The organism is Bacillus sp. VA13 (assembly GCF_055710085.1).
The window spans coordinates 1-56,725 of the sequence record NZ_JBVQPP010000006.1 but is presented as its reverse complement, the minus strand read 5'-3'; the positions used below and the strand labels follow the sequence as shown (position 1 = coordinate 56,725).

The 56,725-nt window shown below is 44.8% G+C and carries 59 protein-coding genes and 1 rRNA gene (1 of these 60 cut by a window edge); 39 read left to right on the top strand and 21 right to left on the bottom strand.

Annotated elements, in window-relative coordinates; all coding sequences use genetic code 11:
- The 4 genes in view from AC0C66_RS19460 to AC0C66_RS19445 are tightly spaced (at most 23 nt apart) and all read right to left on the bottom strand, a layout consistent with a single transcriptional unit that may run on beyond the window.
- Positions 1 to 38 carry the 5' end (the start) of a YfjD family protein gene (locus AC0C66_RS19460; protein WP_161490084.1) on the bottom strand. The gene continues 520 nt to the left of window position 1, outside the view, so the window shows 38 of its 558 coding nt (coding positions 1-38); the start codon lies at positions 36 to 38; the stop codon falls past the left edge of the window.
- A gap of 23 nt (positions 39 to 61) precedes the next feature.
- Entirely contained in the window at positions 62 to 829 is a 768-nt protein-coding gene (locus AC0C66_RS19455) for a hypothetical protein (protein WP_072182480.1), read from the bottom strand.
- Between the two features lie 11 nt (positions 830 to 840).
- Entirely contained in the window at positions 841 to 2,064 is a 1,224-nt protein-coding gene (locus AC0C66_RS19450; RefSeq protein WP_014113069.1) for a hypothetical protein, read from the bottom strand.
- Between the two features lie 5 nt (positions 2,065 to 2,069).
- Positions 2,070 to 2,384 carry a WXG100 family type VII secretion target gene (locus tag AC0C66_RS19445; protein ID WP_061188192.1) on the bottom strand — a complete coding sequence of 105 codons (315 nt, stop codon included), beginning with the start codon at positions 2,382 to 2,384 and terminating at the stop codon, positions 2,070 to 2,072.
- 335 nt (positions 2,385 to 2,719) lie between these two features.
- On the opposite strand from AC0C66_RS19445, the gene glvA reads away from it, so the two are divergent.
- The 12 genes from glvA (at position 2,720) to AC0C66_RS19385 (ending at position 16,991) form a co-directional block, all read left to right on the top strand.
- Positions 2,720 to 4,069 carry a maltose-6'-phosphate glucosidase gene (gene glvA, locus AC0C66_RS19440; protein WP_061188193.1) on the top strand — a complete coding sequence of 450 codons (1,350 nt, stop codon included), beginning with the start codon at positions 2,720 to 2,722 and terminating at the stop codon, positions 4,067 to 4,069.
- A gap of 64 nt (positions 4,070 to 4,133) precedes the next feature.
- Positions 4,134 to 4,898: a MurR/RpiR family transcriptional regulator GlvR gene (gene glvR / locus AC0C66_RS19435; protein WP_072182484.1), complete on the top strand. Its 765-nt coding sequence runs from the start codon at positions 4,134 to 4,136 to the stop codon at positions 4,896 to 4,898.
- 14 nt (positions 4,899 to 4,912) lie between these two features.
- Positions 4,913 to 6,496, top strand: a complete 1,584-nt coding sequence (malP, locus tag AC0C66_RS19430; RefSeq protein WP_461845956.1) for a PTS maltose transporter subunit IIBC — start codon at positions 4,913 to 4,915, stop codon at positions 6,494 to 6,496.
- 105 nt (positions 6,497 to 6,601) lie between these two features.
- Positions 6,602 to 8,323, top strand: coding sequence for an ABC transporter ATP-binding protein (locus tag AC0C66_RS19425; RefSeq protein ID WP_461845957.1), 1,722 nt, complete (start codon positions 6,602 to 6,604; stop codon positions 8,321 to 8,323).
- A complete protein-coding gene (locus AC0C66_RS19420; protein ID WP_461845958.1) occupies positions 8,317 to 10,131 on the top strand; it encodes an ABC transporter ATP-binding protein in 1,815 nt (604 codons plus the stop codon). Before AC0C66_RS19425 ends, AC0C66_RS19420 begins: the two co-directional genes overlap by 7 nt.
- Before the next feature lie 153 nt (positions 10,132 to 10,284).
- Positions 10,285 to 10,689 carry a DoxX family oxidoreductase CatD gene (gene catD, locus AC0C66_RS19415; RefSeq protein ID WP_003239773.1) on the top strand — a complete coding sequence of 135 codons (405 nt, stop codon included), beginning with the start codon at positions 10,285 to 10,287 and terminating at the stop codon, positions 10,687 to 10,689.
- A gap of 17 nt (positions 10,690 to 10,706) precedes the next feature.
- Positions 10,707 to 11,564, top strand: a complete 858-nt coding sequence (catE, locus tag AC0C66_RS19410) for a catechol 2,3-dioxygenase (protein WP_072182487.1) — start codon at positions 10,707 to 10,709, stop codon at positions 11,562 to 11,564.
- Positions 11,565 to 11,681: 117 nt separating this feature from the next.
- Complete coding sequence (locus AC0C66_RS19405; protein ID WP_072182488.1) at positions 11,682 to 12,884, top strand: sensor histidine kinase; 1,203 nt, start codon at positions 11,682 to 11,684, stop codon at positions 12,882 to 12,884.
- A complete protein-coding gene (gene lnrK / locus AC0C66_RS19400; protein ID WP_014113083.1) occupies positions 12,881 to 13,543 on the top strand; it encodes a two-component system response regulator LnrK in 663 nt (220 codons plus the stop codon). The genes AC0C66_RS19405 and lnrK overlap by 4 nt, the downstream gene beginning before the upstream one ends.
- 143 nt (positions 13,544 to 13,686) lie before the next feature.
- Complete coding sequence (gene lnrL / locus AC0C66_RS19395) at positions 13,687 to 14,622, top strand: linearmycin resistance ATP-binding protein LnrL (RefSeq protein ID WP_061188202.1); 936 nt, start codon at positions 13,687 to 13,689, stop codon at positions 14,620 to 14,622.
- Between the two features lie 12 nt (positions 14,623 to 14,634).
- Complete coding sequence (locus tag AC0C66_RS19390; RefSeq protein WP_072182489.1) at positions 14,635 to 15,825, top strand: ABC transporter permease; 1,191 nt, start codon at positions 14,635 to 14,637, stop codon at positions 15,823 to 15,825.
- A gap of 14 nt (positions 15,826 to 15,839) precedes the next feature.
- Positions 15,840 to 16,991, top strand: a complete 1,152-nt coding sequence (locus tag AC0C66_RS19385; RefSeq protein WP_072182490.1) for an ABC transporter permease — start codon at positions 15,840 to 15,842, stop codon at positions 16,989 to 16,991.
- A gap of 35 nt (positions 16,992 to 17,026) precedes the next feature.
- On the opposite strand, the gene AC0C66_RS19380 is transcribed toward AC0C66_RS19385, so the two are convergent.
- Positions 17,027 to 17,626: a GNAT family N-acetyltransferase gene (locus tag AC0C66_RS19380; protein WP_087987724.1), complete on the bottom strand. Its 600-nt coding sequence runs from the start codon at positions 17,624 to 17,626 to the stop codon at positions 17,027 to 17,029.
- A 49-nt stretch (positions 17,627 to 17,675) separates the two neighbouring features.
- Entirely contained in the window at positions 17,676 to 18,224 is a 549-nt protein-coding gene (gene padR, locus AC0C66_RS19375; protein ID WP_014113089.1) for a transcriptional regulator PadR, read from the bottom strand.
- A gap of 272 nt (positions 18,225 to 18,496) precedes the next feature.
- On the opposite strand from padR, the gene estB reads away from it, so the two are divergent.
- Positions 18,497 to 19,129, top strand: a complete 633-nt coding sequence (estB, locus tag AC0C66_RS19370; protein ID WP_080376109.1) for an esterase EstB — start codon at positions 18,497 to 18,499, stop codon at positions 19,127 to 19,129.
- Between the two features lie 162 nt (positions 19,130 to 19,291).
- Here the strand turns inward: estB and AC0C66_RS19365 are convergent, their stop codons facing one another.
- From AC0C66_RS19365 to AC0C66_RS19355, 3 genes are all read right to left on the bottom strand, one after another.
- Positions 19,292 to 19,945: a TetR/AcrR family transcriptional regulator gene (locus AC0C66_RS19365; protein ID WP_072182493.1), complete on the bottom strand. Its 654-nt coding sequence runs from the start codon at positions 19,943 to 19,945 to the stop codon at positions 19,292 to 19,294.
- Between the two features lie 390 nt (positions 19,946 to 20,335).
- Entirely contained in the window at positions 20,336 to 21,343 is a 1,008-nt protein-coding gene (locus AC0C66_RS19360; protein ID WP_072182494.1) for an ABC transporter permease, read from the bottom strand.
- Positions 21,340 to 22,059: an ABC transporter ATP-binding protein gene (locus tag AC0C66_RS19355; protein ID WP_072182495.1), complete on the bottom strand. Its 720-nt coding sequence runs from the start codon at positions 22,057 to 22,059 to the stop codon at positions 21,340 to 21,342. The genes AC0C66_RS19360 and AC0C66_RS19355 overlap by 4 nt, the downstream gene beginning before the upstream one ends.
- Positions 22,060 to 22,632: 573 nt before the next feature.
- Here AC0C66_RS19355 and AC0C66_RS19350 point away from each other — a divergent pair.
- On the top strand, positions 22,633 to 23,721 hold the full coding sequence (locus AC0C66_RS19350; protein ID WP_472973681.1) for an acyltransferase family protein: 1,089 nt from the start codon (positions 22,633 to 22,635) through the stop codon (positions 23,719 to 23,721).
- A gap of 134 nt (positions 23,722 to 23,855) precedes the next feature.
- Complete coding sequence (gene bstA, locus AC0C66_RS19345; RefSeq protein ID WP_472973680.1) at positions 23,856 to 24,392, top strand: bacillithiol transferase BstA; 537 nt, start codon at positions 23,856 to 23,858, stop codon at positions 24,390 to 24,392.
- On the opposite strand, the gene AC0C66_RS19340 is transcribed toward bstA, so the two are convergent.
- Both AC0C66_RS19340 and AC0C66_RS19335 read right to left on the bottom strand, forming a co-directional pair.
- The gene (locus AC0C66_RS19340) at positions 24,389 to 25,945 is read right to left on the bottom strand and encodes an MFS transporter (RefSeq protein WP_472973679.1); all 1,557 of its coding nucleotides are present in this window, start codon (positions 25,943 to 25,945) and stop codon (positions 24,389 to 24,391) included. The genes bstA and AC0C66_RS19340 overlap by 4 nt on opposite strands.
- A gap of 112 nt (positions 25,946 to 26,057) precedes the next feature.
- A complete protein-coding gene (locus AC0C66_RS19335) occupies positions 26,058 to 26,540 on the bottom strand; it encodes a MarR family transcriptional regulator (protein WP_014113095.1) in 483 nt (160 codons plus the stop codon).
- Between the two features lie 171 nt (positions 26,541 to 26,711).
- On the opposite strand from AC0C66_RS19335, the gene mprF reads away from it, so the two are divergent.
- Complete coding sequence (mprF, locus tag AC0C66_RS19330; RefSeq protein ID WP_472973678.1) at positions 26,712 to 29,282, top strand: bifunctional lysylphosphatidylglycerol flippase/synthetase MprF; 2,571 nt, start codon at positions 26,712 to 26,714, stop codon at positions 29,280 to 29,282.
- Between the two features lie 17 nt (positions 29,283 to 29,299).
- Here mprF and AC0C66_RS19325 read toward each other — a convergent pair whose 3' ends face one another.
- A complete protein-coding gene (locus AC0C66_RS19325) occupies positions 29,300 to 30,277 on the bottom strand; it encodes an ABC transporter substrate-binding protein (protein ID WP_072182500.1) in 978 nt (325 codons plus the stop codon).
- Between the two features lie 130 nt (positions 30,278 to 30,407).
- Here AC0C66_RS19325 and AC0C66_RS19320 point away from each other — a divergent pair, with 130 nt between their 5' ends.
- From AC0C66_RS19320 to AC0C66_RS19305, 4 genes are all read left to right on the top strand, one after another.
- Complete coding sequence (locus AC0C66_RS19320; protein WP_072182501.1) at positions 30,408 to 31,409, top strand: FecCD family ABC transporter permease; 1,002 nt, start codon at positions 30,408 to 30,410, stop codon at positions 31,407 to 31,409.
- A complete protein-coding gene (locus AC0C66_RS19315; RefSeq protein WP_072182502.1) occupies positions 31,406 to 32,437 on the top strand; it encodes a FecCD family ABC transporter permease in 1,032 nt (343 codons plus the stop codon). Before AC0C66_RS19320 ends, AC0C66_RS19315 begins: the two co-directional genes overlap by 4 nt.
- A gap of 112 nt (positions 32,438 to 32,549) precedes the next feature.
- A complete protein-coding gene (locus tag AC0C66_RS19310) occupies positions 32,550 to 33,431 on the top strand; it encodes a PhzF family phenazine biosynthesis isomerase (RefSeq protein WP_072182503.1) in 882 nt (293 codons plus the stop codon).
- Positions 33,432 to 33,517: 86 nt separating this feature from the next.
- The gene (locus AC0C66_RS19305) at positions 33,518 to 34,102 is read left to right on the top strand and encodes a nitroreductase family protein (RefSeq protein ID WP_014113101.1); all 585 of its coding nucleotides are present in this window, start codon (positions 33,518 to 33,520) and stop codon (positions 34,100 to 34,102) included.
- Positions 34,103 to 34,141: 39 nt separating this feature from the next.
- Here AC0C66_RS19305 and AC0C66_RS19300 read toward each other — a convergent pair whose 3' ends face one another.
- From AC0C66_RS19300 to AC0C66_RS19290, 3 genes are all read right to left on the bottom strand, one after another.
- Positions 34,142 to 34,333 (bottom strand): YfhD family protein, encoded by a 192-nt coding sequence (locus AC0C66_RS19300; protein WP_072182504.1) that lies wholly within the window; start codon positions 34,331 to 34,333, stop codon positions 34,142 to 34,144.
- A gap of 66 nt (positions 34,334 to 34,399) precedes the next feature.
- Complete coding sequence (locus tag AC0C66_RS19295; protein WP_003223230.1) at positions 34,400 to 34,510, bottom strand: YfhE family protein; 111 nt, start codon at positions 34,508 to 34,510, stop codon at positions 34,400 to 34,402.
- A 55-nt stretch (positions 34,511 to 34,565) separates the two neighbouring features.
- On the bottom strand, positions 34,566 to 35,477 hold the full coding sequence (locus AC0C66_RS19290) for a TIGR01777 family oxidoreductase (RefSeq protein ID WP_072182505.1): 912 nt from the start codon (positions 35,475 to 35,477) through the stop codon (positions 34,566 to 34,568).
- Between the two features lie 88 nt (positions 35,478 to 35,565).
- Between AC0C66_RS19290 and recX the strand changes: the two genes are divergently transcribed.
- The 3 genes from recX (at position 35,566) to AC0C66_RS19275 (ending at position 38,017) form a co-directional block, all read left to right on the top strand.
- Positions 35,566 to 36,357 carry a recombination regulator RecX gene (gene recX / locus AC0C66_RS19285; protein ID WP_014113104.1) on the top strand — a complete coding sequence of 264 codons (792 nt, stop codon included), beginning with the start codon at positions 35,566 to 35,568 and terminating at the stop codon, positions 36,355 to 36,357.
- Positions 36,358 to 36,366: 9 nt separating this feature from the next.
- Entirely contained in the window at positions 36,367 to 36,681 is a 315-nt protein-coding gene (locus AC0C66_RS19280; protein WP_014113105.1) for a YfhH family protein, read from the top strand.
- A 142-nt stretch (positions 36,682 to 36,823) separates the two neighbouring features.
- On the top strand, positions 36,824 to 38,017 hold the full coding sequence (locus AC0C66_RS19275; protein ID WP_114150782.1) for an MFS transporter: 1,194 nt from the start codon (positions 36,824 to 36,826) through the stop codon (positions 38,015 to 38,017).
- A 32-nt stretch (positions 38,018 to 38,049) separates the two neighbouring features.
- Here the strand turns inward: AC0C66_RS19275 and AC0C66_RS19270 are convergent, their stop codons facing one another.
- On the bottom strand, positions 38,050 to 38,202 hold the full coding sequence (locus AC0C66_RS19270) for a small, acid-soluble spore protein K (protein WP_003223241.1): 153 nt from the start codon (positions 38,200 to 38,202) through the stop codon (positions 38,050 to 38,052).
- Between the two features lie 124 nt (positions 38,203 to 38,326).
- Here AC0C66_RS19270 and AC0C66_RS19265 point away from each other — a divergent pair, with 124 nt between their 5' ends.
- From AC0C66_RS19265 to AC0C66_RS19240, 6 genes are all read left to right on the top strand, one after another.
- On the top strand, positions 38,327 to 38,596 hold the full coding sequence (locus tag AC0C66_RS19265; RefSeq protein WP_014113107.1) for a YfhJ family protein: 270 nt from the start codon (positions 38,327 to 38,329) through the stop codon (positions 38,594 to 38,596).
- Between the two features lie 144 nt (positions 38,597 to 38,740).
- Positions 38,741 to 39,259: an SH3 domain-containing protein gene (locus tag AC0C66_RS19260; protein WP_461845960.1), complete on the top strand. Its 519-nt coding sequence runs from the start codon at positions 38,741 to 38,743 to the stop codon at positions 39,257 to 39,259.
- Between the two features lie 85 nt (positions 39,260 to 39,344).
- Entirely contained in the window at positions 39,345 to 39,677 is a 333-nt protein-coding gene (locus AC0C66_RS19255; protein WP_461845961.1) for an SdpI family protein, read from the top strand.
- A complete protein-coding gene (locus AC0C66_RS19250) occupies positions 39,664 to 40,524 on the top strand; it encodes an alpha/beta fold hydrolase (protein ID WP_461845962.1) in 861 nt (286 codons plus the stop codon). The genes AC0C66_RS19255 and AC0C66_RS19250 overlap by 14 nt, the downstream gene beginning before the upstream one ends.
- A 224-nt stretch (positions 40,525 to 40,748) precedes the next feature.
- Entirely contained in the window at positions 40,749 to 41,738 is a 990-nt protein-coding gene (locus AC0C66_RS19245; protein WP_003223250.1) for a glycosyltransferase family 2 protein, read from the top strand.
- A gap of 71 nt (positions 41,739 to 41,809) precedes the next feature.
- Positions 41,810 to 44,395: a YfhO family protein gene (locus tag AC0C66_RS19240; RefSeq protein ID WP_461845963.1), complete on the top strand. Its 2,586-nt coding sequence runs from the start codon at positions 41,810 to 41,812 to the stop codon at positions 44,393 to 44,395.
- On the opposite strand, the gene AC0C66_RS19235 is transcribed toward AC0C66_RS19240, so the two are convergent.
- Positions 44,388 to 45,371, bottom strand: coding sequence for a metal-dependent hydrolase (locus AC0C66_RS19235; RefSeq protein ID WP_003223253.1), 984 nt, complete (start codon positions 45,369 to 45,371; stop codon positions 44,388 to 44,390). The two genes, AC0C66_RS19240 and AC0C66_RS19235, sit on opposite strands and share 8 nt — an antisense overlap.
- A gap of 216 nt (positions 45,372 to 45,587) precedes the next feature.
- Between AC0C66_RS19235 and mutY the strand changes: the two genes are divergently transcribed.
- Positions 45,588 to 46,697, top strand: coding sequence for an A/G-specific adenine glycosylase (gene mutY, locus AC0C66_RS19230; RefSeq protein ID WP_472973677.1), 1,110 nt, complete (start codon positions 45,588 to 45,590; stop codon positions 46,695 to 46,697).
- 7 nt (positions 46,698 to 46,704) lie between these two features.
- On the opposite strand, the gene AC0C66_RS19225 is transcribed toward mutY, so the two are convergent.
- A complete protein-coding gene (locus tag AC0C66_RS19225) occupies positions 46,705 to 46,929 on the bottom strand; it encodes a hypothetical protein (protein WP_003223257.1) in 225 nt (74 codons plus the stop codon).
- Positions 46,930 to 47,010: 81 nt separating this feature from the next.
- On the opposite strand from AC0C66_RS19225, the gene fabL reads away from it, so the two are divergent.
- From fabL to AC0C66_RS19200, 5 genes are all read left to right on the top strand, one after another.
- The gene (fabL, locus tag AC0C66_RS19220; protein ID WP_014113113.1) at positions 47,011 to 47,763 is read left to right on the top strand and encodes an enoyl-[acyl-carrier-protein] reductase FabL; all 753 of its coding nucleotides are present in this window, start codon (positions 47,011 to 47,013) and stop codon (positions 47,761 to 47,763) included.
- A 68-nt stretch (positions 47,764 to 47,831) separates the two neighbouring features.
- Positions 47,832 to 48,089: a gamma type acid-soluble spore protein SspE gene (gene sspE, locus AC0C66_RS19215; protein WP_014113114.1), complete on the top strand. Its 258-nt coding sequence runs from the start codon at positions 47,832 to 47,834 to the stop codon at positions 48,087 to 48,089.
- 172 nt (positions 48,090 to 48,261) lie between these two features.
- Positions 48,262 to 48,522 carry a YgaB family protein gene (locus AC0C66_RS19210; RefSeq protein ID WP_014113115.1) on the top strand — a complete coding sequence of 87 codons (261 nt, stop codon included), beginning with the start codon at positions 48,262 to 48,264 and terminating at the stop codon, positions 48,520 to 48,522.
- Between the two features lie 143 nt (positions 48,523 to 48,665).
- A complete protein-coding gene (gene ntdP, locus AC0C66_RS19205; protein ID WP_003223272.1) occupies positions 48,666 to 49,196 on the top strand; it encodes a nucleoside tri-diphosphate phosphatase in 531 nt (176 codons plus the stop codon).
- A gap of 86 nt (positions 49,197 to 49,282) precedes the next feature.
- The gene (locus AC0C66_RS19200; protein ID WP_472973676.1) at positions 49,283 to 51,025 is read left to right on the top strand and encodes an ABC transporter ATP-binding protein; all 1,743 of its coding nucleotides are present in this window, start codon (positions 49,283 to 49,285) and stop codon (positions 51,023 to 51,025) included.
- Positions 51,026 to 51,099: 74 nt separating this feature from the next.
- Here the strand turns inward: AC0C66_RS19200 and AC0C66_RS19195 are convergent, their stop codons facing one another.
- Together AC0C66_RS19195 and AC0C66_RS19190 are read right to left on the bottom strand one after the other, a co-directional pair.
- A complete protein-coding gene (locus AC0C66_RS19195; RefSeq protein WP_072182517.1) occupies positions 51,100 to 52,161 on the bottom strand; it encodes an aromatic acid exporter family protein in 1,062 nt (353 codons plus the stop codon).
- Between the two features lie 218 nt (positions 52,162 to 52,379).
- On the bottom strand, positions 52,380 to 53,669 hold the full coding sequence (locus AC0C66_RS19190) for a glutamate-1-semialdehyde 2,1-aminomutase (RefSeq protein ID WP_072182518.1): 1,290 nt from the start codon (positions 53,667 to 53,669) through the stop codon (positions 52,380 to 52,382).
- Between the two features lie 153 nt (positions 53,670 to 53,822).
- Between AC0C66_RS19190 and bcp the strand changes: the two genes are divergently transcribed.
- Both bcp and perR read left to right on the top strand, forming a co-directional pair.
- On the top strand, positions 53,823 to 54,296 hold the full coding sequence (gene bcp, locus AC0C66_RS19185) for a thioredoxin-dependent thiol peroxidase (protein ID WP_003223280.1): 474 nt from the start codon (positions 53,823 to 53,825) through the stop codon (positions 54,294 to 54,296).
- A 132-nt stretch (positions 54,297 to 54,428) separates the two neighbouring features.
- Positions 54,429 to 54,866 (top strand): peroxide-responsive transcriptional repressor PerR, encoded by a 438-nt coding sequence (perR, locus tag AC0C66_RS19180; RefSeq protein WP_003223285.1) that lies wholly within the window; start codon positions 54,429 to 54,431, stop codon positions 54,864 to 54,866.
- Between the two features lie 34 nt (positions 54,867 to 54,900).
- Here the strand turns inward: perR and AC0C66_RS19175 are convergent, their stop codons facing one another.
- Positions 54,901 to 55,254, bottom strand: a complete 354-nt coding sequence (locus tag AC0C66_RS19175) for a YgzB family protein (protein ID WP_014113119.1) — start codon at positions 55,252 to 55,254, stop codon at positions 54,901 to 54,903.
- Between the two features lie 208 nt (positions 55,255 to 55,462).
- Between AC0C66_RS19175 and AC0C66_RS19170 the strand changes: the two genes are divergently transcribed.
- Both AC0C66_RS19170 and AC0C66_RS19165 read left to right on the top strand, forming a co-directional pair.
- Entirely contained in the window at positions 55,463 to 56,347 is an 885-nt protein-coding gene (locus tag AC0C66_RS19170; protein ID WP_072182519.1) for a nucleotidyltransferase-like protein, read from the top strand.
- A 293-nt stretch (positions 56,348 to 56,640) separates the two neighbouring features.
- Positions 56,641 to 56,725 (top strand): 16S ribosomal RNA (locus tag AC0C66_RS19165); the annotation flags it as partial.

Below are 56,725 nucleotides of genomic sequence, written 5' to 3'. Positions count from 1 at the left end.
ATTCTGCTTTTGACCTTAATTACTTCATTGTTTTTCAATTGCTATTCTCCTTTATCGCTCTTTAGCAAAAAAGTATACCTTTTATAACATCCTTATTTGCTGGTACGATAGAAAATTCATTTTGAGTAATGCCTGTTACCAGCCAAGTATGACGGCTGCCAGGCAAGACGAAAGCCATGTCGGCCACTTCCGGCGAATTGTCTTTGTCATAAACAAGACGCATCAGTGTATCCATTTTCCCTTTTCGCAAAGCCAGATCATTTACAAATCGGGTAACGTCCTCTTGATGGTCATGTTTTTCAAGGAATTCTTTTAGGTAAGAGGGGTTGTCTGAAGCGCCCTCTAAGAGCTTCTCAAATTCATTTGATGTCAATCTCAGAAGCAAACCTCTGCTATTCTCTTCCTCTACTATATGTAAAAATTCATCTGTCTTAGTAAGCAGGCCTTCATTCGATTCTAGTTTTGTAATGCGGTGGACTTGCTCGTCAAAAAGGAGTTCGTGAGAGTAAGTGCCGAATTTTGATACGTGGCAGGACACATTCTGTTCAGCGCCTTGCCCGTTAAATTTAGAAAGCTTCACTGTATAGTCAGCGTCGTTTAATACATGGATAAACGGACAGTACTCGTCCTTTAACCGATATTGATGATTCCGAAATTCCGCGGCATCCTTGGCTAAGAGTGAGCGGCACGCCGCTTCAAACAAAGCGCCGAGCTGTTCATCTTCTATCTCTGGAAAATAGGCCTGCTTCAAGGCCATTCCCTGTTCAAAAAACCCTTCGCTATAAAAACAAAATAAGAGTTCCTCTATGCTGATTGTAAACTGCTTCATTCATTATTCTCCTATCCAAATGAAAATTTCCCTTTAAGGAAATGGGTTGCGCCTTGTATAAGCGAGTCCGCTGTTTTCTTTGCTGTTTCCATTCCTTTTTTCGCGTTGTCTATCCCTTTATGTATCGTTTGATTCGCCGCATCTATCCCATCATTTACTGATTTGACGACTTTGCCGGCTGATTCCAATCCTTTCTTGGCAGTATCAACGACAGCGTGAATCGGTTCTTTCAGCTTTACAGCTGCTTTTTCAGCAAAGCCTGATGTGAATTTTGCGATTTTTTCTCCCACAAAACCTCCTACGGCTGATCCGATTGTGCCTCCGACTACTGTACCAACAGGGCCTAACACACTTCCAAGGGCACCGCCGACGACAGCGCCTGCCGTTGCCCCTCCTGCGATGAAAATAGTATTATTCACAGCATTCCCGACGGCCTTGGCGTTTTCACGCTTGAGAACTTCCGGTTTGTCTTGGTATTTTGCGTAATTTTCAGCAATTTTCAAGCCCGCTCCGAACGTTTCAGTCGCACCGGTGATCAGTGTGGCGGTAATGGCATTTCCTTTTGCGAATTTCAAGCCCGTTTTTCCGACATCCTTCAAAGTTGAGCGTACGCCGGCTTCATTAAGAAATCCTCTTGTGTAGCTTCTGACACTGTTTGAAAAATCCACCGTATCCTGAGGGAAGTACTTTGTAAACTTTTTATGTACCAAATCTGAAAATGGCCGGTTTGTCTTTTTAAACAAATATTTAGGATTCAAAAGCACTCTGGCCGCTTTTTGATAATGTGAGCTGTCAACGGCCCTGGAAATGTCCAACAGAAGCTTTGAGTGCCGGGCGGTATGTAAGCCGCTTGGCTGTTTCACAAACTTTGTAAGCCCTAATCCGTAGTATTTTCCCTGAGTCAGCATAAGGGCGGTTAAGCTTGTCATCGTGCCGTATTTGTCGTAAGCGTTATAAAGCTTTCGCAAAATATCATCTTGTTGAACAAACTTGTCGCTCGTTTTTCTGATGAAAATCTCATTGTCACTCAGTTTGGTGACGAGCGCTTTCCCTGAGCTCCACGCATCGCCGACTCCGGAAAAACAGCTGCTGTAGCGGGGATCGCATTGCAAAATCATCTGCCCCAGCTCCAAATGCAGTTCCTTATATTTGTTTTCCATATCGGTTAATTCAGTGACAACATCATTTGCCAGCTGTTCGAGCTTATCCGGATCAACTGCAATGTTTCCTGACACACTGTTCACCCCCCGAGTTTATGTCTTTCCTCTCTTGCTTTACGTTCCAGTTCTTCCATTCTGGCAATTTCAGCTTTTCGTTCTTCTATTTTGACGGCGGCTGCCTTCAGCTCCTGGCTTGTTTCCAGCAGCTCCTGTTCGAATTGGTCGTAGGAGGCTTTCGTTTCCTCGAAATCCTGGTCGAACGAGTCTCTTGCTTTTCCCTGCCAAGCATCCCCCAATGCAGATAACCGGGATTCAAGCAGCATTTTAGAGCTTCTGACCTGTTCCGCGGCCGCACTGTACTTGTTTGCCAGCTCAATGACTTTATATGAGTCCAACTTTTGTCCCCTGCCTTTTCTAAATTCACGCACAAATGGATGTTTTATATAAATGATTATAAATAATTCGGCATGTATCCGAATCGTACAAAAGAACCTTTTCATAAGAACTGGAAGGGCGTATATTCACTCAAATTTCACAGTTGGTGAGACTTTAAGATTACAAAAAAGGTAAAAAAATCAAATCTCCCAGACGTAAGGTAAGTGAGAAATTTCCCGCTCTATGGGAAAAAACACTAAAGTTGATCAAATGACCTAAGTGCGCCAAACGTGTTACGGGACGGGCCTTTCCATGGTATAAATGGAATTATAAACGTTATCAAGGAGGTCGTCTTATGAAGAAAAAATCATTCTCAATCGTAATAGCGGGCGGAGGAAGCACTTTCACTCCAGGGATCGTTCTGATGCTCTTGGACCATTTGGAAGAGTTTCCGATCAGAAAGCTGAAGCTGTATGATAATGATAAGGAGAGACAGGATCGCATTGCAGGCGCCTGTGACGTTTTTATCAGAGAAAAAGCGCCGGATATTGAATTTACAGCGACGACTGACCCGGAAGAAGCTTTTACAGATGTCGATTTTGTCATGGCGCACATCAGGGTAGGGAAATACGCAATGCGTGCGCTGGATGAGCAAATTCCGCTGAAGTACGGAGTTGTCGGCCAGGAGACGTGCGGGCCGGGCGGTATCGCATACGGCATGCGTTCAATTGGCGGCGTGCTTGAAATATTAGATTACATGGAAAAATATTCGCCTAATGCGTGGATGCTCAATTATTCCAACCCGGCGGCGATCGTAGCCGAAGCAACGAGACGCCTCAGACCGAATTCGAAAATTCTCAATATCTGTGATATGCCGGTTGGAATCGAAGACCGGATGGCGCAAATTCTCGGCCTGTCCTCAAGAAAAGAAATGAAGGTCCGTTATTACGGATTAAATCATTTCGGCTGGTGGACATCGATTCAGGATCAAGAGGGCAACGATTTAATGCCGAAGCTGAAGGAGCATGTATCTCAATACGGGTACATTCCGAAGACGGAGGCTGAAGCTGTGGAGGCGAGCTGGAATGACACGTTCGCCAAAGCGCGTGATGTGCAGGCTGCAGATCCTGACACACTGCCGAATACGTATTTGCAATATTATTTGTTCCCGGATGATATGGTGAAAAAATCAAATCCGAATCATACGCGGGCAAACGAAGTGATGGAAGGGCGCGAAGCCTTTATTTTCAGCCAATGTGACATGATCACACGCGAGCAGTCCTCGGAAAACAGCGAAATCAAAATCGATGATCACGCATCATATATCGTTGATCTAGCCCGGGCGATTGCCTACAACACAGGTGAAAGAATGCTGTTGATTGTTGAAAATAATGGCGCGATTGCAAACTTTGACCCGACTGCAATGGTCGAGGTGCCATGTATTGTCGGCTCAAACGGACCTGAACCGATCACCGTCGGCACTATTCCGCAATTCCAAAAAGGGCTGATGGAGCAGCAGGTATCCGTTGAGAAACTGACTGTTGAAGCGTGGGAGGAGAAATCGTTCCAAAAGCTGTGGCAGGCGCTGATCCTGTCAAAAACAGTGCCGAACGCGCGTGTAGCAAGGCTTATTCTCGAGGATTTAATAGAGGCCAACAAAGACTATTGGCCAGAGCTTGATCAAAGCCCAACTCGCATTTCATAACTGAAATTCCCCCATTTTCGAATCTGTAATTGTATATAATAGAAAGAAAATGGGGGGATCTGATATGCAGCTCGAAGAACTGATTAATCAGCACTACAGCAAATTAAATGACAACGATTTTCATATTTTAAAATATATATTGAATCACAAGCACACGTGCTATCACCTTGGAATCGACGCGCTGGCCAAAGCTTGCAGCGTATCGCGTTCCTCAATTTTACGGCTTGCCCAAAAGCTCGGTTTCAGCGGCTACAGTGAATTTCGCGTCTATTTAAAGTGGGAAGATCAGCCGGAAGAAGGCGAGAGTATGAGTTTTCAAAAGTTGCTTGACGATATTGAATCAAATTTGAAATTTTTAAGGACAAAGGACATGACGGAGATGTGCCAGCTGATTGATGAAGCTGACCGCATTTTCGTGTACGGATCTGGAAATGCGCAAAAGATATGCGCCCGCGATCTTCAAAGGATGTTTATTCCGCGCCATCGGTATCTCATTTTGATTGAAGACAGAAATGAATTTAATCTGATGCGCGATGATTTTAAAGTAAACGATCTGTTTATCATCATTTCTCTTTCCGGCGAAACACCGGAGCTGATTCCTCAGGCAAGAATGCTTTCTGCAAAGGGTATTCCCTTTATTTCCATTACGAATTTAAAAAACAATGTCCTCGCCCAGCTGACTCCGCATAATCTTTATGCGACAAGCAAACCTGTGACATTAAGCGATAAAACGGAAATTGTCGCTTTTGCACCATTTTTTCTCGTTGGCGAAGCATTGTTCCGCGCATATGTTGATTACAAAGAGGCAGAAAAAAATAACATGAAGTAGCAGGGGGTTCTGGTATGATGCAAAAGATCCAGCGCTTTGGAAGCGCGATGTTTGTGCCTGTTCTATTATTCGCGTTCGCCGGCATTATCGTCGGTGTCAGTACGCTTTTTAAAAATAAAACCCTCATGGGCCCGCTTGCCGATCCTGACGGGTTTTGGTATCAGTGCTGGTATATCATTGAGCAGGGCGGCTGGACAGTATTTAATCAAATGCCGCTCTTATTCGCCATCGGCATCCCGGTTGCTTTGGCGAAGAAAGCTCAGGCGCGCGCTTGTTTGGAAGCGCTTACGGTTTACTTGACGTTCAATTACTTTGTCAGCTCGATCTTGACGGTATGGGGAGGGGCATTTGGCGTCGATATGAACCAAGAGGTCGGCGGAACGAGCGGGTTAACGATGATCGCGGGCATCAAAACGCTTGATACCAACATTATCGGAGCTATCTTTATTTCTTCGATTGTCGTCTTTTTGCATAACCGCTATTTTGATAAAAAACTGCCCGATTTTCTCGGCATCTTTCAAGGCTCAACGTATATCGTGATGATTTCCTTCTTCATTATGATCCCGATCGCCTTGGCCGTGTCTTACATTTGGCCGATGGTTCAGACGGGAATCGGCTCGCTTCAAAGCTTCCTGGTTGCTTCTGGGGCGGTGGGCGTCTGGATATACACGTTTTTGGAACGGATTTTGATTCCGACCGGTCTTCATCACTTTATTTACACACCGTTTATTTATGGGCCTGCTGTAGCAGAAGGCGGGATCGTCACGTATTGGGCACAGCACCTCGGCGAATATTCGCAAAGCGCCAAGCCGCTGAAGGAGCTCTTCCCGCAAGGCGGATTCGCGCTCCACGGCAACTCGAAAATCTTCGGCATTCCGGGGATCGCACTGGCGTTTTACGTCACGGCCAAAAAGGAAAAGAAAAAACTTGTCGCAGGGCTGCTGATTCCTGTCACGCTGACAGCGATTGTCGCGGGCATTACAGAGCCGATTGAGTTCACTTTCTTATTCATTTCTCCTTTCTTATTTGCGGTTCACGCCGTGCTTGCTGCGACAATGTCAACGGTCATGTATATGGCCGGTGTTGTCGGAAACATGGGGGGTGGTTTAATCGAGGCGGTTACCCTGAACTGGATTCCGCTCTTTGGCAGCCACGGTATGACGTATGTGTATCAAATTTTGATCGGGCTTTCTTTTACAGCTATTTATTTTTTCGTCTTCCGATTTTTAATCCTCAAATTCAATATCGCCACACCGGGACGGGAAATTGACGATCAGCAGGAAACAAAGCTGTATTCGAAAAAGGAATACAGAGAAAGAAAAAACAAGGATGAAACAGCTTCTGCTGCTGAAACGGCAGATGACACCGCTTTTCTTTATATTGAAGCGCTGGGTGGAAAAGACAATATCACTGAAGTGACAAACTGCGCCACCCGCCTTAGAGTCAGCGTCAAGGATGAAACAAAGGTTGAGCCCGACAGCGTATTCCGCGCGCTTGGCGCGCACGGCATCGTCAGGAACGGGAAGGCGTTTCAGGTGATTATCGGATTGAGCGTGCCGCAGATGCGGGAGCGTGTAGAAAAAATATTGAATCAATAAAGCCAGCCCTCCTATTCGGGAGGGTTTTCGTTTGCCGTCAAAAAGACCGCCATAGTAAAGTAAAGAAAGAGACAATCGAGTAAAAAGGGGTTTGGAGGCTTTTACATGCAAAAGGCTTTATCGTTTTTAAAACCATACTCATTGCTGGTAGGAACTGCGTTGATTCTCATGTTGACTGAGCTTGCGGTTGAACTGATGCAGCCTTTATTAATCGCAAAAATCATTGACGATGGGATTTTAAAGCAAGATCTGCGGCATGTGTGGACATGGGGCGCGGTCATGGTCGGACTGACCGTGTTATCATTTGCGGCGGGAATGCTGAATTCCTTTTATGCCGCCCATGTCAGCCAAAGCTTTTCCTATGATACGAGAAAAGGGCTTTTTCAAAAAATCCAGTCCTTCTCTTATTCTACATTTGGACAGTTTTCATCCTCTTCTTATATCACAAGGCTGACAAACGATGTCACACAGGTTCAAAATATGATTTTTATGAGCTTGCGGTTTATGCTGCGGGCTCCATTAATGATTGTAGGCGGCATTGTGCTGTCGCTCGCCGTTAATGTGAAGCTCGGTTTTTTTCTGCTTGTGACCATTCCGATCCTGATCTTGTTTTTGCTTTGGGTATTAAAGAAGGGCGGGGCACTGTTCCGCTCAGTGCAGAAACGGCTGGATCAGGTGAACACCGTCATGCAGGAAAACTTAACAGCGATTAAGCTGATCAAAGCGCTGCTTCGCGGCAGCCACGAGGTCAAAAGATTTATCAAAGCCAACACGAGGCTAATGGAAAAAACAGTTTCAGCTTTTCAGCTTGTGGAATTCACGATGCCTGTGCTGATGCTGCTGATGAACCTCTGCATCCTTTTGATTTTGTGGGCAGGGGCCTTCAGTATCACGAACGGAAGCACTCAAGTCGGTGATGTTGTGGCGATTATTAACTACGCAACACGAATTACGGGCGCGCTTTCGATGTTTCCGTTTTTGATTATGATTTTCACCCGGGCGAAGGCTTCAGGGGATAGAATCGGCGAGGTGCTTGAAACGGAAGGCGATGAGCGGGAGGAAGGCATCATATCTGATCGTTTGTCGGGAAGGATTGAGTTTCAGCATGTATCCTTCCGTTATCCGGAAATGGATAGAGAAGCGCTGCGGAATGTCTCATTTTCCGCAAAAACGAGGGAAACGATCGCGATTCTCGGTGCGACGGGATCAGGCAAGTCCACCCTCTTTCAGCTCATTCCACGGCTTTATCAGCCGGATTCGGGCAGCATTTACATAGGTGAAAAGCCAATTTATGATTTTCCGGCTGAAGGGCTTCGCAAGCAAATTGGATATGTCCCGCAGGAAGTGCTCCTGTTTTCCGGCACAATCAAAGAAAATATTGCTTGGGGCAAAGAAAATGCTTCACTTGATGAAATAATGGAAGCGGCCAAACATGCGCAAATTCATGAAACGATTATGAAGCTCCCAAATGGGTATGATACCGTGTTGGGACAAAGAGGCGTCAACCTGTCCGGCGGCCAGAAGCAGCGGATTTCCATTGCGCGGGCGCTAATCCGAAAGCCGGCCATCCTTCTTTTAGATGACAGCACAAGCGCGCTTGACCTGCAAACGGAGGCAAAGCTGCTTGAGGCGATCAGCACATATGAGTGCACAACTTTGATCATTACGCAAAAAATCACCACGGCGATGAAAGCTGATGAGATTTTGCTGCTTGAGGATGGCGAACTGATAGAAAAAGGCACGCACAGTGAGCTTCTTTCTGAATCTGAGTTATACAAGCGCATTTACGAGTCGCAATTCGGAAGGGAGGGGAGCGAGTCATGCTAAAAGACATCCGCAAGCCTTTCCAATATCCCAAACTGCCAATCGACAAAAAAGAAGGCGCGAAAAAGCGGGCGAAAGCAAAGGATGCAAAAGGCACACTGAAGCGAATCTGGTCTTACTTGGCTGAACGAAAAGGACTGCTCATCCTTGTCATGCTGATGGTTGTCATCAGCGCGATATTCGGGCTCCTTGGCCCCTTTGTGATCGGAAAGGCCATTGACCATTTTATCGTCGGGAAAACGGTCAGCGGCTTAATTCCCGTTTTGCTCCTTCTGCTCGTCATTTACGTAATTCAGTCCCTGTCGCTCTGGTTTCAAAACTATTGGATGATTACGATCTCGCAGGGCACGGTTTTCAGAATGAGAAGCGAATTGTTCACCCATCTGCATGAGCTGCCGATTCCGTTTTTTGATAAACAGCGGCACGGCGAGCTGATGAGCCGGGTGACGAATGACATCGAAAATGTAAGTTCTACCTTAAACACGTCAGTCATTCAAATTTTGTCAAGCGTCATCACCTTTGTCGGGACGATTGCGGTGATGCTGTACATGAGCCCGCTCCTTACAGTGATTACGCTAACGATCATTCCGGTGATGGCAGTAAGCCTGAAATGGATCACCAACCGGACGGGAAAGCTGTTTAAAGAACAGCAGAAAAACCTTGGTGAGCTGAATGGATATATTGAGGAATCTGTTTCCGGCGCAAAGGTCATCAAAGCCTATTCGCGAGAGAAGCAGATTACTGCCGAATTTCTCGAAAAAAACGCTGCGCTCAAGACTTCGGGCTTTTGGGCACAGACGATTTCTGGATTTATCCCGAAAGTCATGAACTCGCTGAATAACTTAAGCTTTACGATGATTGCGGCAATCGGCGGTCTGTTCGCGCTGAAAGGCTGGATCTCGATCGGCTCCATCGTTGTCTTTGCCGAGTATTCAAGACAATTCACACGCCCTTTAAACGATCTGGCCAACCAGTTTAATACAATGCTGTCCGCGATTGCCGGAGCTGAACGGGTGTTTGACGTACTTGATGAAAAAAAGGAGCGCGAGGATGAAAAGGACGCCGTGCATCAGCCGATCAAAACAGGCAGTATTGAATTCCGGGATGTGTCCTTCGGTTACGACGAGGGGCAGCAGACACTGAAGCATTTACAGTTTACCGTGCCCGCCGGACAGTCCATCGCGTTTGTCGGACCGACGGGAGCGGGGAAAACAACTGTCACAAATCTTCTCGCCCGTTTTTATGAACCTGATGACGGAAGGATTTTAATCGACGGTACCGATATTAAAACCCTCACTAGAGCAAGCCTAAGGAAAAACATGGGGTTTGTCCTTCAGGATTCGTTTTTGTTTCAGGGTACGATCAGAGAAAATATTCGCTACGGCAGGCTCGATGCTTCTGATCAGGAAGTCGAAGCGGCTGCAAAAACAGCGAATGCCCACAGTTTTATTGAAAGACTGCCAAAAGGATATGATACAGTGCTGACGCAAAACGGATCAGGCATCAGCCAAGGGCAAAAACAATTGATTTCCATAGCGCGGGCGGTGCTTGCCGATCCGGTTCTTCTCATCTTGGATGAAGCGACAAGCAACATTGATACCGTAACAGAAGTCAAGATTCAAGAAGCGCTCGCCCGTTTAATGGAGGGAAGAACAAGCGTCATCATTGCCCACAGGCTGAACACCATTCAAAGAGCGGACCAGATTGTGGTGCTAAAAGACGGCAAAATGATTGAAAAAGGCAGCCATGGCGAGCTTATCCGGCAAAAAGGGTTTTACAGTGACTTATATGAAAGCCAATTTGAGAAATAGACCTTTGTCCTGCACAAAGGTCTTTTTTGTTACAGTTTTATAGTACTTTTATTTCATTTTCGTGAAATGTAACAAAATTACTTGACGTAAACAAGTTATGTATATATACTAGCTTACATTAAGTAAGTGATAACATTTATCAAGGAGGATAAAATGAATAAATCATTTGAAATTGGCACATTACTTTTAAGAGTTATTACAGGTATTATCTTTTTTGTTCATGGTTTATCAAAGTTTCAGGGAATGGAGGGCACCATCCAATTTTTTGGCAGCATAGGCCTTCCAAGTTTTATGGCGTACGTCATCGCAGCGATTGAACTGGTAGGCGGAGTTCTTGTCTTCTTCGGATTGGCTACACGTATTGTCGGTGTTCTGTTTGCCCTCACGCTGATCGGAGCCATCATTACAGTCAAGCTGAAAGCGCCTTTCATGGGCAATGCAGAATTTGATTACCTTCTGCTTTTAACATCAATCCATCTGGCTCTTTCTGGAAGCCGTTTCTTGGCGCTGGATCCACTTGTGTTTAAAGCAAAAAAGAGCGAAAACGTATCAGCATAAGAAAAGAGGCATACAGCATGACCAGCATTCATGAGGATACAAATATTGGCTATGTCAAACTCACAATCCGCAGCCTGGAGCGTTCCCTTCAGTTCTACTGTAACGTTATCGGCTTTCAAGTCTTACAAAAGACGGATCGCCAAGCTGAATTAACCGCTGACGGGAAACGTGTACTGCTTATTCTTGAAGAAAATCCGAGCGCCGTCGTCTTGCCTGAACGGTCTGTGACGGGTTTATATCACTTTGCGATTCTTCTTCCGAACCGGAAGGAACTTGGTATCGCGCTCGCTCGCCTGATTGAACACGGCATTGCGATCGGACATGGGGATCATGCTGTGAGCGAAGCACTCTACCTGTCTGATCCTGATGGAAACGGAATTGAAATGTATGCTGACCGCCCCCGCAGCACGTGGCAGCGTGATCAAGAAGGAAACTATGTCATGACGACAACCGCTGTTGACATCGAGGGTCTTATGGAAAAAGCCGGAGATGAGCGGAAAACAGCGCTTCCGAACGGTACCATCATCGGACACATTCATTTGCATGTCAGTGATTTGATCGAAGCAAAAGGGTTTTATACAGATGTGCTGGGCTTTGACATTGTCGGAGACTATGCAGGCATGTCCGCTCTCTTCGTTTCAGCTGGAGGCTACCACCATCATATTGGCTTAAACATTTGGGCTGGAAGAAATGCGCCGCCTAAACCGACAAATGCTAGCGGATTAGACTATTACACTGTTGTCCTGCCTCATCGAGAGGAACTCGATCGAGTGGCAGACCGAGTCAAACATGCCGGATATTCGATCGAAAAAACGGAAAACAGCTTCCGCGTGAAAGATCCTGTTTCTGGGGTCCATATTCTATTTGTGATTTGACTGTAATCCCTTTGCCGAAAAAACGGCAGGGGGATTTTTTATTTTCCAGAAATTCCTGTCAAAAATGACCTGAGGCAGGTATGATAAGAAGGGAATTAGGGAACGGGAGTGATGAGTGTGAAGGCTCTTATATTTACTAGGATATTCACCCTAATGGTAAGCTGTTCGGTTTACTTTTTTCTTGTAAAAGATGACCGTTGGTTTGAGTATTTGTTCATCGCTGGTGGTGCAGGTGTGTTCTTAGCAAATCATCTCTTATTAAGAGTAGAGAAATATGGCATTTTGTTTTGTCTAATTGATATTGCAGTTGGCTTTTCGTTCGGTTTCATGTTTCCGGGTACAGGTTTATATATCACATTGCTCAGCCCGGTTGCAGTTACCTTTTTTCTGAAGGGATTTGACCGAAAAACAGTATGGTCTGTCCTGTGTTTTTGTTTTATGATGTGGCTGATTGTGCTAATCCGCACATATCGTATGTTCGGCGATGAATATGTGATGGATCATTGTATCAGCATGACATTCGTTGTCTTTTGCGGAGTCGTCGGCAAATTAATCCGCAAGCTTTTGGATGCGCAGGAAACGGCAAAACAGCAGTTTCAGGAACTGACGGAGTCCCATCTGGCGCTGTCTGCTGCACACCAGGAGCTGCATTTATATGCGAAGCAGGTTGAAGAGCTGACTGCCATTCATGAGCGGAACAGAATGGCAAGAGAAATCCATGATACAGTAGGACACAAAATGACGGCGCTCCTCGTCCAGCTGCAGCTTCTGCGTGAATGGCAAAAAAGAGACAGCCAAAAAGCGGAGAAGACAGTCGGGGTATGTGAAACGCTTGCCCGTGAAGCGCTTGATGCTGTCCGCTTATCAGTACGCACCCTGCAAACGGAAAACGATCATTCGTTAATCGATTCACTGAAACAGCTGACAGAAGACTTCTATAAAAATGCAGGAGTCACAACCGAATTTGCGGTCAGCGGCGATCCGGCGATGATCCCGCTGTCTCTTCATCCGACTCTGGTCAGAACGGTGCAGGAAGCATTGACCAATGCCAAACGGCACGGAGGCGCCACAGTCTGTTCGATACAGCTTGCCTGCACAACGGACAGCATCAGCCTTGTCATTAAGGATGACGGAAAAGGAAATCCCGAGGCAGCACTCGGCTTTGGCCTCTTGAACATGAAAAAGCGGGCGGCAGAGCATGGCGGAATGATTCGCTTTGAGAGCGAACGGAATCAAGGATTTACAGTAATCGCGGAATTTTCACTGGTCAATAAAAAATGGAGCTTCGGGCCCGCGCAGCAAAAGGAGAGTTTATCATGATTAAGATCATCATTACCGACGATCAGGATATCGTCAGAGAAGGGCTGGCGTCCTTGCTCCAGCTCCGAGATGAGCTCGATGTCATCGCCACGGCGCGAAACGGACAGGAAGCCTTCGAAAAGGCGAAAGAGCTAGAACCGGATATCGTGTTAATGGACATCCGCATGCCGGTTTCCAACGGGGTGGAGGGAACAAAATTAATCACAAGCTCGCTGCCCGGCGTAAAGGTTTTGATGCTGACAACCTTCAAGGATTCAGAGCTGATTGCAGAAGCGCTTGAAGAAGGAGCGAGCGGGTACCTGCTGAAGGACATGTCAGCCGATACGATTGTAAAAGCGGTGATGACTGTACAATCTGGCGGAATGGTGCTTCCTCCGGAACTGACTGCTCAAATGCTGAATGAATGGAAGCGTGAAAAACAGCTGAAAGGAATAAACGAGAAAGAAAAACCTAAGGAGCTTCTCGACCTGACCGAACGCGAAATGGAAGTTCTCGCTGAGCTTGGCTACGGGCTGAATAATAAAGAAATTGCTGAGAAGCTGTTCATTACAGAAGGCACAGTGAAAAATCACGTTTCTAACATTATCAGCAAACTGTCTGTTAGAGACAGAACCCAAGCCGCCATCTATTCGGTCAGATATGGTGTATCTGACTTTTGACATATGACATTCAGCATATGCGTTTCTCTGAAAAGGCCTTTTACAGGCCTTTTTTTCATGCCTTACATTCTATCTGGCGCTACATGCCGCACGCCCTTCTTTTATCTACAATGGCAATGGGATTAAAAAAGGAGTGAAACGACGTGCTGCAAGCAGAAAACATCAAAAAGGCATACGGGAAAAAAACAATTGTGAAAGGCATTTCTTTTTCCCTGCAAAAGGGGGAGTCGTTCGGGCTGCTTGGGCCAAACGGTGCGGGAAAGTCCACAACCATCTCGATGATTTCCGGCCTCGTGCCGCATGACAGCGGGAACATCACAGTGGGCGGCTATGTCATCGGAAAAGAAACGGCCAAAGCGAAACAAAAAATCGGCGTTGTCCCACAGGAAATTGCTTTATATCCGACGCTGACGGCTCATGAGAATCTTATGTTTTGGGGGAAAATGTACGGACTGACGCACGGCGATGCCAAAAAAAGATCGGCAGAGGTCCTTGAATATGTCGGCCTGACTGAGCGGGCCAAAGATAAAATTGAAACGTTCTCAGGCGGAATGAAACGGAGAATCAACATCGGTGCTGCCTTAATGCACAAGCCTGAGCTTCTGATCATGGATGAACCGACTGTCGGTATTGATCCTCAATCGAGAAATCATATTTTAGAAACGGTGAAACAGCTCAATGAAACCGGCATGACGGTGATCTATACGAGTCATTACATGGAAGAGGTCGAGTATTTATGCGACCGGATTGGCATTATTGATCAGGGAGAAATGATTGCGATCGGCACAAAAACCGATTTGTGCAGCCGCCTTGGAGGCGATACCATCATTCAGCTCACTGTCAGCGGGATCGATGAAGCGTTTCTTTTTGCAATCCGTTCCCTGGCCCATGTGAATGATGTGACAGTACATGAGTCAGAACTCAAAATTGACATTTCTGCGGCTCATCATGAAAAAGTCGTTACCAGTTTGCTTGCGGAGGCCGCTGCCCATCATACAAACCTGCTGTCTCTTCAGGTGCAGGAACCAAATTTGGAGCGCTTGTTTCTGAATTTGACCGGGCGCACTTTGCGGGATTAAGGAGGTATCGCTATGAAAAAAAGCATATGGATCGCATGGAAAGATGTCAAAATCAGAATCACGGACAGAAAAGGGTTTATGATGCTTATCTTAATGCCGCTGATCCTGACCTGTATTTTAGGGGCGGCCCTTGGATCGGTTGTTGACGGTGGCAGCCAGGTTGATGACATTAGAGTCGGCTATGTCCAATCAGACCAGTCAGAAGCAGCAAACATGTTTAAAACAGATGTGCTCAAAAAAATGAAGTCGATAAAGGTCACACAAGCCAGCAGCGAAGACGAGATAAAGAAGCTGCTTGATGAAAAGAAAATTGATGTCGGTATCGTCATTCCGAATCAATGGGAAGCCGGCAAAACTTCAGCTTTTGTTTATGCGGATCCTGATCAAACATTAAAAAGTTCCATCATCGAAACAGCCGCCGCATCTTTCATAGACCAATATAAAGCGGTAAAAGAAGCCGCTTCAGCCTCAATGGACTACATCAGCAAAACGGCAGCTGTAAAACAAGGAAAACTTGATCCTTCACATTTTGCCGAAAAGCTGGTAAAGACACTTGAAAAAGAAACGGGTGACAAACTTACGATTACGGAAAAATCAGTCGGCAGCAAGGCCGTGACCAGCTTTCAATACTATTCGGCAGCAATGCTTTGCATGTTCATGCTGTTTCATATGACAGTCGGGGCGAAATCATTTTTACAGGAAAAGGAGACGGAAACGCTTGCCAGAATGCTGATGACGCCTGCGCAAAAATACGCCATTCTCTTCGGAAAATGGCTCGGAACCTATCTGTTTGCCATCATACAATTTTTCATATTTCTGATTGTCACGGTCAATGTATTTGGTGTGGACTGGGGCGGCAATCTACTGTTTGTAAGTGTACTCGGGCTTGCTTACGCAGCAGCTGTATCAGGTATTTCAATGCTGCTTGCATCGTGCATCAGCGATATGAAATCTGCAGATGCGATAGGCGGCTTCGGCATTCAATTGCTTGCGGTTCTCGGCGGGTCCATGCTGCCGCTGTACCAATTTCCGGACTTCTTACAGTCTGTATCCAAAGCGGTGCCGAATCGATGGGCGCTTGACGGCTTTCTTTCTTTAATGGAAGGGGGAGGCTGGGCTGACCTTCAAACGCCTGTGCTTCTTTTTGCCGTGATCGGCCTTTGTTCACTCATGCTTGGTATCAGACGGCTTCATACAAGATAAGGAGGTACACCAAGGTGAAAAAAATCATAGCCATTTGCGGCATTGAGCTTTCTCTCATTTTCAAGAAGCGGCAGAACTATTTGATGATGTTTGCTGCCCCGCTTTTGCTGACCTTTGTATTTGGGGGGATGCTCGGCGGCAATGACGACAAGCTGCGGCTTGCGATCGTTGATCAGGACGACACGATTCTCTCACAGCATTACATTCGGCAGCTGAAGTCACACGATGATATGTATACATTCGAAAACATGTCTGAAAGCAAAGCGTCAGAAAAGCTGAAACAAAAGAAAATTGCCGGGATCATCATCATTTCCCGCTCATTTCAGGCACAGCTGGAAAAAGGAAAACATCCTGAGCTGATCTTCCGCCACGGCCCGGAGCTGTCGGAAGCGCCGATGGCCAAACAGTACGCGGAAAGCACATTGGCAAAGCTCAATATTCAAGTTGCCGCGGCGAAAACGGCAGCTCAGGCAGCGGGGGAGAACTGGAAGGCGGCTTATAAAACGGTTATCGCCAAAGATCACGAAGATGCAGCGCCAGCCGTAAAACAAAAGGCGCCCAGCGATAAAAAAGAAGGCGCAAGTGACACAGCCTCAAGAGCAGCAGGCTTTTCCATCCTGTTTGTCATGTTGACAATGATGGGGGCAGCGGGAACGATTTTAGAAGCAAGAAAAAACGGCGTCTGGTCCCGATTGCTTACAGCCTCTGTCAGCCGAATGGAAATCGGTGCAGGGTATGTGCTGTCCTTCTTTGTCATTGGCTGGATTCAATTTGGCATCTTGCTTCTTGCATCCCATTGGCTGTTTGGCATCAACTGGGGCAACCCTGCTGCAGTTATTGTGTTAGTATCGTTTTTTCTGCTGACCGTTGTCGGCATTGGATTGGTGATTGCGGCCAATGTCAGAACGCCGGAACAGCAGCTTGCGTTTGGCAACTTGTTCGTCATCGCAACGTGTATGGTAAGCGGAATGTATTGGCCGATAGACATTGAACCGAAATTTATGCAGTCCATCGCTGAATTTCTTCCGCAAAAGTGGGCGATGAGCGGGCTGACTGAGATTATGGCTAACGGTGCCCACGTCACAGATATTCTCGGGATCTGCGGCATCTTGCTTGTTTTCGCAGCAATTACCTTCACAGTGGGGCTGAAAGCGCTCCGCGCCTAAAAAACATCTGCCTTCGGGGCAGATGTTTTTTGCAATCATTTTGCTTTTTCTGCAAGCTTCAGTCTCTGTTCCAAATGCTGTTTTACGGAAGGCCAGTCGCTGTCGATGATGCTGAAAAATACTGAATTGCGGAAAGTTCCGTCTTTTCTGATCATTTGGTTTCTCAATATGCCTTCTTTAACTGCTCCCAGCCGTTCAATCGCCTTTTGCGATCTGATATTCCGCTCATCTGTTTTGAACTGCACCCGAATCGTGTTCAGGTGTTCAAAGCAGTATTGTAACAGCAAATATTTGCATTCAGTGTTGACCGAGGTGCCCCACACCGATGGGTGAAACCATGTCCAGCCGATCTCAAGGCTCCTTGCAGCGGACGACATATACAGAAATCGCGTCGTTCCGACGATTTTGCCAGTTTCACGCTGAATAATCACGAATGGAAATTCTGCTCCGGACTCTTTCGTTTGCAGCGCTTCCTCAACAAAAGCCTCCATACCATGCAGCGTTGTGATCGTTTTCGGTAAATGGGCCCAGATATTTTCATCATTTGCAGCTTCATAAAAACCTTGAATATGGCTTTTGTCCATCGGCACCACTCGAATCAGTTCCCCTGTTAATTCGTGCAATGTCACATTCATCGTTCGTCCCCCACATTAAGTATTGGAGCAGCCTGAAGGCCGCTCCTGGTTAACCCTTATCTATCATAGTTAAAATCGATTCAAGCCAAGAAACGTAATTTTTCTCCCGCTCCAGCGCTTTCGTCAGCACGAGATAGTGGCCGAAGTCCGGTGAAGAAAACGACATCGGCTCCGCTGAAGCCATAAGCTTTTCATAGCTTCCCTGCAGATCAGACAGCTTGGCCTTGCGTTTCAGCAGTTGGTCTGTGAACAAATCAGAAGCCTCCTGCCGCGATAGACAAGAAATGAAATAAGCCTTCAGCATAAATTCATCCTTCACCGTCTCCGGTATCGGCTGGTGGCGGATCAGCCAGTCATGCAGCTCCTGCTTTCCGCTGTCTGTCAGGGTGTACATCTTTTTCTCCAGCTTTGTGCCTTGAATTGTTGTCCGGAACGTGATAAACCCTTCATCGGTCAGTTTTTTGAGCTCAGGATAAATCTGGCTGTGCTTGGCACTCCAAAATTGGCCGAGCTCCTCTTTAAAATAACTTGTAATATCATATCCGCTCAATTCGCCTTTTCGCAAAAGCCCTAATATAGCGTATTTTAATACTCTCATGCTATCCTCCGTGTCTATGGCTGTTTCGCAAAACAGATGAGCAAGTGCCCATCTGTGATCCTAACTGCCTATTCCCCTTATTATAGAAAAGGGAGAAAGGGAACACAACCGGTCTACCTGTGAAATTAAGATAAAAGGTATGTAATGATTTCGAAGGTGGCGGATTCATCGATAAGATTTTTAAATTTAATTTTCAGAAAAATTATTAACTATATTGATGTTTTATGTATAATAGGAAATTGGTGGTACAAACATTTTAAGGGGGAATGAATGTGAAAAAAATATTTATGACATTCGCTATCTGTTTATCGCTGATTCTATCTGTTCTAGCCACTTCGCCATCTAGCGCAAAAGCTGAATCAGTACATAATCCTGTCGTTCTTGTTCATGGAATAAGTGGTGCCTCATACAATTTTTTCGCTATTAAAAACTACTTAGTTTCTCAAGGCTGGCAAAGCAACAAACTGTATGCAATTGATTTTTATGATAAAACAGGGAACAATCTAAATAACGGCCCGCAGCTTGCTTCATATGTTGACCGCGTTTTAAAAGAAACGGGAGCCAAAAAAGTAGATATTGTGGCTCATAGTATGGGAGGCGCTAACACGCTGTACTATATTAAATATTTAGGCGGGGGCAATAAGATTCAAAATGTCGTAACACTTGGAGGGGCTAATGGTTTAGTGTCATCAAAGGCACTGCCGGGTACAGATCCAAACCAGAAAATCCTCTATACATCTATCTACAGTCTAAATGATGAAATAGTGATCAATAGTCTTTCCAGACTGCAAGGAGCAAGAAATATCCAGCTTTATGGCATCGGCCATATTGGCTTGCTTTCAAATAGTCTAGTGAACGGCTATATCAAAGAAGGGCTGAATGGCGGGGGGTTGAATACGAACTAATGCTTCAAGATCTACGGGTTATTTGAAACCTGCTGTGAGTTACAGCAGGTTTTTTTGTTTTTTGACAGTTTGAAGTGAACTGGAAGTTAAAATGAAAACTGAGCAGACTTTTGTATGATCTAAATTTTGCCCGAGATTCTCAAAAAAAGAGATGAGCAGTGCTCATCTCTTTTGTGTGACCCCATACAAAATAAATTGGATCGTCCGCTCTTTTTCAAGCTCTTCATCCATTTCTTCTCCCAACAGCAAAAATCGGGTAATAATAAGTCCGATAATAGAAGAGATCGTCGTGCGGATGATGGTATCCACCGGAAGGTTCCGCAGTTCGCCGGTGCTTTGGAAATACTCAATAATATACTTGAACTTATCGTATACATGTTCATTGAAGACCTGTTTATACACATTTCTAAATTCTTCTTGGTAAAAGGCTTCCTGAATAAAAATCTTCAAAACGGGGAAGTGCTTTTTAACAAATTCAAAGCGGTTGTTCAGCACTTCCCGAATGAACGCCTCATATGACGGATAATCCTGCTCAAACACTTCTTTGCTGAAGTTTTTGGCAAAAGCAGGGGCCACGACCTTTGTCACCGTAGGCATTACAATTGAAAGAAGCAAATCCTTTTTCGTCTTATAATGCCTGAAAATAGTCCCTTCAGCCACGCCGGCTTTTTTGGCTATTTCGCTTGTGGATGTCGAGGCAAATCCTTTTTCAGCAAACATCTCGATAGCCGTACTAAGAATCTGCCGCTGTTTTTCGCTCATTTTCATTTGTTCGCCTTCTATATTCAATAATTCTTCAAGAGATTCAGCATCCATTGTTCCTACTCCTTTTAACCCTATTCTCTTTATTATAGAAAAGGCTGACAGGGAACACAACCAATCCTGAGGTTAATATGAGATAAACGGTGTTCTTTTGTATAGGAAGGATTCTTAAACTGCTGAATCAAAAAGGCAGCAATATTCACTCCGATATATCCGTCTATGTTGTATTCTTTCATGACAGTATGGATGAGTTTTGTCATTGTATTGTTTAGTGAGACAACTCTTTCCGGCTGTCCAAACCCTTGATGACGGTGCTACATCCTTTCTTCTGCGCTTGGTGACGAGCATCTTCACCGAATCACTTCTATTTTCTAAGTGAAAATGAGGATGCTTTTCCGGTGCCGGATGAGCTTGATATCTTTTTGCACTTGCCGTGGTCGTCTTTTACAATCTTCGATATTTTTTCAGAATGAGAATGTTTAAGAATGCGAATAAAATGGTGAAGCCCGCCAATATAAGCAAATCATACGTAATTTGTGAGACGCTCTGGCCTTTCATCATAATCAGCTGTAAGGCGTGGGCTCCGTAGTACAGAGGCATCACCAGCTGAAATGACTGTAGCCAGCCCATCAGGCTGTCCATGGGAAATAGACCTGAGAAAAATACCTGCGGTACAATGACGAGCGGAACAAACTGTATGAGCTGAAGCTCGTTATTCGCAAATGCAGATAGAAACGTGCCGAGTGTTAAAGCCGTAACAGAAAGCAATACAGTTACAAGCAAAACGAGCCAAAACGATCCATCCTGATACAATCCAAGAATTTGAACAGCATACCAGGTGATGAATAAAGATTGGAAAGTTGTAAACAATCCGAAGCCCAATCCGTAGCCGGCAACAATTTCCCAGCGGCGCAGAGGTGTTGAAAGAATTCGGTCAAGCGTGCCGTTCGTACGTTCTCTTAAAAAAGAGATCCCCGCGATTAAAAAGACAAAGAAGAAAATAAATAAACCAATTAATGTCGGACCGGTATAATCAAACGTGCTCAAATCCTCTTTGCCGTACGCATAAGAGACCTCAGCTGGCTGATGTTGCCGACTGCCTTCTGTTGTGATGAACTGAAGCAATTGTTCGTTCTTAGACTGGCTGCCGTCAAGTGTCACTTTCATATGCTGATCCGTGAATGAAATAAATGCATCCAGCTTGTCATCATCTATATGCTGTTTTGCATGACTGTTCGAAAATTCAGTAACCACAATATCTTTTTTCTCTAGCTGCTGCGTCATCTCATCCGGCAGATGATACCCTCCGATATGAAATGAGTTCTCCTTATGATCGAGGATGAGGTGAACCAAAGTCAAGACCAAAAGAGGAGCCAGCAGCATCAAAAGCAGTGTTCGTTTATCCCGATAAAATTGCAGAATGATTTTCACGGCAAGTACAGTCACTCTCATGTTGTGCTACCCCCAGATAGAAGAAAGACATCTTCAATAGATGCTGTTTCGTATTTGTTCATTAGTTCTTTAGGCGAACCGCTGTCAATGATTCGACCATCCCTGATCAGCCCAAGTCGGTCGCATTTTTCAGCTTCATCCATAACATGTGTCGTCACGAGAATGGCGGCTCCGTTTTCTTTCAGACGGTAGAGTTCATCCCAGATCGCCCGGCGCAGAACAGGGTCAATCCCAACAGTCGGCTCATCAAGAGCGAAAACGTCCGGCTCGTGAACAAGTGTTATCGCAAGAGACAGCCTTCTCTTCATCCCACCAGAAAAAGCACTCACTTTCTTGTCGGCATGTTCAGTCAAATCGACCAAGTGAAGAACCTGATCCATCCGCTCATGCTTTAGTTTTCCTCTTAATCCAAACAGTCCGGCAAAAAATGAAAGATTTTCCTTTGCGGTCAAGTCTTCATAAAGCGCGTCAGACTGGCCCATATAACCGATCCGGTGAAATATGTTCAAATTCGGCATCGGTGTTTGACACACTGTAACTGTGCCGGTTGATGGCTTCAGCATCCCGATCATCATTTTAATCAGCGTTGTTTTTCCAGATCCAGATGGCCCCAGCAATCCAAAGATTTCTCCTTGTTTTACAGAAAAGGTGAAAGGTTCTAAAACAGTTTTGCTGCTGAATCGTTTACTGACATCTCGCAGTTCTAGGACATCCATATTGATCTGCCTCCTTATTATATAAAGTGAGTAATCACTCAAAAACAATTTAACATGAACAGAGGAGGTTGTAAAGTGAGTAATCACTCATTAAATCAAAAGGGATATGTTTGAAAATGTTTATAAAGTAGATTTCTTCAGTCGAAAGTGACTTCGGTTTTGAAGGGTGCCAGCGAGATCAAGAGTTTGTATATGAAGCATGGATGAGAAACCGGGGCTGCTTCCTAAAGGGTTATGAACAGCAAAAATGGCTCACGTGGTTATACAGATGGTGCGTCTGGCTGGTCCTTATGAAATGCTGAGACGCGATGCGGATTGGATTACGATCAAAATAGACGTTTGGGATTTGAGGGATCAAACATGTGAGTAGGACTTTGTTTTCACGTGTCAAACATAGCACTCCGGATGGACGGGACAATTGGCTGGAGAGTGTACCAAAAATAAGTGACATGTAGGGATGCTAGTCTTTCATGCATAGAGAAAGATATGACATCAGGCACTTTTTCAAATAAAGCAGACATGTTAAGGTACAACCATCGATTTCTAAAAATTTGAAATAAAAGGAGCGCTGTTATGCAAATTAAAGAAATTTTTATGATCCGCTGCATTTCGTGCTTAAGTGTCGTCTTGCTCCATATCATTTCAATGGTCCTGATGCTTCAGGCAGAAGCTCTTGCAGATATTTCTCACACTGTTGATTCTTTTCGCACACTCCTGATGTTCAGCACGCCCGCTTTTATTTTCATCTCTGAATTTTTACTGGCCCGGTCTTATCCTGACGGGGTGCCGGACGGTTTTTTAAAGAAGCGGGGGAAAGTGATTTTCGTTCCTTTTTTATTTATCGCGGCTATCGATGCGCTGCTGATGACCAGTGCGATGGGGGGAGAGATAACCTTTCTTGCGTTTGTGCAAAAGTACCTGGCGAACGTATTCTTAGGAAACTTTATCGGATACTTCATTCTCGTCATCTTTCAATTTTACATTCTGCATATGATATTTCATGAGTATCTAAAAAAAGCATCGCCCAAATGGGTGCTGTCCATCTCATTTGTGGTAACAGCTGCTTATTTAAGCTATTTCTCAGCAGTCAGTCCGGCTCCTGCTTCTGAAGAGGGCGGGTCGTTTCCGTTCTTCTGGGTTCCGTTCGCAGGCTGGCTTTTCTACTTTTGTCTTGCCTACTATTGCGGAAAAGAGTACAAGCGCTTTTTAGCGCTGCTGAACCAACACCGCTGGGCGGTATACGGCGCCGCAATTGCTTCTGGTGCGCTCGTTGTCACTGTTTCTTATGTCGGCGAAATCGGCATGATCAGCTCAAAACGGCCTGATATCATGCTGTATTCAACAAGCATGATTTTCCTGTGCTTTCACTTGTTTTCTAAAATAAAGCAAGTGCCGAAAATCATGATGTTTATCAGCAACTATTCCTTTTCGATTTATCTGCTCCATGCTTATTTTATGATCATAGGCTACGTGCTGCTTTTAAATATGCCCGAAATACCTGCCGTACCGGCTGTTCTCCTGTTGTTTGCCGTGTGCACAGCCGGCCCGATCCTCATCTCATGGGCGCTGAATAAGTTCAAATACGGTTATTTATTTGTAGGGAAGATCTATCAGCCAAAGCAGAAGAAGGTAACAGTCGAAGTGCGTGATCACGCAGGGTGAAAAACAAGCGGCAGGAGAGATGCTCCTGCCGCTTGTTGTATGTTTTTTTACTGTAGAACTGATTAAATCATACAGTACGCACAATCTTTTTCTTGTAAAATAAAGGAGAAGATTGAAAAGAAGGGGGAACATGCATGGCAACAGACAACCTAAGCTACCCAATAGGAGAATACAAGCCGAGGGAATCCATATCGAAAGAGCAAAAAGATGAATGGATTCAAGCGCTTGAAAAAGTGCCTGCCAAACTGATGCAAGCTGTAGAAGGCATGACGGACAGCCAACTGGACACACCGTACCGAGACGGGGGATGGACCGTTCGGCAAGTTGTTCACCATCTGGCTGACAGTCATATGAACAGCTATATCCGTTTTAAATTGAGCTTGACGGAAGAGACACCGGCCATCCGTCCATATAATGAAAAAGCGTGGTCTGAGCTAAAGGACTCGAAAACAGCAGATCCGAGCGGTTCACTCGCGCTATTACAGGAGCTTCACGGGCGATGGACGGCTCTTCTCCGCACTCTGACGGATCAGCAATTTCAGCGCGGATTTTACCATCCCGATACAATAGAGATCATGACCCTAGAGAACGCGCTCGGGCTGTATGTCTGGCACTCACATCACCATATCGCTCATATTACGGAGCTTTCCAAACGGATGGGGTGGTCTTAACGCTTTTGCCGGCGGAAAGCCGGAAGACTGATAGCAGCAATCACCAGGAGTGAAATCAAAGCAGCGGCGGCATATAAATGATCATAGCCGCTGGCGATACTCGCATGAATGGCATCGCTTATCGCGGTTTTGACTTCAGGCACGGGAATGCGTTCGATTTGTTCTTGTAAAGAAGAAACATTAGAACTGTCGATCTCCGGAATCATTTGCATCGCCTTTTCTGAATGTCCGCTGTCCGATAAGCGGCTGCTGATCTCATCACCTATTTGATTAAACCCGGCTGTGATAAAGCCTGCATAAAGAGTAGGCGCCAAGGTCAGGCCAATTTGCCTTACCAATGAAAGCGTGCCGAGCGCTGTGCCCTTATTGGTTTTAGCCGCCTCTGATACAAGGACGTTCAGCGGCGCGCCTAACAGAAAGCCAAAACCGATCCCAGCTACCACACTTGCGATCACAAACTCCCACTTCTCCGTCACCCAGAGCGGAAATAAAGCAAATCCCGCACATGAAATGATTCCCGAAAGAACAACGGTTTTCACCGGCCCTTTTTTGTCGGTGAGCGCTCCGCCAAGCCAAGCGCCGATGCCGGAAGCTAACGCAAGCGGTGTCATCCAATAGCCTGCTTTTGCGGCAGGGACATCCAAATACTGCTCAACATATGACGGGATAAAAATGACCGCCGCCAAGAGTCCCCCGGATAACAAACCGATGATAAGCGTGCGCTGAAACATGTGATTCCGCAGCAGAGAATACGCCAAAATCGGATCGCCCCCGTGCATTTCAACCCTCTTTTCAAACGAGATAAGCGCTGCAAAACAGAGAATGCCAAAAACAATACACCCATAAACCTCCGGATTTCCCAAGCTGTTTAAAAGATTTGCCCCGTCAAGATTCGTCATGCCGTACATCACAGCTAAAATCGACAGGGACAGAAGGAAGATTCCGGCCGTATCGAGGCGCTTAGCCTCAGGCGCTTTTGTTTCCGCAATAAAACATGCACCGAAAACAACCAATAATACCGCAATCGGCAAATTAATTAAAAACAGCCAATGCCAAGAACCGGTCCAATCAAGGAGAAAGCTTCCGATATTCGGTCCGAGCACAGCGGCCATCCCGTTCATCGCGCCAAGCAGCCCGAGTGCTTTTCCCTGTTTTTCCTTTGGAAGGGTAGCGAGAATGTGAGAGCTGCCGATAATGAAAATCCCGCCGCCCCCAAGCGCCTGAATCAGCCGTGAGATCAGAAAGAGCGGGAAGCTTTGGCTCAAAGCAACAAGCAAAGAACCAAGTCCGAACAGGCAAACCTCAATCAGGAAAAGTTTCTTTCTGCCGTAGCGATCGGAAAGCTTTCCGACGATCGGCACACTGACGCTTAGGCCAAGCGTATAAAGGGTAATGCCCCATGATCCCCAGGAAGGAGAAACGGCAAACGACTCGTTTATCGTTGTTAAAGCAGCAGAAATAATTCCGTTATCCAGCGCAGCCATAAACACACCAATCGTAAACAGGCTGATCGCCCACTTTTGGCTTTTCTGCTCTGTCAATGCTTCAGACATATTCATCAACCCCTTTTTAGTTCACTTAAAATATATTATTCATTTTAAGTGAACTAAATGTCAAATAAAAAAAGCCTGCCACCGCGCTTTGCGGATGACAGACTTACAGATTTTATTCATTTTTCGCTTTCTCTAATGCTCTTGAAAGGATAGACAGCCCTTCGGAAACAGCCTGCTTTTCTTCAGGGGACAGCAGCTCCAATGAACGCTTCAGTTTCAGATGGCCCTTTTCATAAAGCCCCCGAAAAATATTTTTTGCATTCTCCGTCAACTGAACAACGACTGAACGGCGGTCCTCTTCAGAATGTGAGCGTTTGACAAACCCTGACTTCTCAAGGCGGTCAAGCAGTCCTGTTGTATTGGACAGGGAAGCCCCCATTTTTTCTGCAATGTCGCTGACCTTCAGTGTTCCATGGTTGTTTAATAGCATTAGCACTTTCATTTGAGGCATGCTCATATCAAGCTTCATCCACTCGGACACATCACCGAGACCGGCAGAGGTTAGTACTTTCATATAGAGCACCCATATTTCCCGTTCCTCAGATGAAAGAATGTCTTCGTTTAATACCGTTGTATCATGTAGATTGTATTCCATTTCATCACTTCCTCATCATTCACTCCTCTTACCATATTACTCGATTTTCACTCCTGAAAGAAAGTGAGCTGAAACCGCATGCGGGACTTTGTCCGAAAAATAACGGTAGTGTATAATGAGTTGGAGATTATTGGGGGAGAAGATCGAACTAGATTATGATTGGAGAGACCATTGCTGATTAAAAAGAATGCTTTATCAATTTTAAAAATCGTTTTTCCTATTGCTGTTTTATTATTTGTTATTTATCAATCGAAAAAAGAACTGACAAATCTGTCATTCAAACGCACGCTCATGGTCATCAACGGGCTTGAGCGAACGGACTTATTCATCCTTGTATTGATCGGCTTGCTGGCTGTTGCAGCCATGTCGCTGTATGATTACGTCCTGAAATACTCACTGCGCCTATCGATCACAAACGGAAAGGTATTCAGGGTTTCCTGGATCGCCAATTCATTTAATAACGTCCTCGGATTCGGCGGATTAGCCGGAGTCGGGTTAAGAATGATGTTTTATAAAGAGCATACGAAAGACCATAAGGCGCTCGTCAAAGGAATCGCCTGGCTTACATCATCTATGCTGCTCGGATTATCAGTTTTCAGCATTTTCGTCGCCGCACGAGTGCTGCCAGTGGATGAAGTGATTAATGAAAAGCCTTGGCTGTGGGCAGTCGTTATCGGTTTCGCACTGATTTTGCCGGTATCTTTGGCGGTGGCCAAAATAAAAAGCCGCAAAGGCGGAGACGAAGAGAATGCGGATAAAGTGAAAAATCCGATTTTCGCTTATATCGGCGCTTCCGTTGCCGAATGGCTTATGGCTGGAATCGTCATCTATCTGTCATTGTTCGCTATGGGCATTCATGCTGATATCAGGTATGTGTTCGGAGTGTTCGTCATTGCGGCGATCGGAGGAATGATCAGCCTCGTGCCGGGCGGCTTCGGCTCGTTTGACCTTTTGTTTTTGCTCGGGATGGAGCAGCTTGGCTATCATCAGGAGGCTATTGTTACTTCTATTGTTTTATACAGGCTCGTCTATTCATTTATCCCATTCGTTTTGGGACTGTTCTTTGCTGCCGGCGATCTGACCGAAAATACAATGAAACGGCTCGAAACGAACCCGCGTATCGCACCGGCAATTGAGACGACAAACGTTTTGCTTATCGTACAGCGGGCGATATTAGTGAAAATTTTGCAAGGTTCACTTTCGCTTATTGTGTTCGTTGCAGGCCTGGTTGTCCTGGCTTCAGTATCCCTGCCGATTGACAGGCTGACCGTTATACCGCACATTCCGCGCCCAGCGCTTTTGCTGTTCAACGGCCTGTCCTTAAGCTCAGCGCTCATTCTGCTGATTTTGCCGATCGAGCTTTATAAACGGACAAAACGCTCCTATACGATGGCCATTACAGCGCTTGTCGGCGGCTTTGTGTTCAGCTTTTTAAAAGGACTTAACATCAGTGCGATATTCGTTCTGCCGATGATTATCGTATTGCTAGTGCTTTTGAAAAAACAATTTGTCCGAGAACAGGCATCCTATACGCTGAGCCAATTGATATTTGCTGTGGCGCTGTTTACCGTGGCACTCTTTAACTACAATCTGATCGCGGGCTTTATTTGGGACCGGATGAAGAAGGTGTTGCGCCACGAATATTTCGTCCACAGCGATTCTCATATCACGCATGCGACGATCATGGCGATTATCATCGTGCCGCTGTTCTTCTTCATATTTACAATGGTTTATCATAAGAAGACAAAACCAATCGGGGAAAAAGCTGATCCCGAACGCCTTGCTGCGTTTTTAAATGAAAAAGGCGGCAACGCGCTGAGCCATCTCGGCTATCTTGGAGATAAGCGGTTTTATTTTTCAAGTGACGGAAATGCACTTCTTCTGTTTGGAAAAATCGCCAGAAGGCTGGTCGTGCTCGGCGATCCGTCAGGCCAAAGAGAATCGTTCCCGCTTGTGCTGGAAGAATTTCTGAATGAAGCGCATCAGAAGGGATTCAGTGTTCTGTTCTATCAAATTGAACGAGAGGACATGGCGCTGTATCACGATTTTGGCTATAACTTCTTTAAGCTGGGCGAGGAAGCCTATGTGGATTTAAACACGTTTACCCTGACAGGGAAGAAAAAAGCCGGCCTTCGGGCAATCAATAACCGATTTGAGCGGGAGGAATATACCTTCCATGTGGATCATCCCCCATTTTCTGATGCGTTTTTGGAGGAACTGAAACAAATCTCAGATGAATGGCTCGGCTCGAAAAAGGAGAAGGGATTCTCGCTCGGATTTTTTGATCCCTCATATTTACAGAAAGCGCCGATTGCCTACATGAAAAATGCAGAAGGAGAGATCGTTGCATTTGCAAATGTCATGCCGATGTATCAGGAAGGAGAGATATCGGTCGATCTGATGCGCTACCGCGACGACGCCCCGAACGGCATTATGGACGCATTATTCATCCGCATGTTTTTATGGGCGAAGGAGGAAGGCTGCACGTCGTTTAACATGGGAATGGCGCCCTTGGCCAATGTCGGCACCGCCTTTACATCCTTCTGGTCAGAACGATTTGCCGCTGTCATTTTTAATAATGTCAGATACATGTACAGCTTCAGCGGGCTCAGGGCCTTTAAAGAAAAATACAAACCGGAATGGCGCGGAAAATACTTGGCGTACCGGAAAAACAGATCTCTTTCCGTCACCATGTTCCTCGTCACGCGGCTGATCGGTAAAAGCAAAAAAGACTCCGTCTAACCAGACGGAGTCTTTTTTTATTTCGTTTTTAAGAAATAGGTTTCAATATCATCAAGCAGATAGTTTGCGGCTTTAATTCCGCCTGCGGTTGTCCATACGACGTCATCGACTTCATGGGCGTTACCTGATTTCACGGCCTTCAGGTTTTTCCATAATGAACTGCTTGTCCACTGATTTGCCCATTTTTCATTTTCTTTTGCATTATCGGCTTTATACGTGAAATAAAAAAGCACATCGGCATCCATATCAGGAATGGACTCTTTACTGTCAGTTGAGAACGTAAATTGGTCCTTCTGTTTCTTGAACAGCTCCACTTGTTTTTCAGGGCGTTTGAAGCCAAGCTGGTCTAAAATAATCCCCGAGAATGAATCGGTATAATAGATTCTTGACTCGCCGGATAAAAAGCGTACGACAGAAACTGTTTTGTTAGTCTGGTCGCCAAGCTTGCCTTTCAAATCAGAAACGCGTTTATCAAAATCAGCAATGACTTCCTTGCCTTTGTCCGCCTTATTTACCGCGTTGGCGTATAGAGTCAGATTATCTTTCCAGTTCCCAGCCAAAGATTCAGCGAAAACGGTTGGCGCAATCGCATGAAGCTGATCATAAATTTTTTCCTGGCGTACTTTGTTGCCAATAATCAAGTCAGGCTTTAGTTCTGCGATAGCTTCCACATTCGGTTCCGTTTCAAGACCGACGTTTTTAACACCTTTCATGTCATCTTTCAGATAGTCATACCACGGGTCGCCCTTCCATGATTTTACGGCTCCAACCGGCTTAATGCCAAGCGCTAAGAGCGCCTCTGTTCCTTCGTTTGTTAAAACCACAATCCGTTTTGGATTGGCGGGAATGTTGTCTGATGTCCCCATTGCATGTTTAACCGTTCTGGTTTTGCTGCTTGATCCCGCGTTGTTGCTTGAACTTTCTGAACTATTACAGGCAGAAAGCACCGTAACGGCCATTAAAAATACGAATAGCATGCTGATATGCTTTTTCATCTTTTTCCTCCCGATATTGAAATTCATTATCATTTAGATCATAATAAGCAGTGTTAAGAGTGTCAATCCCTAATTAAGGATTATTCTCAAAAACAAAGATTACATAGTAAATAACTAGGAGAATTAGATCATGATCTGCAAAAAGGCATCTTCAAAATGGATTGTGTTAGTATGTCTGATTTTGATTTTACTGGCGGCTGTTTGCGCAAGCATCGTTTACGGCTATACAGGTACGTCATGGGGACAGGTCTATCAGGCGTTTACTTCCTTCAACGGAACAAATGAGCATGTCATCATCAAAGACGTCAGGCTTCCGCGTGCTTTGGTTGCCACAGTTGTCGGCGCCTCGCTTGCAGCCGCGGGCGCTCTCATGCAGGCGCTCACAAAAAATCCGCTTGCGTCACCAGGCATTTTCGGTATTAACGCCGGTGCCGGCTTTTTTATTGTTGCCGGCTCATTTTTTCTGCATATTCAATCAACTCAGGCACTGGTATGGAGCTCGTTTCTCGGGGCAACATTTACTGCCGCGATCGTCTATGCCGCAGGCTCTCTGGGAAGGGAAGGGCTGACGCCAATCAAACTGACGCTGGCGGGAGCTGCCATGGCGGCCATGTTTTCTTCTCTGACACAAGGCTTGCTTTCTGTCAATGAACTCGAGCTTGCTCAAGTGCTTTTTTGGCTGACCGGCTCTGTGCAGGGCAGGAGTCTGGATCTGCTGGTGACAATGCTCCCATATGCAGCCGCAGCGCTTTTGGTCAGTTTCTTTCTTGGCCAAAAAATCAATCTCCTCGTCATGGGAGAAGATGTGGCAAAAGGACTCGGCCAAAAAACGGGCCTGCTGAAATTTGTGATGGCGCTTTGTGTTGTCTTGCTTGCCGGATCTGCTGTCGCCATTGCCGGGCCGATTTCATTTATTGGCATCATTATTCCGCATTTTGCCCGATTTATCGTCGGTAATGATTATCGTTGGGTTCTGCCGTTTTCCGCTGTTTTGGGTGCGATTTTGCTTGTAGCTGCGGATATCGGGGCGCGATATATCATTATGCCTCAGGAAGTTCCTGTCGGGGTCATGACAGCCATCATCGGTATGCCTGTGTTTGTGTACATCGCAAGAAGGGGGGCAAAACTATGAAACTTCGTTTTGGCGTTACCGCTGCTGAAAAGAAAGCATGGATCGTCTTTTTTGTTTTACTGGGATTAACAGCGGTCGTACTGGTGATAAGCGCCGGTCTCGGACAACGGTTTATTCCTCCCTGGGATGTAGCAAAAACATTCTTTGGTGCAGGTTCAAAGCTGGATGAGCTGATGATCATGTCATTCCGTATGCCAAGGATTTTGACCGCTTTATGCGCCGGCGTCTGCCTGGCGGCGGCAGGCGCGATATTGCAGGGTCTCGTCAGAAACCCTCTCGCATCTCCGGATATTATCGGAATAACGGGAGGAGCGGCGGTAGCAGTCGTGCTTTTGATGATGTTCTTCTCAGACCGTAGCAGTTCACTTACGATCAGCCTGTCATGGCTTCCGGTGGCCGCATTTATCGGCGCCTCAGCTGTTGGACTCATCGTCTATTTACTGGCATACAAAAATGGCGCCTCCACATTTCGGCTGGTGCTTATCGGGATCGGATTTTCAATGTCGGCGCAGGCGCTGACTACCCTGCTGATGATTAAAGGCCCAATTTACAGAGCGTCACAAGCCAATGTGTATATTACAGGGTCAGTTTATGGGTCAAACTGGCAGCATGTAAAAATAGCTATTATCTTATCTGTCATTCTCTTATTTACTTGTTTTATCGCGCTAAAAAATATGAATATACAGGTACTGGGCGAAGATATTGCGGCTGGTGCGGGAAGTGCCGTGCAGCGAAATCGTTTTTTCTTGCTCCTTTTGAGTACGGCTCTTACGGGCTGTGCGGTTTCGGTTGCCGGCACAATCGGTTTTGTCGGGCTGATGGCGCCCCACATTGCAAGGCGCCTCGTCGGCTCGTCTTATGGAGCGCTGCTCCCAGCGTCGGCGCTCATCGGTGCATTGCTCGTCTTAACAGCTGACATCGTCGGCAGAACCTTATTTGCTCCGGTGGAAGTGCCCGCTGGCGTCTTTACAGCAGCTATCGGCGCACCTTATTTTATTTATTTGCTCTATAAAACGAGAAACTCTTAATTGTTACTCCCATTTTCTAAAAAAGAAAATGGGTTTTTTGTTAATAACTGAAAATTCATAATCATTTTTGCTATACTGACAGAGACATTGATAAAGAAAGGGCGGCAGACAAGTGAAAGAAATAGAGGTATTAAAATATGAAGCATTTACAAGCAGTCCCGACAAAGGAAACCCCGCAGGTGTCGTATTGCATGGAGACGATTATACTGAAGAAGAGATGCAGATCATAGCTGAGCGTGCTGGATATTCAGAAACCTCCTTTATCCGGAAAAGCGAGTCGGCTGATCTTGAACTCCGTTACTTTACCCCTGGACACGAAATGAATTTGTGCGGTCATGCAACAGTTGCTTCTCTTTACGCATTATGTGAAAAAGGAATGCTGGAGAGCGATAAAACGTACAGCATCCAGACAAAAGCCGGTATCCTGCCTGTGAAGATTTCTGAAAAAGACGGCCGCATTCATATCACGCTTGAACAGGCTTCTCCGCAATTCAAACCATTTACAGGCAATCGGAAAAAACTTGCGGCCGCATTGGGAATCACGGAAGAGGATTTTCATGAGGACCTTCCGATTGTATTTGGCAGCACTGGCATATGGACAGCCATCATTCCGCTTGCATCATTAGAGGCCTCCAAAAAAATGGTGCCCGATAACAAACAATTTCCGGAAGTGTTAGTAGATCTGCCAAAGGCTTCAGTCCACCCGTTTACCTTTGAAACCGTTCATCCTGACAGCGACCTGCATGGGCGCCACTTTTCATCCCCATATTCAGGAACGATAGAAGACCCTGTGACGGGCACAGCATCCGGTGTGATGGGGGCTTATATGAAACAGTACGGCAATACCAAGCAGCGTGAATTTATCATTGAACAAGGGCAGGAAATCGGGAAAGACGGAAAAGTGGAAATCGAAATTAACGAAGAAGGCGATCATGTGAAAGTGAACATGACAGGAACGGCTGTATACTCAGAAACCCGTATTCTTAAAATCTAATACAGATGATGGTTTACAAAAAGATACACTTTCCGTTATCATTATGAATGATAATCATTTTCAATTGCTTAGGAAGGTGAGACGGTATGCCTCAATCCGAACAGATAGATCAACATTCAGCACTGCGGGACATCATACGCAGCAGAAGATCGATTCGAAAATTTAAACAAGAGCCCGTGCCTTCAGCAGTCATTCTTGACATGCTTGAAACGGCAAAATATGCGCCAAATCACAGAGTGACAGAGCCATGGAGATTTATTTACGTTTCCAGTGAAACAGGAAAAACAAACCTGATCAACACATTTGCAGCATTCTCTAAGAAATCCAAGCCGGATATGACAGAGGAAAAGCTTCAAAATTTCAAAAACACACTTGGACGCGTCCCCGGATTTCTGCTCGTCGTGTTTCAAGAAGATGAAAACGAAAGAGCGCGAGACGATGATTTTGCGGCAACCAGCTCATTGATCCAAAATCTTCAGCTTCTTGCCTGGGAAAAAGGAATCGGCATGGTTTGGAAAAGCGGAAAAATCCTTTACGACAAAGAAGTGCATCAGGCCTTTGGTTTACAGGATAATGAACGATTCGCCGCCATCATACAAACGGGCTATCCTGACGAAGCACCAGAAGTGAAAAAACGCACGCCGATCCGTGAACGGTTCACCGACATGTAAAAAACCCCCTGTCTCAAACGGAGACAAGGGGGTTTTTCATTAACGATTTTTCTTTTTCGCTCTGTTGTCTGCTGCTTTTGCACGCTTTTGCGCTTCGCGGTCATCCCCATCAGCAAGCTCGCTTGAATATTCTTCGTAAACGCCGTCAGTTTCCCTTTTTAATGCGTCGGGAACTTGAGGAAGCTTTTGTTTGTTTTTATCACGGTTTTTGTGGATATGATTTCTGCCCATATCAAATTCCCCCTAAAAAGTGATATCAAACAAACATAGTATCTGGCATAAAGGGGCTATGTATTCCTATTTCCGCTTAGCAGCTTTTTCCGCTTTTTTAAATTCGCCTGAATAAAGAACTTCTTGCATTTTCTTCAGGTTGGCGCCTTGCTGATGCTTCTCCCTCTTCTTTTCCATAAAAAAGGACCTCCTTCAACCATGTTATTCTTAAGGTTGACGCTTCCTTCCGTTTTTATACAGTCTTTCGGACCGTTATCAGCTGTGAGAGTGCAAATTCAAGGTCCGAATATGTAAAACGAAATCCAGAGATCATCGCTTTTTTAGGCAGAGCGCGCTGTCCTTTCACAATCAGAAGACTCATTTCACCCAATGCTTTAGATAAAAAGAATTCCGGGACAGGGAGCCAGTACGGGCGATGCTTCACCCGTGCAATCGTTTTTCCGAATTGTTTCATTTCCACGGGATTGGGCGCAGTGACATTCATGGGTCCTGAGATGCCGGTGTTTTCGATCGCATATAAGATCAGCTGGGCCGCGTCCTCGACGTGAATCCATGACAGCCACTGTCTGCCCGTTCCGATCGTTCCGCCGGCCAGAAGCTTATAGGGAAGAACGATGAGCGGGAGAGCGCCTTTTTCCCCAAGCATCACGCCAAATCTCGCATAAACTGTCCGGATGCCCATCGCCTCAATTTTCTGTCCTTCCTTTTCCCACAAATGTGCAGTATGGCTGAGAAAATCCTCATCTGACGTTGCAGAATCCTCTGTGAAGGTTTTCTCAAGACTAGTGCCATAAATGCCCACGGCACTGGCTTGGATCATCGTCTTCGGTTTTTCCTGCTGTTTATCAATAAGCCGCTGGACTTCACGCGTCGCATTGATACGGCTGGAGAGAATGTGCTGCTTCGTTTTTTCTGTCCAGCGGCCAAAAATCGATTTTCCTGCAAGATTTACCCAGACATCAATATGAGGAAGTTCCTGCTCCGGCGCAGCTCCCTCTGTCAGCCATTGGACATATGTGATATTTTTTTGTTCAGTTTCCCTTGCGTTTCTTGATAAAATATAAACATGGTGTCCCTGACGGGTAAGAACGCCCGTCAGATGCTGGCCGAGAAAACCGGTTCCGCCCGTCATTGCTATATTCATGAACATCTCTCCTCATTGTTCTAATAAATATACTGTACCTCATTTTAATAAAAGAAAACGCGTTTCAGGGCTGAGAAGGGAGATTAAGATGCCATTTATTACAAAAATATCAACGCAAAAAAAGAATACGGAACGCTTCAATATCTTTCTCGATGAAAAATACGCCTTCAGTGTAGACGCGGACGTACTCGTGAAATTTGAGCTTAAAAAGGGAAAAGAACTTGATGACCTTGACATCATTGAGATTCAATACGGTGATGAAGTGAAAAAAGGCTTCAACCGTGCGCTTGAATTTTTATCCTACCGAATGAGGTCAACGAAAGAGGTAGAGGACTATTTAAAGAAAAAAGAAACCCCGGCCCCTGTCATAGCGGAAGTCATCCATAAGCTGAACGACTATAAATACTTAAACGACCAGGAATTTGCCGTAGCCTATGTCAGCACCCACAAAAAAACGAATGGAAAAGGTCCTGACGTTTTGTTCAGAGAGCTGAGAGCGAAGGGAATCGGCGACGATACAATTAAGGAGGCGCTGAGTTCCTTTTCCTTTGAAGATCAGACGAGAGAAGCGGTCAAGCATGTTGAAAAGCTTCTCAAAAAGGATAAAAAACTTTCAACAAAAGAACTCAAACAGCGCGCCCAAATGCAGCTACAGCGCAAGGGCTTCTCATTTGATGTCATCAGCGCGGCGCTGGAGCAGATTGAATATGAAAATGATGAAGACACAGAGAAAGAAGCGCTGCGCCTTCACGCGGAAAAAGCGTTTAGAAAATACCGCTATGACGGCTCATATGAAAGCGCCATGAAGGTCAAACAATTTTTATTCCGTAAAGGATTCTCACTCGATTTAATCGAGCAATTTCTGCAGGAAGAGGAGTAGCTGAAAAAAATGGAGAAACGATACAGTCAAATGACACCGCACGAACTCAATACCGAAATCGCATCACTTTCAGAAAAAGCAAGAAAAGCCGAACAGCATGGCATCATAAACGAATTGGCAGTGCTCGAACGGAAAATTACGATGGCAAAAGCATATTTGCTGAACCCGGAAGATTTCACACCGGGAGAAACGTATCGTGTGGAAGACTCTGAAGACGAGTTTACCATCAGCTATTTAAATGGCGTTTTCGCATGGGGATACAGAACTTCGTCCCCACAACAAGAGGAAGCGCTGCCAATCTCAGTATTGCAAGAAAAGAAATAAGCGTAACAAGGAGGCTGGATATCAGCCTCTTTTTATGTGCAGCACATTTACACGAAATCTTAAAGAAAAAATCATTGAATTCACTCCAAAAATCTTTTAAGATGAAACTCGTTGTTTTTTAAAATCGAAGGAGGCGATGACGTTGAGTATCAAAAACCCATCTGTAAAATTTATTATATTTGTTCTTATGATTTGTACATTTTCAATCGGATACACAGAATACGCAGTGATGGGTATTTTGACGTCGATTGCCAATGACTTTCATATACAGGTTTCATCTGCGGGGCTTCTTGTCACGGCCTATGCGGCAAGCGTCTGTTTGACTGGCCCGATTGTCACCATCATTTCCGTCAAGCTCCCGAGAAAGCCTGTGCTGCTTGGGCTGATGGCGATTTTTATCCTTTCCAACCTGATGAGCGCGCTGGCGCCGAATTTTGCAGTATTGGCTGTCTCAAGAATTTTATCTGCATCCATTCACGGCGCTTTCTTTGCGATCGCCATGGTATTTGCCAGTGAAATGGTTCCGCCAGAGAAACGAGCGGCTGCGGCAGCGTCTATGAACGGCGGGCTGACAGTAGCTCTAATGCTTGGTGTTCCATTCGGTTCTTTTCTAGGAGATGTCCTGAATTGGAGAGCTGTGTTTTCCATCATTACGGCCCTTGGTGTCATCGGATTCTTAGGCCTCATGGCTGCTGTGCCGAACAGAAAACCAAAAGTGATCCCAAAGCTTATGAATGAGTGGGGGGTATTTAAACACAAACAAGTGCTGTACTCCTTCGCGATTACGATTTTAGGCTATTCCGGCGTCTTTATCGCCTACACCTTTATCGAACCGATTTTGAGACATTCAGCCGGATTCGGCACGGTCGGTATTACAGGCGCTCTCTTTGCGTACGGATTGGGAGGCGTTGCAGGGAATTTCTTTGCGGGAAAAGTGCCGCTTCCTTTGCTGACTCGAACGATGATCGGCGTGATGATCGGTTTGATCGGTGTGCTGGCCGTATTTCCTTACATCTCCATTTACCCGGCTGCAGCCATTGTTGCAACGTTCATATTTGGAGCATGCGCATTCGGCACACCGCCTCTGCTGCAAACGAAGGTCATTTCCTCATCTGAGAGCGGCACAACTATTGCCGCCGCTGTCAGCGTATCAGCATTTAACCTTGCTAATGCGCTAGGTGCGTGGATCGGCGGAATGATTTTAAGCGGAACAGGCTCTTATTCCTGGCTGTTCGCTGGAGGAGCGCTTATGACGGCATGCGGGCTCGTGCTTTCTACCTTCGCACATTTATCTGAAAAGAAGAGCGTCTATGAGTATCAAGTCAATAAAGGGTAAAAAACAGCTGCAGTGCATGCAGCTGTTCTTCTTTACCGTTTGCCGGAGGCTCTCATTCTTTCTTGAGGATGCTGATTGATTGATCCGTCAGCACGCTTTGAAGCATAGTCGTCCTTTGCTCTCGGTTCACCCTGAAATTTATTTTCGTTTTCGTAAGGAAATCCTTTTTCTTTATTCCGGACCATGTCATTTCCCCCTAGGTTCGAGATCAAAAAGTTGCGTCTTTCCAAATGAAGACGTAAGGTTAGTATATGGAGAACAGCACGTTTTAAAGCGTCATTTATTTCCTGAAGAAAGGAGACTGCACACATGGATACGTATATTGAGAAACTGACAAATCTGCTTCTGGAAAAGAACGATATGATTAGCTATATACAGGCAAAATCATGGGTGGAATTATTATGGAGCGATTTCGAAGCAACTTATGCAAAAGCCGGACACGCCTATCAGGGTGAAAAAATGACAGAGAAAATCGTCACACAATGGATCGAAAACTATGGCGGCCAGCTCCACCTTTTCCAAAGCTCCCGTGACGACGTAAATGATTACTTAAACCAAAGCAGAGGCCTTTTGCATTAAAAAAACCTGCCGTTATCATCCGGCAGGTTTTTTCATTTCCTTAAAATTACCTTAACAGGCAGAAAAATAAACAAAACGTGTTTCGCCCGCCGGTCAATCAGGGAATACCACTTATATCTTGTCAAATGCGAGGAGGAGCTTTATATGAAAAAGAAACAAGTAATGCTCGCTTTAACAGCTGCCGCAGGACTGAGTTTGACAGCACTTTATTCCGCTCCCGCAGCACAAGCTGCGCCCCTTCACGACATATCTGTCAGCATGCCATCATCCGATTCTTACATCATAAAAGCAGGAAAGCTGAATGTACGGACCGAGCCAAATCATAAAGGCAAAATTCTTGGCACTTTATCATCAGAACAAAAAGTCACAGTCAATGGTTTCGCAAATGCCGATTGGGCTCAAATTCAATTCAAAGGAAAAAAAGCATATATTTCAACACACTTCTTAATGAAAACCGCAAGCCAAACGAAAACAGCGAAACAGACAGCCTTCTATGCACCGACACCTGAAAACGGAATAGCAAAACAGCTCTCATCCGGCACAGAGGTGACATTACTTGGATGGGGATTCAGTGAAAACGGCGGATTTGACTTCACATGGGCTTTCGTTGATTATGGCGGAGTCAAGGGATATATTCAGTCAAAGGACTTACAAATACGATAAATAAGGCAGGCTGAGGCTTGTCTTTTTGCCTATGTATGAAACATTTCTTCTTTCTGCACGTAACAATGAGAAAGGAGATGATGATATGGCTGGTTTAGTCGGCGGAGGGCTTATGATCATTGCGGGTATACTGATCAAACTGTTTCCTCCCGAATCCATCAACAGTGTGTACGGATACAGAACGAGACGTTCAATGTCAGATCAAAGATTATGGGATGAAGCGAACCGTTACAGTGCATCATTGATGATCCTGTCAGGCCAGGTGATTGCGGGAATGGGGTTGCTGCTGAGATCAAACTTGATCATTCTTCAGCTTATCCTGCTGCTTGCCGCCTGTGTCATTACGTTTATGCTAACGGAGAAAAGGCTGAAAAACATGACGTACAGTCAAGGAGGAGATATAAGTGGACGGAGTTAAATGCCAGTTTGTCAAAACAAACGGAATCACGCTCCACGTTGCGGCCGCAGGGCCGGAGGACGGCCAGTTAATTGTCCTGCTCCATGGATTTCCAGAGTTTTGGTACGGCTGGAAAAATCAAATCAAACCGCTCGCCGATGCGGGTTACCGGGTCATTGCTCCCGATCAGCGGGGCTACAATCTCAGTGACAAACCGGACGGAATTGATTCATATCGGATTGACACATTAAGAGATGATATCATCGGGCTTATTTCCCAATTCACAGATGAAAAAGCAATTGTCATCGGGCATGACTGGGGAGGAGCTGTCGCATGGCATCTGGCTTCCACGCGCCCGGAATATCTAGAAAAGTTAATTGCCATCAATATCCCGCACCCACACATCATGAAAACCGTAACGCCGATTTATCCGCCGCAATGGCTGAAAAGCTCGTATATCGCCTTCTTCCAGCTGCCCGACATACCGGAGGCATCACTAAAGGAAAATGATTACGAAACATTAGACAAAGCGATTGGATTATCGACCCGTCCTGAGCTTTTTACGTCAGAGGATGTCAGCAAGTACAAAGAAGCGTGGAAACAGCCCGGTGCGCTGACAGCTATGCTGAACTGGTATAGAGCCCTCAGAAAAGGAAGCCTTTCAGAGAAAACCGCTTGCGAAACAGCACCTTACCGGATGATCTGGGGAATGGAAGACCGCTTTTTAAGCAGAAAGCTTGCGAAAGAGACGGAAAGGCATTGCCCGAATGGACATCTCATTTTTGTTGATGAAGCTTCCCATTGGATTAACCACGAAAAACCGGCCATCGTCAATCAGCTTATTCTGGAATACCTTAAAAAACAATAAGTCAGAATTTCTCTCCATCCGTCTGTCATAATGGCAGACTTTTTCTGTGCGTTTTTTTCATAGTCCGTTTTAAACATGACAAAATAAAAATGATGAATGTCACCATAAAATGTAACAAAAAACAGGTTTAAACGACTTTTAAAAAAGGAATAGCCTTACTGAAGATTTGTCTACAACTCCCCCTAAGGCAATACTTAAATAGAATAAAAAAAGAAGGTGCCTTAATGAAGCAAGGATTAATCTCGATTATTATCCCGTCTTACAATGAAGGGTATAATGTCAAACTCATTCATGAATCTTTGAAAAAGGAATTCAAGACCATTCATTATGACTATGAAATTTTCTTCATAAACGACGGAAGTGTTGATGACACGCTTCAGCAGATCAAAGACTTGGCAGCCGGATGCAGCCGGGTAAAATACATATCTTTTTCTCGGAACTTCGGAAAAGAAGCCGCAATTCTTGCGGGCTTTGAACATGTTCAAGGCGAGGCGGTTATTGTAATGGACGCCGATCTGCAGCATCCGACCTATTTGCTGAAGGAATTTATCAAAGGCTATGAAGAAGGCTATGATCAAGTCATTGCCCAAAGGAACAGAAAAGGAGACAGCCCTGTCCGCTCCCTCCTGTCATCTCTTTATTACAAGTTCATCAATAAAGCGGTGGAGGTTGATTTGCGTGACGGTGTCGGAGACTTTCGGCTGTTAAGCCGCCAAGCTGTGAACGCTCTTTTGAAGCTGAGCGAAGGCAACCGATTCTCCAAAGGTCTGTTTTGCTGGATCGGCTTCGATCAGAAAATTGTGTTTTATGAAAATGTCGAACGAAAAAACGGCACATCCAAATGGTCGTTCAGCAGTCTGTTTAACTACGGAATGGACGGCGTCGTTTCATTTAACCATAAGCCGCTGAGAATATGCTTTTATACCGGCATTTTCATCTTGCTGCTTTCCATCATTTATATCATTGCCACATTCGTTAAAATTCTGACTAACGGCATTTCTGTACCCGGATATTTCACAATTATTTCAGCAGTGTTATTTCTCGGCGGGGTCCAGCTGTTAAGTCTCGGAATCATAGGCGAATATATCGGCCGAATCTATTATGAAACAAAAAAACGCCCGCATTATTTGATTAAAGAAGCGAATATCCCGAACAAAGACCTGCCTGAAACGAACGAATTGAAAAGCATGCGGCGTCTGACAAAAATGCACTGAAATCACCAAGCGCCATTGGCAGTGCTTTTTTTGCTTGTCTACCATCTTAAAAGCAAGACTGGAGAAATTATATGAAAAGAAAATATGTCATGATCTATGCGGCCAGTCTGCTGGTTTCCGTTCTGGCACACGCTTTTTTTGTGAAAGAATGGACGGACGGCAGATATATGACAGGTCCGGGTGACGGACTTGCGCAAATGATCGTATTTAAAAAATTATTATTTGACCAATATACACACGGGAATTTTTTCTATAATTATTCATTCGGACTCGGCGGCGGCACGTTCAGTCAGCTCGGCTATTATTTTTCTGCTTCCTTTCTTTTTCTTGTGGGATCTGCCGCCGTCTGGCTTCTTCAAGCCGTCAAGCTGATCGGAGAAGCGGATACGCTTTTTTGGGCGGAGTCAGCTGTTTTTATCAGTATTTTCAAACTGAGTCTGATCATTTTTACAGCCGCATCTGTTTTTCACTATCTTCTCAAACACAGAGCGGCGTCGTTTACGGGGGCCGTATTATACGGTGCCTCAATCATTTATTTCCGCCACGAAGCGTATTGGGAATTCTTTACCGATACAATGATTTGGCTTCCGCTGCTTGTTCTCGGAGCAGAAAACATCATCAGAGAGCGGCGTCCGGCATGGTTTATCATTGCGTGCTCGCTGACGTTAATCAACAACTTTTACTTTGCATACATAAACCTCATATTCATCGGGTTCTACGTGCTGTTCAGATGGCTGATCCGACTGGAAAAGCATGAAGAGAAAAAATGGATTCAATGCAGAATGTTTTTGATTTCAGGCCTCATTTCTTTTGGCATCAGTGCGGCGGCGTTTGTGCCGGTGGTATACGGTTATTTAAACAACCTGCGCCCACCGTACAGCCAGAAAATAGAGTGGCTTAATTTCGATGATAATATCTTATTTTCGAGCCGGATCATTATTGTGCCGGCAGCCTTTCTGTTGTTTTTATTTATTGTTTCTTTTTACAAAAACCGCGTGTTTCGTCTCTTTGCCGGATTGAGCCTGCTGTTTATTCTTTTTCATTTCAGCCCGTATGCGGCAAGCGTATTTAACGGTTTTTCCGCCCCGCAAAACCGGTTTGAATATGTTCTGGCCTTTACCATTGCGGGAGCAGCTGCGGCAGGCCTGTCACAGCTGTCTGAACTGAAATGGAAAGAACTGCTCCCGGCCATAGCTGTTGCCCTGATTCTTTACTTGTATCATATCCAAAGGTATAAGCTGGATATATGGAAACCTGCGAATGAAAGCATTCTATTGCTCTTATTCCTGACAATCGCAGCCTTGTTTGCTGCAGCTTTTGCGAAAAAAAGGGCAAAGGTGGCTGTGTACGGTGTGATTATTCTTTCTTCGCTGTTTGTTGCCAACACCTATCAAAAATACGCACTCTCAGAAGGCGGCGGGCTGGACAGTGTGACAAAAGCATATCTTACGGGTGAGGAATACAAAGGGCAAGAATCATCTGAGCTCATCAGGCGTTTGCAGAAGGAAGACGATGATCCGCTCATGAGAATCGATTGGATGAACGGGGTTCGCAATAATACGCCAATTATTTATGGGTTTAATGGATTCAGCGCTTATTCCAGCATTTTAAACAAACATCTGCTAACTTTCTATTGGAATGATTTGAGCATCGATATGGGGAGAGAAAGCGTCAGCCGTTATGCGTCATTGGGAGACAGGGCGAATTTATACAGCCTGCTTTACGGCAAATATTATATGACGGAAAAAACAAACGAAGCCAGCGTCCCGTACGGTTTCAAGAAGCATTTGGAATCAGAGCATTACGTGGTTTATGAAAATCAATACATGCTTCCTTTCGTCAAAACAGCCGATGCCATATACAGCGAAAGCGAGCTGGACAAATTGCCCACTCTTGCGAAAGAACAAGCGATGATGAAAGGAATTGTACTAGCAGATCCATCGGGGAAAACGGAGCAGGCGCCAAAACTGGCCAATCTGATTCCCAAGTCCGACATCACCGCAAAACATGCCCAGTATGAAAACGGACTGCTTACCGTAACTGGAGAAAACGGAGGAGAACTAATCATCACTCCGAAACAGGCGTCATCCTCTTCTGGAGACTACTATGTCAGCTTTTATTTGAAAAGCAAAGCAAAAGACAAAGGATTTACGTTAAGAGTCAATGATTATGTCACAACAAGGAAATCGAACCAATCGATTTATAAAACCGGAGTAAATGATATCACAGTCAGAGTGCCTAAATCAGACCATATTTCAATCAAGCTTCCGAAAGGAACGTATGAGCTTAAAAATATAGCGCTCTATGAAGAAAATTACCAAACGCTGAAGAGCGCTGTGCTGCAAAATAAAACAGACAAAGATGACAATCTGAAATGGGATAAAAATAAGCTGACGTTCGCGTATCGTCTTCCAAAAAATCAATACATCATGCTTCCGATCCCCTATGAAAAAGGCTGGGAGTTGAAGATTAACGGGAAAACACAGACGATCGAAAAAGCGGACTATGCTTTCATCGCCTTTAAGGCGCAAAAGGGAGACAATCACATTGAGCTGGCCTACTATCCGCCATACTTCAAAATATCGGCGCTCATATCTCTCATCAGTCTGCTGCTTGCTGTTTTATATATAAGACGAAAAAAGCCCGGCTCTAAATAGAGCCGAGCTTTAATTTTTTCTGAAGCTTTTCTTCGCTGAATATCCATCCCGTATAGGACGAGCGAATCGTGAGATCATGGCCGATATGAACGATGGCCACAAACGGATAATGGCCTTTGCTCCGATAACGCAGGTCAATAAATCTCACCTCATAATGATCTTTAAACGTATCGACTTCCCACCGGTAAACCGGAGAAAATGACAAAAACGCCGCGATGTTATCATCCTGCTTTGCCGCATGCATCACTTCGGTTTCAGGAACAGGCACCCGATTAAACGTATCTAGAATCACTACATGCCCTTCCATGCTTCTTCCTACATAGAAAGCATGGGCTGTCGTAACTGCGATCCGCCATTGCCTGAATTTCATCGTCGGAGAAATAATAATGCTTTCGATCTCATCATGAATCATCTCATGAAGCTTCCGTTTAATTCTCAGCTGCATGATCAGGCGCACCAAATAATAGCCTGCCAATATGATATATAAGCTGAGAAACGTGATGCCGGGACTGCCGCCTGCATACCAAATCGCGATAGCCGCCAGATGGCTGATGAAAATAAACGGATCAAACGTATTAATCAGCCCGAGCGCAACCCATTTTTTCGAAAACGGACGTATGGCCTGTGTTCCGTACGCGTTGAATATATCAACAAAGACATGCAGCACGACTGCCAGCAGTGTCCACAGCCACAGGTGCAGAAAATCGGCCTGCGGATAAAATAAATACAGAATCGCCGGAATGATGATAGACCAAAACAAAACGGCGGGAATTGAATGGGTAAATCCTCTGTGATTTCTTATATAAACAGCATTATTTTTAAGCTTTAACACAGTATCAATATCCGGAGCCTGAGAGCCCGCAAGCGTTGCGATCATAACAGCGTGAGCCATTGCCGGATCTGATCCGACAACAGGGTCAAGCGTCGCAATACCGCCAAGTGCGATGCCCATGACGACATGTGTGCCCGTATCCATAGGTGACCTCCTTGCAGGATTGTCCTGCACATTCACTTTTGTAAGATGTTCCCCATTTTCATATACCCAATTTTTAACCCGATTCAATCGTTCTCATTTGTTTCCGCTTTTTCTTTACTTCTATTTAATGTAACATATTATCGTACTGTGCCCTTAGTGTACAACAAAAAACAGTCTAAAGAAAAGCGGGGCGCGAAAGACTGGGGAGAAACACATATGAATGTATTTGAAGACAAATTAAAACAAAAAGACATACAGCGATTTCGCGATGATTTAATTTCATGGTTCGAACGGGAGCAGCGCGTTCTGCCGTGGAGAGAGGACCAAGATCCATATAAAGTGTGGGTATCGGAAGTGATGCTGCAGCAAACGAGAGTAGAGACAGTGATTCCTTACTTTCTGCGGTTTGTGGAACAATTCCCGACAGTGGAAGCGCTCGCTGATGCTGATGAAGAAAAAGTGCTGAAAGCATGGGAGGGGCTCGGCTATTATTCGCGAGTCAGAAACCTGCAAAGCGCGGTAAAAGAAGTGAAACAGGAGTACGGCGGCATTGTCCCTCCAGACGAGAAAGAGTTTGGCGGCTTAAAAGGCGTCGGCCCATATACAAAGGGAGCGGTGCTCAGCATTGCCTACAATAAACCCATTCCCGCGGTTGACGGAAATGTAATGCGTGTCATGTCCAGGATTCTTTCCATTTGGGATGATATCGCCAAACCGAAAGCAAGAACGATCTTTGAAGACGCAGTCCGTGCATTTATTTCCAAAGAAAAGCCTTCAGAGTTCAATCAAGGCCTGATGGAGCTTGGAGCCTTGATCTGTACGCCAAAATCACCTTCATGCCTGCTATGCCCGGTTCAGAAGCATTGCTCAGCATTTGAAGAAGGCACTGAACGGGAGCTTCCGGTAAAAAGCAAAAAGAAAAAGCCCGGGATCAAAACAATGGCCGCGATCGTACTGACTGATGAAGATGGACAAGTGTATATACACAAACGGCCGTCAAAAGGTTTGCTCGCCAACCTGTGGGAATTCCCTAATCTTGAAACACAAAAAGGGATCAAAACCGAGCGTGAACAGCTCACTGCATTTTTAGAAAACGAATGCGGGATACAAGCTGATATCAGTGATCTGCAAGGTGTAGTTGAGCACGTTTTCACCCACCTGGTATGGAATATTTCTGTGTTTTTCGGTAAAGTAAAACAAGTGTCGGATACCTCAGAGCTGAAAAAAGTAACGAAGGAAGAACTCGAACAATTTGCGTTCCCGGTATCACATCAAAAAATCTGGAAGATGGCAGTGGAAGCAGCCGCATACTCGGCTGCTCCGTAAACAATTGTTAATCGTAGGAGACGCGCGTGCCGTGGCTGTAGTCCGCTTCATTGCGCTTCATTCCGCCGCGCGCTTCAATTTCTTGCGTTAATTCACGGTATTTTGATTGGCCTTCTTCGTTCAAATAAGGCATAATTTGCTGAAAGGCATGATGAAAATAGGCGAGTTCACTGTTTTTCCAATCTTCTTTGGAAACCATGTTTAATTCGCTCATATCACGTCCGACATACATAACAGAAGACCCCCTTTTAAGTTCTTGCCATTATTGTTTGTGGAAATAAAAGAACTATACGCTACAAGGAGATGAGGAAAAATGGAACAAAATAAATGCGCACTCGTAACAGGGAGCAGCCGCGGTGTCGGAAAAGCGGCCGCGATCAGACTTGCTGAGAACGGCTATAACATTGTTATTAACTATGCACGAAGCAAAAAAGCCGCTTTAGAAACAGCGGAGGAAATCGAAAAGCTTGGCGTCAAAGTGCTTGTTGTAAAAGCAAACGTAGGACAGCCGGCAAAAATCAAAGAAATGTTTCAGCAAATTGATGAAACGTTCGGCAGACTTGATGTTTTTGTTAATAATGCCGCTTCAGGCGTTCTGAGACCTGTCATGGAACTAGAAGAAACTCACTGGGACTGGACGATGAACATTAATGCGAAAGCATTGCTTTTCTGTGCTCAGGAAGCGGCCAAGCTAATGGAGAAGAACGGAGGCGGGCATATCGTCAGCATCAGTTCATTAGGTTCGATCCGCTACCTTGAAAACTACACTACGGTTGGTGTATCAAAAGCGGCGTTAGAGGCTTTAACCCGTTATCTTGCGGTTGAGCTTTCATCAAAACAAATTATCGTCAATGCCGTATCAGGCGGAGCGATTGACACAGATGCGCTCAAACACTTCCCGAACAGAGAAGATCTGCTTGAGGATGCGCGTCAAAACACGCCTGCAGGACGCATGGTCGAAATTAAAGACATGGTTGATACTGTTGAATTTCTAGTCTCTTCCAAGGCTGACATGATCCGCGGACAGACAATAATCGTTGACGGCGGACGCTCACTGCTCGTTTAAAAATTTTTAAAAAAGAGGAATAGCTATACGATCACCTGCACATTCTAATGACCGTGGAGGTGATAACAATGGCTAACTCAAACAATTTCAGCAAAACAAACGCACAACAAGTTAGAAAACAAAACCAACAATCAGCTGCTGGTCAAGGTCAATTCGGCACTGAATTTGCTAGCGAAACAAACGCTCAGCAAGTCAGAAAACAAAACCAGCAATCAGCTGCTGGCCAACAAGGTCAATTCGGCACTGAATTCGCTAGTGAAACTGACGCACAGCAGGTAAGACAGCAAAACCAATCTGCTGAACAAAACAAACAACAAAACAGCTAATCACTGAAACAGAAAAAAGCACTTCATCTTCGGGTGGAAGTGCTTTTTTTTGTTTGTAAAACGACAAAACTTGTGAAAGGTCTACAGAATGAGTCAAAGGGTTTGCTGTATTGGGATCGAAATGATAAAAGGAGGAAACGTTTATACTTTCACCAGGCTGAAGGAGGAACCGATGACGGAATTTGAAAAGCTGGTAAGCGAACAGATGAAAACGATGGATAAGCTTCTCGATCTCCAATCAGAGCTCGACCGCTGCAAACAAATTGAAGCAGAACTCCGGCATTTGGAAAGGGATGCAAGGCTGCGCGGTATTCAGGATGAAATTGCGGTAAAACGGAAACATCTTGCCGATATACAGGATATGTTTCAAAAGCAGACAGAGCAGGTGATTCGTTCTTACCGCAGCTCAGAAAAGCCGTCTTCCTTTGTGTAGAGCAGGAATGTGCCATTCCCCGGCCGGAATGGCTCTTTTATTTTCATTTTTCAATTTGTAACGTTATAATAGGTAAAAGACGTTGTCGGTAAGCAAATTTGGACATACTAACTGTAGGGCTTTATAGAAAGTAGGGGAGAAATATGGGTTATCCCAAGGAAGGAGAAACCATTCAAATTCACAGCTATAAGCATAACGGGCTGATTCATAGAATTTGGAATGAGACAACAATCTTAAAAAGTACAGAAATGTGTGTCATCGGAGCCAATGACCGGACGATGGTAACCGAATCAGACGGCCGGACATGGATAACCAGAGAGCCCGCAATCTGTTATTTTCACGCAAGACAATGGTTTAATGTCATCGGGATGCTGAGGGAAGACGGGGTCCATTACTATTGCAACATCAGTTCTCCGTTTGCCTATGATGGCGAAGCAATTAAATATATTGATTATGACCTAGATGTTAAGGTTTTTCCTGACATGACCTACAATATTCTCGATGAAGACGAATATGATGATCATCGGAAAGCCATGAATTATCCAAAAGAAATCGACAGTATTTTAAGAGACTACTTAAACACGCTGCTCCATTGGATTCACCAGCGTCAGGGACCGTTTGCGCCCGAGTTTGTCGATATGTGGTATGAACGGTATTTGCGCTATACAAAATAATGGTTACGTAAAAACCTGTTGCGGGGTACAACAGGTTTTTCACATGGGCTCACACACATCATGGTAAAGAGAGAGGGGGAATCAACGTGGGGGTTATGAAACGCTACATGCAATTCGTCAAACCTTATAAGAAGCAAATTTTCGTTACAGTGTTAATTGGGATCGTAAAATTCTCCATTCCGCTTGCTCTCCCATTGCTTCTGAAGTACGTAGTTGACGACATTATTCAAGGAGGCGGCACGGCCAGTGACAAAACAACGTCATTATTCACCATTATGGCGATTATGTTCGCCTTATTTTTAATTTTACGCCCGCCTGTTGAATACTATAGGCAATATTTTGCCCAGTGGACAGCCAGCAAGGTACTCTACGATATAAGAGCTAAGCTGTTTGACCATATACAGAAATTGAGCCTTCGTTTTTATGCGAATACAAGAACAGGGGAAGTCATTTCCCGAGTGATCAATGATGTGGAACAAACAAAGGATTTTGTCATCACAGGCCTGATGAATATTTGGCTTGATATGCTGACGATTTTGATTGTGATCTCTATCATGCTGACACTGGACATTAAATTAACGCTGGTCTCTATCGTTTTATTCCCATTATACGGCATATCAGTGAAGTATTTTTACGGCCGTTTAAGAAAGCTGACAAGGGAGCGATCGCAGGCGCTAGCTCAAGTGCAGGGACATTTGCACGAGCGCATTCAAGGCATGCCGGTCATCAGAAGCTTTGCGATAGAAGATCATGAACAGGCTAATTTTAATGAGAAAAACAGCCATTTCTTAGATAAAGCCATCAGCCACACGAATTGGAATGCCAAAACCTTTGCGGTCGTTAATACCATTACAGATTTGGCGCCGCTCATCGTCATTGCGTGTGCCGGCTATTTTGTCATTAATGGACCGCTGACAGTCGGAACAATGGTCGCGTTTGTCGGATATATTGACAGAATGTACAACCCTGTGAGAAGGCTGATCAATTCCTCTACAACATTGACACAGTCAATCGCATCAATGGACAGGGTGTTTGAATTTATTGACGAGCCATATGAACTCACTGACAAACCAAATGCCATTAAAGCTGACCAGATCCGTGGAGGAGTGGAATTTCAAAACGTTTCGTTTCAATATGAAAAGGAAAAAGAAAACATTCTCCATGATGTCTCTTTAAAAGTAAATAGAGGAGAAACCGTAGCTCTTGTCGGCATGAGCGGAGGAGGTAAATCAACGCTCGTCAGCCTGATCCCGAGATTTTATGATGTGACTAGCGGCAGACTGCTGATTGACGGAACTGATATTCGCGATTATGAGGCGAGAAGCCTTCGCAACCAGGTTGGCATGGTGCTTCAGGATACCTTTTTATTCAGTGAGACGATTCGGGAAAATATCGCAATCGGCAAACCTGATGCCACGCTTGAAGAGATTATTAAAGCTGCCAAAGCTGCCAATGCCCATGAATTTATTATGAGTTTTCCAGAAGGGTATGAGACCCGGGTGGGAGAAAGAGGCGTTAAGCTGTCAGGCGGACAAAAGCAGCGGATCTCAATCGCGCGGGTATTTCTGAAAAATCCGCCGCTCCTTATTTTAGATGAAGCGACATCAGCTCTTGATCTGGAAAGTGAGCATTATATTCAAGAAGCGATGGACAAACTGGCGAAGGACAGAACAACTTTTGTTGTCGCCCACCGTTTATCGACGATCACACATGCGGATAAGATTGTCGTCATGGAAAACGGTACAATCATCGAAATCGGAACTCATGATGAACTCATGGACTATGATAGTCAATACAAGCACTTATTTACCATTCAAAATTTGAGCTGAACATCAATCTTATATCCTTTTAACGAAGGATATAAGATTTTTTTGTATATAAAAAACCCGGCTGATTAACCGGGTTACTCTTCTGTTTCTATTTCGCAGTCTTTCGGATGATACGTTTGAAAACTTGTGATGAGTGTTTCTAAATGTTCGAGCTGCTCGCGGTATTCTACGGCACTTGCCATAATATTGAGCATGTTGTAATCAATAAGCTCATCATCCGTGTTTTGCTGATTTTTTAAAAATGACTTTGTTAAAAGCTGCTTATATCGAATGCCTTCTTCATCCGTGTCATCATGCGGCTTGATTTTGCCGACAAACCTCATCAAAATCAGTTCATGCCAGTAAAGCAGGTAATCAAGCTCTTCAGTCAGTGTTTCCTGAAACTCTTCCGGCATATGATAGATCTCGTTTTCCAGACGATGCAGCTTCTTCAATGTATCAAGCGCCTGATTTGCAGTAATAATGGCCTGTCTGAACAGGACAAGCTTTCTTGATTTCACATAAGTCGTTTTCTTAAAGTAACTTCTTTCTTCTTTATATAGAAGATATGTCTGATCAAGCTTGATCATTTTTTCTTTCAGTTTTTCAATATCCTCTTTCAAAATCGAATGCTCTGTTGACTGCCGCATGGACAATCTGATCCACTTCATAATTTCTTCGGTGTTTTCGACGGTATTATGAATCAGCTTTGTTTCGTACTTAGGAGGCAAAAACACAAGGTTGACGATAAAGGAAGAAAGCACCCCTAAGATGACTGTGCTTGTTCTGATCAGCGCGAACATTAAAAAGTCGTCACCGGCAGATTCTAATATCGCAATGACTGTTACAAGAGCAATTGAAATTGTATGTTCAATTTTAAGTTTCAGCATGATTGTAATGACAATAACTGCTGTTAACCCGATCATAATCGGGCTGGGTCCGAAAATAAGGCCGAACACTGTGGCAATCACAGCTCCGATGATATTTGCCTGAACCTGGTCAATAATAATGAGAAAAGAGCGGTAAATCGACGGCTGGATCGCAAATATCGCTGCAATTCCAGCGAAAATCGGCGCGGGAAGCCCGATCCACGAAGCCAAATAAAGGGCAAGTGTAATCGCAATCCCGGTTTTGAAAATGCGGGCACCAAGTTTCATTGGTTTGTGCGTGCATTCCTTTCTATAGTAAATTGTGTGACATAGCAAATGGCTAATCCTTAAAATTCCCGGTTAGTTTATTTGCTAAACAATTAAGTAATATACAGGGATCAATACAAATATTCAAGCTATTTTTCTAGAAAAAGACCAAAATCTTACACGTTATTTGAATCCATAAAAAAACAGGAGCTCAATGCTCCTGTCCAAGGTGTCAAATTCTAGTTTTTAAGATGTTTAAAAGCATCCTCGACCGCTGCAAGCGTGTCTTTAATATCTTGCTCTGTATGTGCTGTTGTAATAAACCAGGCTTCATATTTAGAAGGTGCTAAATTAATTCCGCGTTCCAGCATCAACTTGAAAAACGTAGCGAATGTTTCTCCGTCACTACGTTCAGCCTGCTCGTAATTTTCGACTTTCTCATCAGAGAAATAAACCGTGAGTGCGCCTTTTAAGCGGTTGACAGTAATCGTGATGCCGTGTGTTTCTGCGTGCTGTAAAATGCCTTCCTCCAGCATAGCGCCAAGGTGATCAAGCTTTTCATACACGCCTTCCTCTTTGAGCACTTCCAGGCAAGCGATGCCTGATAGGATGGAAGCGGGGTTCCCGGCCATTGTTCCGGCCTGATAAGCCGGTCCAAGCGGGGCTACCTGCTCCATGATTTCTTTTTTACCGCCATAGGCGCCAATCGGAAGTCCGCCGCCGATAATTTTTCCGAGTGCTGTTAAATCCGGTTTCACCTGTAACAGATCCTGCGCGCCGCCATACATAAAGCGGAAAGCCGTAATGACTTCATCGTAAATAACGAGAGCGCCTGCATCGTGTGTCAGTTCATTTACTTTTTCCAAGAAGCCCTCTTTCGGCTCAACAATTCCGAAGTTGCCGACAATCGGCTCGACGAGAACCGCCGCGATTTCACTGCCCCATTTATCAAGGGCCGCTTTATAGCTTTCAATATCATTAAATGGAACTGTGATCACTTCGTTTGCAATGCTTTTTGGTACACCGGCTGAGTCTGGTGTGCCAAGAGTAGATGGGCCGGAACCGGCGGCGACAAGCACAAGATCCGAATGTCCGTGGTAACAGCCTGCAAATTTAATGATTTTTGTCCGGCCTGTATATGCGCGAGCCACGCGGATAGTCGTCATAACAGCTTCTGTTCCCGAATTGACGAATCTTACTTTGTCCATAGCAGGAATGGCTTCTTTAAGCATCTTTGCAAATGTAACCTCATGTTTTGTCGGTGTTCCATACAATACGCCGTTCTCTGCTGCATTTTTAATCGCTTCTGTAATATGCGGGTGGGCATGTCCGGTAATGATCGGACCGTAAGCCGCTAAATAATCGATGTATTTGTTGCCGTCCACATCCCAAAAATAAGCGCCGTTTGCTTTTTCCATTGCGACGGGAGAACCGCCGCCGACTGCTTTATATGATCTAGACGGGCTGTTTACACCGCCGACAATGTGCTCTAATGCCTCATTGTGAAGTTCAATTGATTTTGTATGCAAGAATAAAAACCTCCTATATCTCCATGCGTCCTTTCTATTGTAGCATGCTTCCGAACAAGAACAATGGATTCGGGCTTAAGATGCAAGGGACGACGGTTGTAATCTGGACAAGAATTGGATACGCTTAATAAAAAAACATCCGGAGGTAACGTAATGACTATAGAAATCGGACAAAAAGCACCTGATCTTGAGTTAAAAGGCGATCATGGGGAAACAGTAACTTTATCGGATTATAAAGGAAAGTATATCGTGCTTTATTTTTATCCAAAAGACATGACACCGGGATGCACAACTGAAGCATGCGATTTTCGGGATAGCCACGAAAGCTTCGCTGAACTGGATGCCGTTATTATCGGCGTCAGCCCGGACAGCCAGGAAAAACACGGAAAATTTAAAGAGAAGCATAACCTTCCTTTTCTGCTTCTTGTTGATGACGAACATAAGCTGGCGGAAGCGTTTGATGTATGGAAGCTGAAGAAAAACTTCGGGAAAGAATATATGGGGATTGAGCGCTCCACTTTTTTAATTGATAAAGAAGGCCGGCTCGTTAAAGAATGGAGAAAGGTAAAAGTGAAAGACCATGTAGCCGAAGCGCTTCAAACGCTCAAAGATATGTCGGAAAAGTAAATGCGTCTATCAGCCTCAAATGATATGCTTACTTTTACCCTGATATCAATTGACAAATTATCGTAGAAAGAGTTACACTAATTATAAACATTACAATGTAAGAATTTTTTTTAGAAAAGAGGTGCATGACGGATGGCTGCACATGAACTAAAAGAAGCCTTAGAAACGTTGAAGGAAACCGGAGTTCGCATTACTCCTCAACGTCATGCGATTCTGGAATATCTCGTTAACTCTATGGCTCATCCAACAGCGGACGATATATATAAAGCTCTTGAAGGGAAATTTCCTAACATGAGCGTAGCGACGGTATATAACAATTTGCGTGTGTTCCGGGAATCCGGTTTGGTAAAAGAGCTCACATACGGTGATGCTTCCAGCAGATTCGATTTTGTCACATCCGATCACTATCACGCGATTTGTGAAAACTGCGGTAAAATTGTGGACTTCCATTACCCGGGCCTTGACGAAGTGGAGCAGCTCGCTGCCCATGTCACGGGCTTTAAAGTAAGCCACCATCGTTTAGAAATTTACGGCGTCTGCCAAGAGTGTTCGAAAAAAGAAAACCATTAAAAATAAGCTGACCGCACGAAACGGTCAGCTTATTTTATTTGGACATTTTCTTTTTATTATAAGATTCATCAAATTCTTTTCCTTCTAAGCCTTTATCTAAAGTCAGCGGCTCTCTGCAATGCATGCACATATCTACTCTTCCCAAAACCTTTGTCTCTTTTTCACAGCCCGGACATATGACGCGAACCGCTTTGGTAGAAAGCATTCCGATCCAAAAGTAAACAACCGTGCTGAGACCGATGGATAAAAGCCCAAGTATCATAAACAAACTAGATAGCAAAACTGACTCTTTGAAAAAGATACCGATGTACATAATGATAAACCCAACGAAAACCAAACTTAACGCAAATGTTCTGATTTTATTAATTTTGCTGGAGTATTTCGCCATGTCCATCCCCCTCTGATTTAACTATAGCACAAACCCAATGGGATTTTCTTCATGTTTTCGGTTGAACTGGAATTTATATATGGAGACTTACTGTCAATTTGTTTATAATAGTTCAATGTGTTTAGAAAAAGAGGGATTTCGTTTTGACCATAGAATTGAATCAAATAGAGAATAAAAAATTTTGAACAATTGCATTGGAGGAATAGTGATGGATAATCTTCTCCGTCCAATTTACCAAGAAAGAGCAAGTCATCCCAATACATTGGCTGTCATTATGATTGAGAGAAGAAACAAAACATCTTCCTTAACAGATAACTTTGATGCTGCTTTGCTGGTGATTGTAAAGGAGGCTGACGAGCCTGTTTTTATAAAGCATTATGAATTTGATCAAAAAACAGCTTCTTTGCATGTCGTAACAGATTCTCAGATTCAAGAATGGATTTTGCTCGGGACAAATAGAAGAATCATAGATTGGATTGTCAATGGCAGAGTCTTGTTTGATCGTAACGAATACATTGTCGAGCTGATTGATAGGCTCAATACATTTCCGTTTGCCGAACGCAAACTGAAGATCGGGCTCGAATACGGCAAATTAATCAGAAGATATGTTGAAGGCAAAGCTTTTTTTGAAGCCAATCAATTTTTAGATGCCTACAACGCGGTTGTTCATGCGCTGCACCATTTAGCGCGTATTGAAGTAATCGACAGGGGATTCCATCCGGAAACCACGGTATGGAGCCAAGTGCGCCAGATGGAGCCTCAAGTGTACAAATTATATTCCGAGTTGATCGAAAGCCACGAGAGCTTGGAAAAAAGACTCGAATTATTATTCTTAGCAAATGATTTTCTCATCCATTCCAAAGCTGAGATCGGTTCGGCTCATCTTTTCGAAGTAATGAATGAAAAAGACATTTGGCAATTCGGTGAGCTTCTTCAGCATCCTGACTTAAAGCACTTCACCCAAGACCTTGGCGTTATGCTTGATTACCTGACGGACAAGGGACTTATCAACGTCTGCCAGATAGAAACAAAAGGGCAGGCTGTTTATCATCGAGGATATTCTTTTAAAAAAGATATTGACTCTGATTCTTGACCGTGTTATATTATTAAACGTCGCTGATGCGCTTCTGAAAAACAAGCTCACAGCGGCGGAGAAATAAATTAAAAAAACATTTGACATAAGAAAGTCAAAATGTTATATTAATAAAGTCGCTTCGACAAGAAGTGAAAATGATCTTTGAAAACTAAACAAGACAAAACGTACCTGTTAATTCATTTTTTATAAAATCGCACAGCGATGTGCGTAGTCAGTCAAACTAAGGCCTGCACGACGCAGGTCACACGGGTGTCACCGCAGGATGCGGTGAACTTAACCTGTGATCCACTTTATCGGAGAGTTTGATCCTGGCTCAGGACGAACGCTGGCGGCGTGCCTAATACATGCAAGTCGAGCGGACAGATGGGAGCTTGC

What these genes read in the sequence shown, in the direction of transcription:
- AC0C66_RS19360 (WP_072182494.1), bottom strand. Translation starts at nt 21,343, where the DNA reads ATGAGAGTGACTGTACTTGCCGTGAAAATCATTCTGCAATTTTATCGG.
- AC0C66_RS19305 (WP_014113101.1), top strand. Translation starts at nt 33,518, where the DNA reads ATGCCTCAATCCGAACAGATAGATCAACATTCAGCACTGCGGGACATC.
- perR (WP_003223285.1), top strand. Translation starts at nt 54,429, where the DNA reads ATGGCTGCACATGAACTAAAAGAAGCCTTAGAAACGTTGAAGGAAACC.
- glvA (WP_061188193.1), top strand. Translation starts at nt 2,720, where the DNA reads ATGAAGAAAAAATCATTCTCAATCGTAATAGCGGGCGGAGGAAGCACT.
- AC0C66_RS19380 (WP_087987724.1), bottom strand. Translation starts at nt 17,626, where the DNA reads ATGAATGTGACATTGCACGAATTAACAGGGGAACTGATTCGAGTGGTG.
- ntdP (WP_003223272.1), top strand. Translation starts at nt 48,666, where the DNA reads ATGGGTTATCCCAAGGAAGGAGAAACCATTCAAATTCACAGCTATAAG.
- AC0C66_RS19270 (WP_003223241.1), bottom strand. Translation starts at nt 38,202, where the DNA reads ATGGTCCGGAATAAAGAAAAAGGATTTCCTTACGAAAACGAAAATAAA.
- recX (WP_014113104.1), top strand. Translation starts at nt 35,566, where the DNA reads ATGCCATTTATTACAAAAATATCAACGCAAAAAAAGAATACGGAACGC.
- bcp (WP_003223280.1), top strand. Translation starts at nt 53,823, where the DNA reads ATGACTATAGAAATCGGACAAAAAGCACCTGATCTTGAGTTAAAAGGC.
- AC0C66_RS19240 (WP_461845963.1), top strand. Translation starts at nt 41,810, where the DNA reads ATGAAAAGAAAATATGTCATGATCTATGCGGCCAGTCTGCTGGTTTCC.
- AC0C66_RS19355 (WP_072182495.1), bottom strand. Translation starts at nt 22,059, where the DNA reads ATGGATGTCCTAGAACTGCGAGATGTCAGTAAACGATTCAGCAGCAAA.
- fabL (WP_014113113.1), top strand. Translation starts at nt 47,011, where the DNA reads ATGGAACAAAATAAATGCGCACTCGTAACAGGGAGCAGCCGCGGTGTC.
- AC0C66_RS19235 (WP_003223253.1), bottom strand. Translation starts at nt 45,371, where the DNA reads ATGGATACGGGCACACATGTCGTCATGGGCATCGCACTTGGCGGTATT.
- AC0C66_RS19300 (WP_072182504.1), bottom strand. Translation starts at nt 34,333, where the DNA reads ATGGGCAGAAATCATATCCACAAAAACCGTGATAAAAACAAACAAAAG.
- sspE (WP_014113114.1), top strand. Translation starts at nt 47,832, where the DNA reads ATGGCTAACTCAAACAATTTCAGCAAAACAAACGCACAACAAGTTAGA.
- AC0C66_RS19335 (WP_014113095.1), bottom strand. Translation starts at nt 26,540, where the DNA reads ATGGAATACAATCTACATGATACAACGGTATTAAACGAAGACATTCTT.
- AC0C66_RS19325 (WP_072182500.1), bottom strand. Translation starts at nt 30,277, where the DNA reads ATGAAAAAGCATATCAGCATGCTATTCGTATTTTTAATGGCCGTTACG.
- AC0C66_RS19320 (WP_072182501.1), top strand. Translation starts at nt 30,408, where the DNA reads ATGATCTGCAAAAAGGCATCTTCAAAATGGATTGTGTTAGTATGTCTG.
- AC0C66_RS19245 (WP_003223250.1), top strand. Translation starts at nt 40,749, where the DNA reads ATGAAGCAAGGATTAATCTCGATTATTATCCCGTCTTACAATGAAGGG.
- AC0C66_RS19290 (WP_072182505.1), bottom strand. Translation starts at nt 35,477, where the DNA reads ATGAATATAGCAATGACGGGCGGAACCGGTTTTCTCGGCCAGCATCTG.
- AC0C66_RS19315 (WP_072182502.1), top strand. Translation starts at nt 31,406, where the DNA reads ATGAAACTTCGTTTTGGCGTTACCGCTGCTGAAAAGAAAGCATGGATC.
- AC0C66_RS19295 (WP_003223230.1), bottom strand. Translation starts at nt 34,510, where the DNA reads ATGGAAAAGAAGAGGGAGAAGCATCAGCAAGGCGCCAACCTGAAGAAA.
- AC0C66_RS19340 (WP_472973679.1), bottom strand. Translation starts at nt 25,945, where the DNA reads ATGTCTGAAGCATTGACAGAGCAGAAAAGCCAAAAGTGGGCGATCAGC.
- AC0C66_RS19265 (WP_014113107.1), top strand. Translation starts at nt 38,327, where the DNA reads ATGGATACGTATATTGAGAAACTGACAAATCTGCTTCTGGAAAAGAAC.
- AC0C66_RS19420 (WP_461845958.1), top strand. Translation starts at nt 8,317, where the DNA reads ATGCTAAAAGACATCCGCAAGCCTTTCCAATATCCCAAACTGCCAATC.
- bstA (WP_472973680.1), top strand. Translation starts at nt 23,856, where the DNA reads ATGGCAACAGACAACCTAAGCTACCCAATAGGAGAATACAAGCCGAGG.
- AC0C66_RS19195 (WP_072182517.1), bottom strand. Translation starts at nt 52,161, where the DNA reads ATGAAACTTGGTGCCCGCATTTTCAAAACCGGGATTGCGATTACACTT.
- glvR (WP_072182484.1), top strand. Translation starts at nt 4,134, where the DNA reads ATGCAGCTCGAAGAACTGATTAATCAGCACTACAGCAAATTAAATGAC.
- AC0C66_RS19210 (WP_014113115.1), top strand. Translation starts at nt 48,262, where the DNA reads ATGACGGAATTTGAAAAGCTGGTAAGCGAACAGATGAAAACGATGGAT.
- AC0C66_RS19425 (WP_461845957.1), top strand. Translation starts at nt 6,602, where the DNA reads ATGCAAAAGGCTTTATCGTTTTTAAAACCATACTCATTGCTGGTAGGA.
- AC0C66_RS19225 (WP_003223257.1), bottom strand. Translation starts at nt 46,929, where the DNA reads ATGTATGTCGGACGTGATATGAGCGAATTAAACATGGTTTCCAAAGAA.
- catD (WP_003239773.1), top strand. Translation starts at nt 10,285, where the DNA reads ATGAATAAATCATTTGAAATTGGCACATTACTTTTAAGAGTTATTACA.
- AC0C66_RS19280 (WP_014113105.1), top strand. Translation starts at nt 36,367, where the DNA reads ATGGAGAAACGATACAGTCAAATGACACCGCACGAACTCAATACCGAA.
- AC0C66_RS19255 (WP_461845961.1), top strand. Translation starts at nt 39,345, where the DNA reads ATGGCTGGTTTAGTCGGCGGAGGGCTTATGATCATTGCGGGTATACTG.
- malP (WP_461845956.1), top strand. Translation starts at nt 4,913, where the DNA reads ATGATGCAAAAGATCCAGCGCTTTGGAAGCGCGATGTTTGTGCCTGTT.
- AC0C66_RS19170 (WP_072182519.1), top strand. Translation starts at nt 55,463, where the DNA reads ATGGATAATCTTCTCCGTCCAATTTACCAAGAAAGAGCAAGTCATCCC.
- AC0C66_RS19455 (WP_072182480.1), bottom strand. Translation starts at nt 829, where the DNA reads ATGAAGCAGTTTACAATCAGCATAGAGGAACTCTTATTTTGTTTTTAT.
- mutY (WP_472973677.1), top strand. Translation starts at nt 45,588, where the DNA reads ATGAATGTATTTGAAGACAAATTAAAACAAAAAGACATACAGCGATTT.
- AC0C66_RS19175 (WP_014113119.1), bottom strand. Translation starts at nt 55,254, where the DNA reads ATGGCGAAATACTCCAGCAAAATTAATAAAATCAGAACATTTGCGTTA.
- AC0C66_RS19390 (WP_072182489.1), top strand. Translation starts at nt 14,635, where the DNA reads ATGAAAAAAAGCATATGGATCGCATGGAAAGATGTCAAAATCAGAATC.
- catE (WP_072182487.1), top strand. Translation starts at nt 10,707, where the DNA reads ATGACCAGCATTCATGAGGATACAAATATTGGCTATGTCAAACTCACA.
- AC0C66_RS19350 (WP_472973681.1), top strand. Translation starts at nt 22,633, where the DNA reads ATGCAAATTAAAGAAATTTTTATGATCCGCTGCATTTCGTGCTTAAGT.
- lnrK (WP_014113083.1), top strand. Translation starts at nt 12,881, where the DNA reads ATGATTAAGATCATCATTACCGACGATCAGGATATCGTCAGAGAAGGG.
- AC0C66_RS19260 (WP_461845960.1), top strand. Translation starts at nt 38,741, where the DNA reads ATGAAAAAGAAACAAGTAATGCTCGCTTTAACAGCTGCCGCAGGACTG.
- AC0C66_RS19365 (WP_072182493.1), bottom strand. Translation starts at nt 19,945, where the DNA reads ATGGATGCTGAATCTCTTGAAGAATTATTGAATATAGAAGGCGAACAA.
- padR (WP_014113089.1), bottom strand. Translation starts at nt 18,224, where the DNA reads ATGAGAGTATTAAAATACGCTATATTAGGGCTTTTGCGAAAAGGCGAA.